Raw genomic sequence first — 55,140 nt, 5'->3', positions numbered from 1 at the left:
CGTCCGTACCGCACCAGAACTGCCACGGGTCGACGTAGTAGCTGTTGTTCGTGACGTCGGCCCCGGTCGCCGCGGCCTGCATGAAGCCGCAGATGGCGGCCTCGGGGTAGATGAAGCCGTCGTCGTTGACGACCTTGACGGCCGACATCGTGACGCCGGGGGCGACGCCGACGATGCCGACGCCGTTGCGGGCGGCGGCGATCGTGCCGGCGACGTGGGTGCCGTGGTCGCTCGTGGTGGGCTGCCAGGCGGCGTAGCTCGAGTCGGGGGTCCCGGTCAGGCAGCTCGCCGAGGCCGCGACGTCGATGTTGGGCTGCAGGTCGGGGTGGTCGCCCTGGATGCCCGAGTCGAGGACGGCGACGAGCACGTCGCGGCTGCCGTCGGTGACCTGGTGCGCCCGGTCGGCCCCGATCGCGGCGAGGTCCCACTGCTGGGCCTCGAGGGGGTCGGCGACGACGGTCGTGGTCTCCTCCAGCCGCTGCTCGGGCGAGGTCGCGGCCCGCGGTCCGCCGGGGTGTCCCGGGCCGCCGGGCGTGCCGGGCCCGCCCGGGGTGCCGGGCTTCACGGGCTTGCCCGGGCCGGGGGCCGTCGTGCCCACGCCGTAGGTCGGGTCGGTCTCGGCGACCGCGGCGGTGCGGGTGGCTCCGGCCGAGAGGACGGCCTTGTCGCCGCGCACCGAGGCCGCGAAGTTCACGTTGCTCGACTGGGCCACGACGACGCCGAGGTCGGCGTACGCGGCGATGACGCTGCCACCGGCCGCGGCGACCGCGCGCTCGACCTGCTTCGTCGCGCCCGGGTTCGCCTTGGTCGCGTTGACGGCGTAGTTCATCACCGGTCCCTCGACGACGGGCAGTGCGGGGCCCGGTCGGCCGGGCGCGGCCGGAGCCGACGGGCCGGCACCGGGAGGCGCGGCGACGGCGGCACCGGAGCCCACGGCGACGAGTCCCAGGGTCAGGGCGGCCGCGAGACAGACGGTCGCGGCGCGGCGGCGGGTGCCGCGCGGGCGGGGATCGGTGAAGGTCATGGTTCTCCTCGTCGGGTGGCGCGTGCCGGGTGGGACGCGCGGAGCGGGTGGCTCGTCGCGGGCCGTGCCCGGTGATCCGACGAGCCGCCGTGCCCCTCACAGGAAGTCTGAAGAATCTTCGGCCCGGGCACAGTGGGCACTTGGGGGGACGCCTCGTGACCCCCGGACGGGGTACGCCCGTCGGGGGTGGGCCGGGTAGCGTCGGCTCATGTCCTCCGCTGCCGCTCGACGAGCCGCCACCCCGCCTCCCTGCCGCGCCCTCCCGACGATCTCGGGCTCGGCCTCGTGAAGATCGTCGTCATCGGGTCCACCGGCCACGTGGGTGGCTTCCTCGTCCCGCGACTGGTCGAGGCCGGCCACGAGGTGGTCGCCGTCAGCCGCGGCGCGTCCGAGCCGTACCGACCGCACGCCGCGTGGTCACGCGTGACGCGCCTCCTGCTCGACCGCGAGGCGGGCGACGCCGACGGCACGTTCGCGCGCGAGATCGCCGGCCTCGGCGCCGACGTCGTCATCGACATGATCTGCTTCACGGTCTCGTCCGCGCGCAAGATGGTCGACGCGTTGCAGGGCACGGGCACCGTGCTCGTCCACTGCGGCACCGTGTGGGTGCACGGCCCCTCGCGCGAGGTCCCGATCACCGAAGAGGCCGAGCGCACGCCGTTCGGCGAGTACGGCACGCAGAAGGCCGCGATCGAAGAACTGCTGCTGCGCGAGTCGCGGAGGCCGGGCGGGGTGCGCTCCGTCGTGCTGCACCCGGGTCACATCACGGGCCCGGGCTGGCCGATGATCAACGCCGTCGGCAACCTGGACCTCGCGGTGTGGGAGGCCCTGGCCACGGGTGGCGAGGTCGCCGTGCCGGGCCTCGGCCTCGAGACCGTCCACCACGTCCACGCCGACGACGTCGCGCAGGCCTTCCAGCTCGCCGCCGAGCGGCACTCGCAGGTCGCGGGCGAGGCGTTCCACGTCGTCAGCGACCGCGCGATCACGCTGCGCGGCCTCGCCGAGGCGATCGCCCGCCACTACGGCCAGGAGGCGCGGCTGCGGTTCGTCTCGTGGGCCGAGTTCCGAGACCAGACGACCGCCGAGCACGCCGACGCCTCGTGGCAGCACGCGTCGCGCAGCCACTCGATGAGCATCGCCAAGGCGCGCCGCCTGCTCGGCTACGCGCCGCGGTACACCTCGGTGCAGGCCGTGGTCGAGGGCCTCGAGTGGCTCGAGGCCGACGGGCAGGTGACCCTGGCCTGAGCCGGACGCCGTGCCCCCGGGCCGGAAACCGCACCGTCATGCGCGGACCGCGCCCGGGCGCGGTCGACGGTGCAGTGTCGAGGCATGACCGAACGAGACGACAGCTTCACCGCCCTGACCGTCCAGCGTGCGCAGCAGAACGTCGACGAGGGCGGCAAGCCCTTCGCCTGCCTGCTGGTCCGCGACGGCGAGATCGTCGCCGAGGCGACCAACCACGTCGCGCAGACCGGCGACCCCACGGCGCACGCCGAGATCCTGGCGATCCGGCTCGCCGCCGAGCAGGGCATCACCGACCTCCGCGGCATCGACGCCTACGTCACCGCCTACCCGTGCCCGATGTGCCTCGGCGCCCTGTACTACGCGCAACCGGACCGCGTCGTCTACGCGGTGTCGCGCGAGCAGGAGGGCGAGCACTACGAGGACGGCAACCGGCTCATGACCCTGGGCACCTTCTACGACGAGTACGCCAAGCCGATCGACGAGCGCACCCTGCGGTCCGAGCACGGGCACGCCGAGGACGCGACGGCCCCCTTCGCCGACTGGACGGCCCGACACGCGTCGTGAGGCCGAGCGCGTCGTCCCCGCTCAGGCCTCGGCCTCGCCCGCCGTGGTCGTCAGGAGCGGGGCCAGCACGATGATGCCGGCTCCGAGCAGGCTCACGGCCGAACCGACGTAGTCCCACGTCGTCGGCTTGAACCCGTCGACCACGATGCCCCAGGAGAGCGAGCCCGCGACGAAGACCCCGCCGTAGGCCGCGAGCACCCGACCGAAGTTCGCGTCGGGTTGGAACGCGGCGACGAAACCGTAGGCGCCCAGCGAGACGATGCCGAGCAGGGCGAAGAGCCAGCCCCGGTTCTCGCGCACGGCCTGCCAGACCAGCCAGGCACCGCCGATCTCGGCGACGGCCGCGACGGCGAACAGCAGGACGATCCGGACGACGGTCATGCTGCATCTTGGCAGGCCTCCGTGCTCGGGTGGCCCGGTGGTCGAGGCGGGCGCGCCTCCTCGGGGCCTCGGGGCGTAGCGTCACGGGCGTGGATGCTCCGGCCCTCGGCGCATCCCTCGATCGAGGGAGCGCGTCATGAAGGTCGTCATCACGGGGTCACGCGGCAAGGTCGGCCGCGCGGCCGTCCGCCGGTTCGTCGAGGCCGGCCACGACGTCCTCGGCGTCGACCTGGCTCGGCCCGTCTTCGACACGGGCGTCGACGAACCCGGCCGCTACGTGATGGGCGACCTGACCGACGCCGGCACCGCCTTCTCGGTCGTGGCGGGTGCCGACGCCGTCGTGCACGTCGCGGCCATCCCGCAGCCGACCGCGAACCCGGCGCACGTCGTCTTCCACACCAACCTCATGTCGACGTTCAACCTGGTCGAGGCGGCCGTCCGGTTCGGCGTTCCCCGCTTCGTCAACGTGTCGAGCGAGAGCATCGTCGGCAACTTCTTCCCCGAGCGGCCCTTCCTGCCCGACTACGTCCCGGTCGACGAAGAGCACCCCTTGTACCCGCAGGACCCCTACGCCCTCTCGAAGGCCTTCGGCGAGCAGCTGATGGACGCCGCCGTCCGGCGCTCCGACCTGCGGGCGATCTCGATCCGCCCGAGCACCGTCCACGACGAGACGAACTACGAGGCGAACCTCGGGCCGCAGGTGCGCCGAGCCGACCCCGACAGTGCGAACTTCGGCAGCTACGTCGACGCCGACGACCTCGCCGACGCCCTCCTGCTCGCCGCCGAGAGCGACCTGCCCGGTCACGAGGTCTTCTACGTCGCCGCGGCCGACAACGCGGGCGGCCACGACCTCGCCGCCACCCTGCGCGAGCACCACGGCGACCGCATCGCACTCCGGCAGCTCGACCGGGTCGACGCGTCCGGCATCTCGACGGCGAAGGCCCGTCGGCTGCTCGGCTGGACGGCGACGCGGTCGTGGCGGGACCACCTGGACGCCGACGGACGCGCCCTGCCGAGAGCCTGACCGGCCGCCGGCCGCCGTCCGTCAGAGCAGCTCGGCGAGCATCGCGAACGTGCGGTCCGGGGCCTCGAGCTGCATGTCGTGGTGCACGCCCGGCAGGCGGCGGACCTGCCACCCCACCCTCTGGTAGTCGGACACGAGGCGTTCCGGCACGACCGCGGGCGAGTCGTCCGACAGCACGACGACCGACGGCACGGCCGGCGCCGTCGCCGCCACCGGGTGGAACGCCACGTCGCGGAACACCCCGATCGCCATGCTCGAGTCGAACCGGGCACGGGCGTCGTCCAGGGAGGTGCGGGTCGCGTCGTCGTACCCGGCGCGCAGCCGGGCGCCCTTCCGCGCCTGGGCGAGCGCCGCGACGCCCATCGTCACGGTCGGCGCGGCCCAGAACAGCCGCCCGGCGAGCCCCGTCGTCGGCAGGGCCAGCGAGAACCCGGGGTCGAGGTAGACGGCGGTGCGGGGCTGCAGCCGGTCGACGGCACGGACGAGCACCGACCCGCCCAGCGAGTGTCCGACGACGCCGTGCAGACCCCGGGGCAGGGCCGAGGCGACGTCGTCGGCGAAGTCGCCCAGCCGGTACGACGACGCCCGGTCGCTCTCGCCGTGGCCCCTCAGGTCGACGGTGGTGACGGTGTACGACCCGGTCGCGACGAACCGGTCGACGATCGGCCGCCAGGTCGCCCCGTCGGCACCGAGCCCGTGGACGAGGGCGACGTGGCGCTCGCCGTCGCCGGTGGTCGTGGTGTGGAGGTGCATGACGACCATCCTGCCTGTCATCATGGGGCCCATGCCGACCCGACCGGGCCGACCCACATCACGCAGGCACGAGAAGGGCACGACCATGGCGGACGCCGGGTTCAGCACGGAAGAGAAGGCCGCGATGAAGCAGCGTGCGGCCGAGCTGCGGGCCGAGGCGAAGCGTCAGAAGGCCGCCGACAAGTCGGCCGCCGAGGCCCAGGACGCCGTGGACGCCATCGCGGCGATGACCGACGCCGAACGGCCCATCGCGCAGATGGTGCACGAGGTCGTCGCCGAGCACGCGCCGGACCTCGCCCCCAAGACCTGGTACGGCTTCCCGTCGTACGCGAACGGCGACGGCAAGGTCGTCGTGTTCTTCCAGCCGGGCGCCAAGTTCGGCACGCGGTACTCGACGCTCGGCTTCCAGGACGCCGCCCGGCTCGACGACGGGTCGATCTGGGCCACCTCGTACGCGGTGACCGACGTCGACGACGCGACCCGCGCCTCCGTGGCCGCGCTCGTCCGCAAGGCCGCCGGGCTCTGACCCGCCCGGGGGCGGCGCTATGATCGTCCCCACGACACACGGGAGTCCGGTGAGCCGGGCTGAGAGGAAGCGAACCACGCTTCGACCGTCGAACCTGATCTGGGTCATGCCAGCGCAGGGAGGAGAAGAACAGATGTCCACGTCCACGCCCGAAAACCGTTCCACGGCGGCTCGCGACAGTTCGACCGGCTTCACGCCGAAGCCCCGCACCACCCCCACCCGACGCTGGCGCGTCGTCGACATCGTCGTCGCCAGCGTCATCGGCGTCGCCGCCGGCGTCGTCTTCTGGGCCTGGGGGCTCGCCTACACGCCCATCGACAGCGTCCTGAGCTTCTCGGGCGGCTTCGAGGGCGTCCTCAACGGCGGCTGGCTCTTCGCCGGCGTTCTCGGCGGCATCGTCATCCGCAAGCCCGGCGCCGCGGTCTACACCGAGGTGGTCGCCGCCGTCGTCTCGATGCTCATCGGCACGCAGTGGGGCTTCTCGGTGCTCATCTGGGGCATCGTCCAGGGGCTCGGCGCCGAGATCGTGCTCGCGGTCTTCCTGTACAAGTCGTGGCGGCTCGGCACGGTGCTGCTCGCCGGTGCCGTCGCCGGCCTCGCCGTCGGCCTGATGGACACCAGCTTCGCCTCGGCCGCCGCCTACGCGAGCGGGTCGAAGGCGATCTACGTCGTGACCTCGATCGTCTCGGGCACCGTCATCGCCGGCCTGCTCTCGTGGCTCGCCGCCCGTGGCCTGGCCCGCACCGGCGCGCTGTCCCGGTTCGCCTCGGGGCGCTCGGCGGACGCCCGGGTCTAGGCGCGCCTCCCCGTGTCCTCGGTGTCCCCGGGGCGGGCCGGCGCCGGCGGAGGGCGAGGCGTCGTCCGCGGCGCCCGCGTCACCGCCCGCGGCTGGGGCTGGCGTCACGCCGGCCGCCGCCGGCCCGCCGTGTCGCAGCTCGACCTCGACGTCGCCCCCGGAGAACGCGTGCTGCTGCTCGGTGCCTCCGGTGCCGGCAAGTCGACGCTGCTCGCCGGGCTCGCCGGCGTGCTCGGCGGCGACGACGAGGGCGACGAGGCCGGCGACCTGCTGGTCGACGGGCGCGAGCCCGCCGACCAGCGGGGCCGGGTCGGGCTCGTCCTGCAGGACCCCGACTCGCAGGTCGTCCTCGCCCGAGTGGGCGACGACGTCGCGTTCGGCTGCGAGAACCTCGGCGTTCCTCGCGACGAGATCTGGCGCCGCGTCGGTCACGCCCTCGACGCCGTCGGGCTCGACCTGCCGCTGTCGGCGGCGACCTCCGAGCTGAGCGGTGGACAGAAGCAGCGCCTCGCCCTCGCCGGTGCCCTCGCCATGCGGCCCGGACTGCTGCTGCTCGACGAACCGACCGCCGCCCTCGACCCCGAGGGCGTCGTCGAGGTGCGGGACGCCGTGGCCCGCGTCGTGGCCGCCACCGAGGCGACGCTGGTCGTCGTGGAGCACCGGGTCTCGGTGTGGCTCCCCGTCGTCGACCGGGTGGTCGTGCTCGACGCGGGCGGGGGAGTGCTGGCCGACGGCCGCCCCGACGACGTGCTGAGGGCCGAACGCGACCGCCTCGTCGACGCGGGGGTGTGGGTCCCGGGCGCCGCGCCTCCTGCGCCCGCCCGGTCGCGCACGACCGGAGACCGGCTGATGACGGCGTCCGGTCTCGGGGTGGGACGCCGGGGCGCCGGGGGCCGTGCGGTCGCGGCGGGCATCGACCTCACCGTCACCGAGGGGCGCGCGCTCGCGGTGACCGGCACGAACGGCTCGGGCAAGTCGACGCTCGCCCTCACCGTCGCGGGGCTGCTCGCTCCCGTCGCGGGCACCCTCGAGGCCACCCCGTCGTTCGCCGACGGGGCCGGTGCGTCCCCGATCCGGTGGAAGCCCCGACAGCTGCTGACCCGCGTCGGCACGGTCTTCCAGGACCCCGAGCACCAGTTCCTGACGGCGACCGTCCGGCGCGAGCTGGCGGTGGGTCCGGAGGCGCTGGGCGGGTCCCCGACGGAGGTCGCCTCGCGCGTCGACCACCTCCTCGACCGGCTGCGCCTCGACCACCTCGCCGGGGCCAACCCGTTCACGCTCTCGGGCGGCGAGAAGCGCCGGCTCTCGGTCGCGACCGTGCTCGCGTCGCGCCCGTCGCTGCTCGTGCTCGACGAGCCGACCTTCGGGCAGGACGCCCGCACCTGGCGCGAACTCGTCGCCCTGCTCACGGAGCTGCTCGACGAGGGACGCGCGGTCGTCGCCGTCACCCACGACGCCGAGTTCGTCGACGCCCTCGCCGACGACGTCCTCGACCTGAGCGCCCACGCCCGGCGCGTCGACGCCACCGGGACGCCCCGGTGAGCGTGCTGACGCCCGTCGTCGCCACCGGGGTGGTCGGGCGCGTCAACCCGGTCGCCAAGCTGCTCGCCGCGGTCGTGCTCGCGGTCGCCCTGCTGCTCTCGATCGACTGGGTCTCGGCGGGCACGGCCCTGCTGCTCGAGGCCCTGCTGCTGCCCTTCGCGGGCCTCTCGGCCCGGCAGTTGCTCGCCCGCACCGCGCCGCTCTGGGTCGCCGCCCCCACGTCGGTGGTCGCGATCGCGCTCTACGGTCGCGACGGGGGTGCGGCGGTGGTCGACTGGGGGCTCGTCACGGTGACCGAGGGCTCGCTCGCCCTCGCCGGGGCGATCGGGTTGCGCATCCTGGCCGTGGGGGTGCCGGGCATCGTGCTCTTCGCGACGACCGATCCGACCGACCTCGCCGACGGTCTCGGCCAGGTGCTGCGGCTGCCGGCGCGGTTCGTGCTCGGCGGGCTCGCCGGGCTGCGACTGGTGGGCCTGTTCATGGACGACTGGCGGCAGCTCGCCCTGGCCCGCCGTGCCCGGGGCGTCGCCGACTCGGGCGGCCCGGTCGGCGCCCTGCGGCGCTTCGGGCAGCAGGCCTTCTCGTTGCTCGTGCTGTCGGTGCGACGAGGCAGCAAGCTCGCGACGGCCATGGAGGCCAAGGGCTTCGGCACCGACACCCCGCGCACGTGGGCACGCCCCTCGACCTTCGGTCTGCGCGACGGCGTGCTGGTCGCCCTCGGCGTCGTCATCGCCGGGGCAGCCGTCACGGCGGCCGTGCTCGCCGGGACGTGGGAGTTCGTCCTTGCCTGAGCGGGTCGCCGTCGACGACGCCGTCGGCGTCCTGCTGCGGCGGGCCGAGGAGGCGCGGGCCGGGTCTCACCGCGTGGTCCTGCTGATCGACGGTCGCTCGGGTTCGGGCAAGACCACGCTCGGCCGTGCGGTGGCCGCCGCGTGGCCCGCCGACCGGCTGGGCCCCGTGCGTCTGGTGCACCTCGACGACGTCTACCCGGGCTGGCACGGTCTGGCCGCCGCGTCACGGACGGTCGAGACGACGCTGCTCCGGCCCGTCGACCCCGGCTGGCGGCGATGGGACTGGACCGCGGAGCGTGCGGGCGGGTGGGAGGCGCTCGACCCGGCCGTCTCGCTGATCGTGGAGGGGGCCGGGGCGGTGACCCGCGCCTCCTCGGCTCTGGCTGACGTGCGCGTGTGGCTCGAGCTCGACGCCGGGTCGAGGCGGGCGCGGGCGCTCGCCCGCGACGGGGCGACGTACGAACCGTGGTGGGGCGTCTGGTCCGACCAGGAGGAGGTGCACCTGGCGAGCGAGGAGCCGCGCTCGCTGGCCGACGTGGTGGTCGACGCCTAGGGCGCGAACCCGGTCCGGTCCGGCGGGTGCGGTCGTCCGGGGCCGCCGGGGCACGTCGTATTCGCCCGGGTGTGGGTCAGGCCCAGCCGAGTTCGTGCAGCTGGTCGTCGTCGAGGCCGTAGAAGTGGGCGATCTCGTGGACGAGGGTGACGTGGATCTCGTCGGCCAGCTGGTCGAGGTCGTCGACGGCGGCGAGGTGCGGTTCGCGGTAGAGGATGATGCGGTCGGGCAGTTCGCCGAAGCCGTACTGGCCGCGTTCGGTGAGGGCGACGCCGTCGTAGAGGCCGAGCAGGTCGAGTGAACCGTCTTCCGGTCGGTCCTCGGTGACGAAGACGACGTTGTCGAGACCGTCGACCATGTCGTCGGGCAGCAGGTCGAGCTGGTCGACGACCATGGCGTCGAACGCCTCGGCGCTCACCAGGCCCGGCTCGACGCCCTTCGGTCCGGCGTCGGCAGCGGGCGCGTCGTCGTCGTTCGCGGGGGAGTGGTCCACTCCCTCACTCTCGCACGCCCACGCGGCCTGTCGCTGGACATTGCCCCGACCGTGACGAGCGCCGGGGGTCCCCTGCGATGCCCCGAACGTGACGAGCGCATCGAAGTCTCCCCCCGCGACGTCTCGGATGCGCTCGCGCATCCGAGACCACAAGGCGCTGAACCCGAAAACGGCCCTGCCCCAGCAGGGCAGAGCCGTTTCATTCGGGTGAGTAACGGGGCTTGAACCCGCGGCCTCCTAGACCACAACCAGGCGCTCTACCAGCTGAGCTATACCCACCATGTGTGACCACCGAGGCGATCGCAACGAGAAGACTCTACTACAGCCTGGGGGCCCATTCGTCCACGACGGCCTTCGAGATCGCCTGGACGTCTTCGGTGGTGGGGCCGGGGTCGGCGACGAAGCCGGCGCGGCGGTAGTACTCGAGTTCGCGGATGGATTCGAGGATGTCGGCGAGGGCGCGGTGGCCGCCGTGCTTCTGGGGGGCGTTGAAGTACACGCGGGGGAACCACCGGCGGGCGAGCTCCTTGATGGACGAGACGTCGACGCTGCGGTAGTGGAGGTGGCCGTCGACGCGGGGCATGTACTTGGCGAGGAAGGCCCGGTCGGTGCCGATGGTGTTGCCGGCGAGGGGGGCGTGCTGTTCGGTGGGCACGTACTTGAGGATGTACTCGAGCACCTCGAACTCGGCCTCGGCAAGGCTGACGCCGTCGGGGATCTCGTCGATGAGGCCTGACGAGCGGTGCATCTCGGTGACGAACTCGCCCATGTTGTCGAGTGCCGACTGGTCGGGCTTGATGACGATGGTGAAGCCCGGGTGCACGGGCGTGAGGTCGAAATCGGTGACGACCACGGCCACTTCGACGAGTTCGTCGACCGTGAGGTCGAGCCCGGTCATCTCGCAGTCGATCCAGACCAGTCGGTCGTTGCTCGTAGCCATTGGGCGAGTCTAGTCCGGTGCCCGTCCGCGGCCGCGCCTCCTGGGCTCGTCCGACGCTCGGACCAGGAGGCGCGGCTGCGGACGCGCCGGACGTCCGGTCTACAGGGCCTCGCCGGCTCCGATGGCCTCGGCCTCGACGCGGGCCGGTTCGGGGCCGTCGTCGACGCGGCGGAGGGCTCCGCGGGCGGCGACCACGACGACGAACGCGACGGCGACGCTGGCGGCGGCGAACACGTAGGCGGCGCTCGGCGCGATGGTGTCGGCCAGCAGGGTCGCGACGGGTGGGGCGACGGCGCCGCCGAGGAACCGCACGCCCGAGTAGGCGCTGGACGCGACCGAGCGGGGCAGGTCGGTGGCCTCCATGACGGACTCGGTCAGCACGGTGTTGAGCACGCCGAGCACGAGGCCGCCGACGACGACACAGACCACCAGGGCGGCCGGGGTGCCCACGAACACGGCCGCGGCGACCAGGTCGAGTGCCAGGAGCGGCAGGGCGATCCGCAACACGGTCGTCCGCCGGAGGCGCGCGGTCAGCAGGGGCGCGACCCACACCGACGTGACGGCGAGTCCGACGCCCCAGCCGAAGAACGTGAACCCGATGCCGAGCGCACCGAAGCCCAGTGGGTAGGGCGTGTAGGCGAGCAGGACGAAGAAGCCGATGTTGTAGAAGAGTGCGGTCGCGGCGAGGGCGCCGAGGGCAGGGCGGCCCAGGGCGCGGAACGGGGCCGAGAGATCGGTCGGGGCGACCTTCTCGGTCGCGCCGCCCTTGAGGAACAGCACGATCGCGATGAAGGCGATCGCCATCAGGGTCGTGACGCCGAAGAACGGTCCGCGCCAGCTGACCGACCCGAGCAGGCCGCCGATCAAGGGGCCGATGGCGATGCCGAGGCCCAGGGCGGCCTCGTAGAGGATGATCGCCGAGGCGGTCCCCCCGGACGCGGCACCCACGATGGTGGCGAGGGCGGTCGAGATGAAGAGGGCGTTGCCGAGGCCCCACCCGGCTCGGAAGCCGATGATCGACCAGACGTCGCCGCTGGTGGCGGCGAACAGGGCGAAGACGACGATCAGGGCGAGCCCGATCAGCAGGGTGCGCTTGGCGCCGAGTCGGCTCGAGACCCAGCTGGTGAAGAACATGGCCACGCCCGTGACCGCGAGGTAGCTGGTGAAGAGCAGTTCGGTCTGGGTGGGGCTGGCCTGCAGCGACTCGGCGATGGCCGGCAGGATCGGGTCGACGAGCCCGATGCCCATGAAGGCGACGACGCAGGCGAAGGCGATGGCCCAGACGGCCGTCGGCTGCTTGAGGATGCTGGGTGCCGGCTCGTGCGCGGTCGGGGTCGCGGCGCTCATGCGAACACCGCCTCGGTGTCGGCGCGGACGTCTGTGCGGCTGCTGAAGCGTGAGGCCAGCAGGCTGGTGGCTCGGTCGAGCACGGCCCAGTCGTCGTCGTCGAGGTCGGCGAACAGGTCGCCGAGCGAGTCGGCGAGCTGACCTCGCCACTCGGTGAGGGCGACCGTGCCCTTCGGGGTGATGGCGATGAGCCAGGCGCGCGAGTCGTCGGTGTCGGCGATGCGCTTGACCAGCTCGTCCTCGGCGAGGCCGCGCACGAGCTTCGTCATGGTGGGCTGCGAGACGCGGCTGGCCCTGGCGAGGTCGCCGACGCGCAGGTCGCCGTCGGTCGTCAGGATCGAGAGCGTGCGCCAGACGGCGGGGGAGGTGGTGCGGCCGGTCTCCTGCGCGGCGATCCGCGTGAGGCGATGGGTCGACGTCAGGAGGGATTCCAAGATGTCTGTCGGCTGGGACGTCATCGCACCAGTGTATAGCCAAGCTATATAGCTTGGCTATACTTTTGGGGAATCGCTCGGAGGCGGCAGGGCGGTGAGAAGACTGGACGCCGACTCCGCGCCTCCTGGTAGACCTGTGGGCATGACAGACAGCAAGCCCACCGTGGCCGAGGGTTCCGAGTACGTCGTCTTCTTCGACGGCGGTCCGAGCGACGGCTCCACCGACACCCGCATCAGCACCGATGGCTCGTACGACGAGCAGATCACCGACTTCGTGCTGATCGACGGCATGGAGACGGGCATCGTCTACACGGCCACCGAAGCGAAGATGGTCGGCGAGCAGCTGCAGGTGCACTACTCGCTCGACGCCGCGGACAGCGACCCGGTCGACGATCCCGAGGACCGCAACGACGACCGAGACAACTGACGCCCGCGGCCTCGGCCGCGACGACGCACGAGACCGCAGGAGGCGCGGGGGAAGATTCCCCCGCGCCTCCTCGTTGTTCCCCACATGAAGCTCGAGCTGTACACGTCCGCCTTCTGCGGCCCCTGCCACGCGGCTCGAGCGGTCGTGGCCGAGGCCCGGGCGCTCGTCCCGTCACTCGTGGTCGACGAAGCCGACGTCGCCGCCCGGCCGGAGCAGGCCGAACGGCGCGACGTCCGCAGCACGCCGACCCTCGTGGTGACGCGCGACGACGGTGAGGTCGTCTTCCGCTCACCCGGCGTTCCGACGCTCGACCGACTGCTCGGGGCCCTGGCGCTGGCGGTCTGATCGTCGGCCCGACGTGACGGGCCATCGCCGAACCCGGCAGGCGCCCCGTGTCGCACCGCGTTTCGTGCACCGCACCGCGACTAGTCCGGGCGACGTGCACGAGACGCGATGCCGAGCCGGGCTCGGCCGCTGCGGGGCCGCGCGACTCGGCACGGTATCGTGGGCGAGTCCGCCCCCGTAGCTCAGCGGATAGAGCAGGAGCCTTCTAATCTCTTGGTCGCAGGTTCGATTCCTGCCGGGGGCACCAGATCTCGCGGTGCTTCTCATCTCTTGGTCGCAGGTTCGATTCCTGCCGGGGGCACCAGGCGTCCGATGATCCACGCGGTGCTTCTCATCTCTTGGTCGCAGGTTCGATTCCTGCCGGGGGCACCAGGCGCCCGATGATCCACGCGGTGCTTCTCATCTCTTGGTCGCAGGTTCGTGGTGTCGATGGCGCAGCCTGCCGGGGGCACCAGGCCTCATCCACCGCCCGACACGACGACGCGCCCCCGACCGAGGTCGGGGGCGCGTCGTCGTCACGGGGTCAGTCGTCTGCGCGGTCGGGGGCGATCCTGCGCCGGACCTGGCTGGCACTGACCGGCTGCTCGTAGCGCTCGTCGTCCATCGGGTCGTCACGTGTGTCGTCGTCGTCCGAACCTGACGCCGACGCCGAAGCCGAGGCGGCCGGTGCCTCGGGAGCCGAGACGGGCGGCGGGCCGGCCAGAGGCGGCGTCAGGGGCCCACGCCGGGCATCGCCACCCGGGGCCGGGGCCGGGGCGTCGCCGAGGACGGATGGTCGGAGCGGGGTCGCGGCGTCGGGCCCGCCCTCGGAGCCGCTGCCGCGTCGGACGTCGGCGGCCGCCGCGGCACGGTGCTCGGCCTCCCAGGCCTTCTGGCGCTCGGCGGCCTCACGGTCGACGTCGGCTTCTTCGTACTTCCAGCGGGCGAGGTCGTCGCGGAACAGCTTCTTCGCCCGACCGGGGCGGCGCTGCCACTCGACGAGGCGGTCGGTCATCTCACCCAGCGACCGGTCGGCCTGGAAGCTGAAGGACGCGGAGTTGCGCTTGATCTCGGCGAGTTCGTGCGCCGCCCAGTCCGCGGCGAGCGTGCTCCCCGTGGACGGCAGCAGGCGCAGGCGGACGTCGGCCTCGTGACCGAGGTGGTCGACGTACGTCCGTTCTTCGGTGCCGAGGGAGCTGTACACGGCACCCTTGCGCGCTGCCGAGACGGCCCCCGCGATGGCCGCCGCCCGGGCGGCGTCGTCGTGCGCCGAGAGGACGCGTCGGGTGGCCCCGCGACCGATCAGGGCTGCGACGACGCCGGCGACGACGATGGCGACGAACGGGACCGCCGCATCCGTGACGACGCGCTGACCGTTGTCGGACGAGAGCCAGTCGACGAAGGTGTTCCACCAGTTCATGGGGCGAACACTACAGCTGAGGTCGAAGGTTGCCGCGGTGCGACATGCGAGCGCGCCCGGCCCCTCGACGGTCGCGCTCAGGCGAACCGGAAGCAGTCGGTGGCGTCGTCGCGGCTCCAGAACTCGCCGATCTCGACGAACTTGCGCTGTCGAGGAAGGAAGCGCTTCGCGCGGTAGCGGTCACCCTGCGGGTCGTCGAAGCGTTCGACGTACCCGACGACCTCACCGCCGGGACGCGTCACGCGCGCGAGGTCGTCGTGCACCTGCACGAGCCTCAGGCCGCCGCGTGTCGTTCGCAGGGCGGGGCGCGTCGCATCCGCGAGGGCGTGCGCGTGCGGGGCGGGGGAGGTGAGGACGGAGGTGCTGGTGGTCATGAGGTGCTCCTGAGGTCATCCGGCCGATGCTGTCGAGAACACCCCCGACGCTAGGGGGCGCCACCGACATCGCCGCGGGACGACCTCGGGGGGTGCGGTGCCCGACCGGCACCGCACCTCCTCGGGGTCAGCGACCGGTGCCGTCGACCGCGAGCGGTTCGATGGCGGCGAGCTCGTCCTCGGTGAGCTCGGCTCCGTCGAGGGCGTCGAGGCTGTCGTCCAGTTGGGCCACCGACGACGCCCCGATCAGGGCACTGGTCACCGCGGGCTGCCGCAGCACCCAGCTGAGCGAGAGCTGCGCGAGCGACTGACCCCGCGCCTGTGCGATCTCGTCGAGGGCCCGGACGCGCGAGAGGTAGGTCTCGTCGAAGGCGTCCTCCGAGAACCAGCGGCCCTCGGCCGCGCGAGAGCCGGCCGGTGCCTTGCCCGAGAGGTAACGGTTCGTCAGCAGGCCGCCGGCCAGCGGAGAGAACACGATCGACCCGACGCCGTGCGTGAGCAGGGTGTCGAAGAGTCCTCGCTCGGGCCGTCGGTCGAACATGTTGTAGCGCGGCTGGTGGATCAACAGCGGCACGCCCTCGGCGGCCAGGGCGTCGATCGCGGCCTCGGTCTGCGCCGGGTCGTAGTTCGAGATGCCCGCGTAGAGCGCCTTGCCCTGCCGCACGGCCGTCGCGAGCGCCCCCATGGTCTCGTCGATCGGGGTCTCGGGGTCGGGACGGTGCGAGTAGAAGATGTCGACGTGGTCCATGCCGAGGCGCCCGAGGCTGGCCTCGAGCGAGTTCAGCAGGTACTTGCGCGACCCGCCGTCGCCGTAGGGCCCCGGGGTCATGTCGTAGCCCGCTTTCGACGAGACGACGATCTCGTCGCGGTAGGGCCGCAGGTCGGCCGCGGCGATGCGCCCGAACTGCTCTTCGGCCGAACCGTACGGAGGGCCGTAGTTGTTCGCCAGGTCGAAGTGGGTGACGCCGCGGTCGAAGGCGCGCAGCACGATGTCGCGCTGGGTCTCGAGGCCGCGGTCCGAGCCGAAGTTGTTCCAGAAGCCGAGCGAGATGCGGGGCAGCTTGAGCCCGCTGCGACCCGTGCGGACGTAGTCGAGTCGCGAGTACCGTGCGTCGTCGGCGACGTAGGGGGTGAAGGGTGATCTCATGCGGTCAGCCTAGGGCTGGGCCCCGGGCGCAGGAGTAGGTTCACGGGCATGACGACGTTCGTTCTGGCCGGTGGCTGCTTCTGGTGTCTCGACGCGGTCTACCGCACCCTCGACGGCGTGCTCGAGGTGGTGTCCGGCTACACGGGCGGGCACACCGCCGACCCCGACTACGACGACGTCTGCACCGGCCGCACGGGGCACGCCGAAGCGGTCGCGGTCACCTTCGACCCCGAGAAGATCCCGGCTGACGTCGTCCTCGACGTGTTCTTCACCCTGCACGATCCGCGTCAGCTGAACCGGCAGGGTGCCGACGTCGGCACCCAGTACCGGTCGGCGATGTTCGCGGCCGACGACGACCAGACCGAGCTCTTCGAGGCCGCCCGCGAGCGCGCCTCCGAGGCCTGGGACGGCGGCGTGGTCACGACGATCGAGCCGCTGTCGACCTGGTACGACGCCGAGCCGTACCACCAGGACTTCTTCGCCAAGAACCCCGGTCAGGGCTACTGCCTGGCCGTCGCGCTTCCGAAGGTCAACAAGATCCGCAAGTCGTACGCGAAGTACGTGCTCGCCTCGTAGACGGGTCGCGTCGTCCGACGCGACCGACCGAGAAGGACGAAAGGGGCGCTCGACGATGAGTGACCAGAACACGATGCACCGCCAGACCTGGGTGGCCGTGGGGCCGGCCGGGGCGGTCGGTTCCATCCTGCGGACCGACGACGGCTTTGAGGTCCGCCTGCCGGGCAAGGCGCCGGAAGGCGGACTCTACCCGACCCTCGCCGTGGCCAAGAGCGCCCTGTTCGCGGCTCTCGGGCCGGGGGCGGACTACCCCGAGTTCCACGAGCACTGACCTGCCCGCCGTCGGCCGACGCCGCCGACGACGTGTCGTCCCCAGGTCGGCCCCGCGCCTCCTCGTGCACAAGGAGGCGCGGGTGCCATCCCCGGGGCGCCCCGCCTTCGCGAGACTCCCGTCATGACAGACACCATCACCCTCACGGGCATCATCGCCACCGACCCCCGGGCCCTCGTCACGCAGTCCGGCCTCTCCATCACGAGCTTCCGCCTCGCCTCGACCCAGCGCCGGTACGACCGGGTCAAGGGCGAGTGGCTCGACGGTGAGACCAACTGGTACACGGTGACGGCCTTCCGCCAGCTGGCCGAGAACGTCGTCGGCAGCCTCCGCAAGGGTCAACGCGTCGTCGTGACCGGGCGACTCCGCATCCGGTCGTGGGAGTCCGGCGACCGGAGCGGCCTGACGGTCGAGGTCGACGCCGACGCGATCGGTCACGATCTCACCTGGGGCACCTCCTCGTTCGAGCGCCGGGTCGCGTCGGCGCCGGCGGGTGACCGGGCGGCGACGCCAGCCGACGGCGGCGACACCGTGACGTCCGACGCGACCGAGGCGTCCCCGGCGGAGGCGTCGCCTCCCGGAAGCGGCCCCGAGGGCGACGCTCGCGGGCGGTCCACGGACGCCGGGTCGGGGGCGGACGGTGCCTCACCGGTCGACGGCTCGTCCGGTTCCCCGGCCGGAAGGGCGACGTCCGGCTCGGCCGAGGCCTCCGACTGGGGTGCCCCGGCGCCGCTCGGAGCGGACGAGGTGCTCGCGCCGTTCTGACCGAGCGGGCACCGTCCGGGGCGGGGCGTGGTGATGTCGTCCTCCCGGGTCGTGGGCGGGTGCGCCCTAGAATCGAGGCGGCTCGCCGACCCGCGGCGACGCCGACGACGAAGGACACCCGTGACCGGTTCGAGATTCCTGCGAGGCCCCGCGCTCGCCGCGATCCTGCTCGCGGCGTCGGGCTCCCTGGTCGGCTGCACGTCGTCGCCCGACGTCGAGCCGACGACACCGCCGAGCGCGGCGTCGACGGAGGCGGCCCCGTTCTCGTCGGATTCGTCGACGAGCGACGCGGCCGCTCACTTCGACGAGGTCGCCAGGGCCACCGTCGCCGCGAACGCGCGCCCGGGCGGCCGCGCGCTGGTCGACGCGCTGGTCGCGGCGGGCTTCGACAAGTCGACGATGCAGGTCACGGCCGACACGACCTCGATCGGGCGCGACGCCGACAGCGTCCAGTTCTCGGTGCGCTGGCGTGACGACTGCCTGATCGGGCAGGTCTCCGACGCGGGCTACTCGAGCCAGACGGCGCCGGTGCTCGGCACGGGCGCCTGTCTCGTCGGGTCCACGCGGGCCATCGACTGGTGACCTCGGGCGCGGGCCGCCGCCCGATAGACTCGCTCCCATGGCCGAATACATTTACTCGATGGTGCGCGCCCGCAAGGCGGTCGGCGACAAGCTGATCCTCGACGACGTCACCATGTCGTTCATCCCGGGGGCGAAGATCGGCGTCGTGGGGCCGAACGGCGCCGGCAAGTCGACGATCCTCAAGATCATGGCGGGGCTCGACACCCCCAGCAACGGCGAGGCGAAGCTGAGCCCCGGCTACACCGTCGGCATCCTCATGCAAGAGCCCGAGCTCGACGAGACCAAGACGGTCCTCGAGAACGTCCAAGAGGGCGTGGGGCCGATCAAGCAGAAGCTCGACCGGTTCAACGAGGTCTCGGCCGCCATGGCCGAACCCGACGCCGACTTCGACGCGCTGCTCGCCGAGATGGGCACCCTGCAAGAAGAGATCGACGCCGCCGACGCGTGGGACCTCGACTCCCAGCTCGAGCAGGCCATGTCGGCTCTGCGGACGCCGCCCGGTGACGCCGAGGTCGCCAACCTCTCCGGCGGTGAGAAGCGCCGCGTCGCCCTCTGCAAGTTGCTGTTGCAGAAGCCCGACCTGCTGCTGCTCGACGAGCCCACCAACCACCTCGACGCCGAGAGCGTGCTCTGGCTCGAGCAGCACCTCAGCAAGTACCCCGGCGCCGTGCTCGCCGTGACCCACGACCGGTACTTCCTCGACCACGTGGCCGAGTGGATCGCCGAGGTCGACCGCGGGCGCCTCTACCCCTACGAGGGCAACTACTCGACGTACCTCGAGAAGAAGGGCGAGCGCCTGCAGGTCCAGGGCAAGAAGGACGCCAAGCTGGCCAAGCGCCTCGCCTCCGAGCTCGAGTGGGTGCGCAGCAACGCCAAGGGCCGCCAGGCCAAGTCGAAGGCGCGCCTGGCTCGCTACGAAGAGATGGCGAACGAGGCCGAGCGCACGCGCACCCTCGACTTCGAGGAGATCGTGATCCCCGTGGGCCCGCGCCTCGGATCGCAGGTCATCGACGCCAAGAAGCTGCACAAGTCGTTCGGTGAGCGGGTGCTCATCGACGACCTGTCGTTCACCCTGCCCCGCAACGGCATCGTCGGCGTCATCGGCCCGAACGGCGTCGGCAAGACGACGCTCTTCAAGACCGTCGTCGGCCTCGAGCCGCTCGACGGCGGCGAGCTGAAGGTCGGCGAGACCGTCGACATCTCGTACGTCGACCAGAGCCGGGGTGGCATCGACCCCAACAAGAACCTGTGGGAGGTCGTGTCCGAGGGGCACGACTACATCCAGGTCGGCAAGACCGAGATCCCGTCGCGCGCCTACGTGTCGCAGTTCGGCTTCAAGGGCCCCGACCAGCAGAAGAAGGCCGGCGTCCTGTCCGGTGGCGAGCGCAACCGGCTCAACCTCGCGCTGACCCTGAAGCAGGGCGGCAACCTGCTGCTGCTCGACGAGCCCACCAACGACCTCGACGTCGAGACGCTGGGCAGCCTCGAGAACGCACTGCTCGAGTTCCCCGGCTGCGCCGTCGTCATCACCCACGACCGCTGGTTCCTCGACCGCATCGCGACGCACATCCTCTCGTGGGAGGGGCTGAACGACGACGGCACCCCGAACTGGTACTGGTTCGAGGGCAACTTCGAGGCGTACGAAGAGAACAAGGTCGAGCGTCTGGGCGCCGACGCGGCCAAGCCCAGCTCGGCCACGTACCGCAAGCTGACGCGCGACTGACCGGCACCCCACCGTCATGACCCGCCTGCACGTGCCGACCCGAGTGCGCTGGAGCGACCTCGACGGGTACCGGCACGTGAACAACGCGTCGATGCTGCGCCTCCTCGAGGAGGCGCGCATCGACGCGTTCTGGTCGGCCGAGGGTGCGGTCGACGAGCGATCGTCGGCCGCCGTGCTCGACGGCAGCCCGGACGCCGCGACCATGACGCTCATCGCGCGTCAAGAGCTCGAGTACCTGATCCCGATCCCGTACCTCCGGGCACCCCTCGACGTGCAGATCTGGGTGGGGCGCCTGGGCGGGGCGAGCCTCGAGGTCTGTTACGAGGTGTGGTCGCCCGAGGGCGTCGAACCGCGACAGCTGTTCACCAAGGCCGCGACCACCATCGTGTTGGTCGACTCCGCGACGAACCAGCCGCGGCGCATCTCCGGCGTCGAACGCGACGCCTGGGCTCCGTACGTCGAAGAGCCCCTGACCTTCCGCCGCCGATGACGGCTCGTCAGCTGCGGGGCACCCGCACCATGCCCTCTTGCGCGACGCTCGCCACGAGGGTGCCCGCGCGGTCGTAGATGCGACCGAGCGACAGCCCCCGACCGCCGACGGCGTTCGGGCTCTCCTGCACGTACAGCAGCCACTCGTCGACCCGGGCCGGACGGTGCCACCACATGGCGTGGTCGAGGCTCGCGGCCTTCAGGCCGGGGGTGACGAAGGCGATGCCGTGCCGTCGGTAGATCGGCTCGAGCAGCGTGTAGTCGCTGGCGTACAGCAGCGCGGCGCGGTGCAGGTCGGCATCGTCGGGCATCGGGCCGGTGGCCCGGAGCCAGACGGCCTGGTGGGCCACGTGGTCGCCCTCGACGCTGAAGTACACGGGTGAGGGCACGTGCCGCATGTCGAAGGGGCGTCGGGCCCACGAGCGCGCGACCGGGTTGTCGACGGCCGACAGCAGCTCGGCGTCGCTGGGCACGTCGTCGGGCTCGGGCAGGCCGGACGGCATGTCGACCTGGTGGTCGAGGCCCTCGTCGGGGGTCTGGAACGAGGCGATCATCGAGAAGATCGGCACGCCGTCCTGAGACGCCTGCGTGCGCCGCGTCGCGAACGAGCGGCCGTCGTGGATGCGGTCGACCGTGAAGGTGATGGGGATCGTCAGGTCGCCGGGCCGCAGGAAGTACGAGTGCAGCGAGTGGACGTCGCGACCGCCGCCGACCGTGCGCTGGGCCGCGACGAGGGCCTGGGCGGCGACCTGCCCGCCGAACACGCGCCCCAGGGGCTCGGGCTGCGACCCGCCGGTGAACACGTCCTGCCCGCCGACGATGCCGGCCGGTGCCAGGTCGAGGGTGGACAGCAGGCTCTGCAGCGGATCGTCGGTCACCCGATGTAGTTTAGGGGGCCGATGAACGACGCATTCACCCTCCCCGACTCCCTGTCCCTCAGCGATCTCGCGACCTATCTCGGGCGGGCCGGCCGGGTCGAGGACGGCTCCGTGCGGCTCATCGCCGGTTCGGGCGTGCTCGCCGTCTACGTGGCGGTGTTCTACCCGATGGGCCTGCTCGACGCGAGCCCCACGGTGCTCGGCCTCCGGACCTTCCAGCTCGACGACCGCCCCGAGTTCGACGCCGTCGTGCCGGTGCGTTCCCTGAAGGAGCGCCTCGTGCGCCTCCAGAACGACGTCGTCGATCCCACCGCGGCGGTCACGGTGTCCGTGCCGGCAACGGTCAACACGGTGACCTGGGCGGCCATCTCGCCGCCTCGCGGGGGATGGGCGAGGCTCGACGCGATCGAGGCGGCCCGCCTGCGGACGACCGCCGAGGCCGGCATCGCCCGGGTGGCCGAGGCCATCCCGGCCGGCACGGGTGAGCAGATCGTGCACCGGGTGCGGGCCGACGTGTGGTCGGCGCCCGTCGAAGGTGCCGAGGCGGTCCCGGCCGGAGCGGGTTTCGGGGCGCTCAGCCTGGGGTTCCTCGACGGCGAGGACGAGGTCGCCGTCTTCGAGACCGGCACCTGGACGCGCCTCACGACGCCCAAGGGGCACGTCCTCGTCAAGCGCCGTTCGTCCCTGCTCTGAGGCGCGGCCCGAGGCACTCACGGCCCGGAGGCCGCACGACGTGCGGCCCGGCCGCTCGGCCCGCCGGTCCGGCCCGTCAGCGCTCGAACGTGTTGACCATGGCCTGGGCGGCGCGGTCGAGGTAGCCCCAGAGCATGGCGTCGTCCAGAGGTGCGAGCTCGAGCTCGTCGACGGCCACCCGCATGTGCCGGAGCCACCGGTCCCGAGCCTCGGGGGTCACGCGGAACGGCATGTGCCTCATGCGCAGGCGCGGGTGCCCGCGCTCCTCGCTGTAGGTCGTCGGGCCTCCCCAGTACTGCTCGAGGAACCCGGTCAGCCGTTGGATCGCCCCCTCGAGGTCCGCCTCGGGGTACATCGGCCACAGCACGTCGTCGGTGCGGACGCCCTCGTAGAACCGACGCACCAGCTTCTCGAAGGTCGGGCGCCCGCCAATCTGGTGCCAGAAGTTGCCCTGGGCCGAGTCGTCGCCGAGCCCGCGTCGCACGGTGACCGGCACGGCCGTGGGCAGGGCCGGTGGCGTCGACGGAGTCGGCGGGCGACCGTCGGACGCACCGGACGCACCGGACGCACCGGACGCACCGGACGCGTCCGACGGCCGCGGCGTCAGCGGCAGGTCGTTCACTTGCGCTTCCCCCGGGGGACGTGGGGCGTCGGCACGGTGCGCGGCGCCCGGGCACCCTGCACCGAGGAGGCGCTGTCGAAGCCGGTCAGGACGACGCTCGTCAGCGACGGCAGGACGATGTCCATGCCGTCGAGCGTCTTCTTGAGCCGCGACCGCAGTTCGCGGTCGACGTTGTCGCGGTCCGCGGATCGGGTCTTGGCGACGATGCGGATGATCACGTGCTCGTCCGCGATGGACTGGATGCCCCACACCTCTGGCTGGTCGATGATCGCTCGCTTCCACTTGGGGATCGCCGCGAGCTCGTTCGCCGTGTTCAGCATCGCGTCCTGCACCTGGTCGACGTCGGCCGAGTAGGGCACGGCGAGGTCGATCACGACGCGCGTCCAGCCCTGGGACATGTTGCCCACCCGCAGGATCTCGCCGTTGCGGACGAACCACAGCACGCCGTTGACGTCGCGGATCTGCGTGACCCGGATGCCGACGGCCTCGACGACGCCGGCGGCGGGGCCGACGTCGACGACGTCGCCCACCCCGAGCTGGTCCTCGGCCACCATGAAGATGCCGTTGAGCATGTCCTTCACGATGTTCTGGGCGCCGAACGCGAGGCCCGCGCCGACGACGCCCGCGGCGCTGACGATGGCGACGACGTTGAAGTCGAGCTCGCCGAGGATCAGCACGAGGGCGATCGCGGCGACGACGACCGTGACGACGTTGTTGAGCACGCTGCCCAGCGTCCGGGTGCGCTGGACGACCCGGACCGCCTGCAGCGGCGAGGCGATGAGCGCCTGCGTGTCGTCGACGTTCTGCTTGCGCTTGATGCCGTTGACCACCTGGTCGACCACCCGGCGGATGGTGAAGTGCAGCGCGACGCGCAGCAGCACCGCGATCAGCAGGATGGCCGCGATGCGGATGGGCACGCGCCACATGTTCCAGAAGGCGTCCCAGTCGAACGACAGGGGGGCGGCAGGGTCGGTGGCGGCAGCGAGGAGGAGGTCCATATGGGCATCAAGTGAAGCACGCCTCGGGCGGCGCACCCGTGAGGCGCCTGGACGCACGGACGGCGGACCCTGTGACAGGGCCCGCCGTCCGCACGGTCCGCCGGGTCGACGGGCGACCGGTGCCGCGACTACTGCCGGTCGACCGCCTGCACGCGCAGTGCCCGCTCGACGCCCGCGACGCTCTCGCTGACGATCCGTCGGAGGGCCGGCGTCTCGGGGTTCGCCTCGAGCCACGCGTACGACGCGTCGACCAGGGCCTGGTCGGCGAGGCCGGCCGGGTACAGCCCCGAGACGAGCGTGTCGGCGATGTGGTAGCTGCGCGACTCCCAGATGCCGGTGAGCGACGCGAAGTAGCGCTCGACGAGCGGCTGCAGGACCGCCGGGTCGTTCGTGTGCTGGAACCCGAGCGTGGTCGCCCGGACGATGGCGTTCGGCTGCTCGGCGCTGTCGACGACCGACGCGAAGGCGGCGAGCTTGCCCTCGGTCGTCGGGATGGTCGCGCGCGCGCGTGCGGCCGCCTGGGCGCCGTTCGCCGTGTTGTCGTCGGCGAGCGCGGCGTCGATCTCGGCCTCGCCGGCTCCGCCGACGAGCACGAGGCCCTCGAGCAGCTGCCAGCGCAGGTCGGTGTCGACGGTGAGGCCGTCGAGGACGCGTGATCCGTCGAGCAGGCCGGCCAGCGCCTCCCGGTGCTCGTCGGTCGAGGCGATCGCCGCGAAGAACGTGACGAACTGGAACTGGGCGTCCGACCCGGCCTCGGCGTTCTGGGCGAGCGCCCAGAGGCCGTCGCCGACCTCGGTGACCGTGGAGGCGCGGCGCGCGGGGGCGACGTAGCTGCGGGCGGTCTGCAGCAGCTGCGAGAGCGTCGTGCGGATGGTCGTCGACTCGGTCTCGGTGGCGATGTTGTCGAGCACCAGGCGGACGTAGTCGGACGGCGAGGTCTCGGCGTCGCGCGTGGCGTCCCAGACCGAGCCCCACACCAGGGCGCGGGCGAGCGGGTTCGAGATCTTCGACAGGTGGGCGATCGCCGTGGCGAGCGAGACCTCGTCGAGGCGGATCTTCGCGTAGGCGAGGTCGTCGTCGTTGATCAGCACGAGGTCGCCGCGCGTCAGGCCGACCAGCTCGGGCACCTCGGTGCGCGTGCCGTCGACGTCGATCTCGACGCGGTCGGTGCGCACCAGGGAGTCGCCCTCGAGGGCGTAGAGGCCGATGGCGAGGCGGTGCGGGCGGATGGTGGGGTGGTCGGCGGGTGCCTCCTGCAGCACGGCGAAGGACGTGATGACGCCGTTCTCGTCGACCTCGAGCTCGGGACGCAACGTGTTGACGCCCGCGGTCTCGAGCCACGCCTCGGACCAGCTGGTCAGCTCGCGGCCCGAGGTCGCCTCGAGCTCGACGAGCAGGTCGCTCAGCTCGGTGTTGGAGTGGTGGTGCTTCTTGAAGTACGCCGCGACGCCGGCGTAGAACGCGTCGATGCCGACCCAGGCGACGAGCTGCTTCAGCACCGACCCGCCCTTGGCGTAGGTGATGCCGTCGAAGTTCACCTGGACGTCTTCGAGGTCGGTGATCGTGGCGACGACCGGGTGGGTCGAGGGCAGCTGGTCCTGGCGGTAGGCCCAGCTCTTCTCCATGGCCTGGAAGGTCGTCCACGCCTCGGTCCACTCGGTGGCCTCGGCCGTCGAGATGGTCGACGCCCACTCGGCGAACGACTCGTTGAGCCACAGGTCGTTCCACCACTTCATGGTGACGAGGTCGCCGAACCACATGTGGGCGAGCTCGTGGAGGATCGTGACGACGCGACGCTCCTTGATGGCGTCGGTGACCTTGCTGCGGAAGACGTAGGTCTCGACGAAGGTGACGGCGCCCGCGTTCTCCATCGCACCGGCGTTGAACTCGGGCACGAAGAGCTGGTCGTACTTCTCGAACGGGTACGCGTAGTCGAACTTGTCCTCGTAGTAGGCGAAGCCCTGACGGGTCTTCTCGAAGATGTAGTCGGCGTCGAGGTACTCGGTCAGCGAGCGGCGCGTGAAGATGCCGAGCGGGATGGTGCGGCCGTCGGCGCTGGTGAGGTCGCTGCGGACGACGTCGTACGGGCCCGCCACGATCGCGGTGACGTAGCTCGAGAGCACCGGCGTGGGCGAGAAGGACCAGGTGCCGACCTCGCCGTCGACGACGGGCTCGGGGGTGGTCTGGTTGCTGACGACCTGCCAGCGGGCGGGTGCGGTGACCGTGAACCGGAACGTCGCCTTGAGGTCGGGCTGCTCGAAGACCGCGAAGACGCGGCGGCTGTCGGGCACCTCGAACTGCGAGTAGAGGTAGACCTCGCCGTCGACCGGGTCGACGAAGCGGTGCAGGCCCTCGCCCGTGTTGGTGTACTCGGCGTCGGCGACGACCTCGAGGACGTTCTCGGCCGCCAGGTCGGCGAGCTGGATGCGCACGCCGTCCGACACCTCGTCGACGTCGAGTGCGGTGCCGTTCAGCGTCACCGAGTGGACGGTGCGGGTGAGCGCGTCGATGAAGGTCGAGGCGCCGGGGGTGGCGGTGAAGCGCACGGTGGTCGAGCTGCCGAACACCTCGTCGCCGCGGGTCAGGTCGAGGGCGATCTCGTACGACTGCACGTCGACGACGCTCTTGCGCTCCTGCGCTTCGACGCGGGTGAGGTTCTCTCCGGGCACGCTTGCTCCATCCGTCTGGGGTGAGTGGGGGGACTCGTGGTCCGCTGAGAGCCTAGACCGGCTGTACGACACCGGGGTGTTGACTGTGCGCATGACCGACACCACCGCGCCCGCCCCGGCCCCCGCCTCCCACACCGTCGTCGACTTCTGGTTCGACCCCTCGTGCCCCTGGGCCTGGATGACCAGCCGGTGGGTCGACGAGGTCGCGAGGCACCGGGACCTCGACGTCACGTTCCACGTCATGAGCCTCGCGGTGCTCAACGAGGAGAACGACGTCAGCGACGAGTACAAGGCGAACTTCGCGCGCATGCTGCGGTACACGCGACTCGTCACGGCGGCCGGCGAGCTCCACGGCCAGCAGATCGTGAAGCCCCTCTACGACGCGCTCGGCACCCGCATCCACCACGACGGCGAGAAGGACGGCGACGTCGTGATCGCCGGCGCGGTCGCCGAGGTCGGCCTGCCCGCCGACTTCGCGCGCCACGCCGACACCGACGAGTACGACGCGCAGATGCGCGCGAGCCACTTCGACGGCATCGGGCGCGTCGGCCAGGACGTCGGCACGCCCGTGATCGCCGTCGACGGCGTCGCGTTCTTCGGCCCCGTCATCTCGCCCGCACCGAAGGGCGAGGAGGCGCTGCGCCTGTGGGACGGAGTCGTCGCCGTGGCCTCGTACCCCGGCTTCTTCGAGATCAAGCGCACCCGCACGGTCGGGCCGATCTTCGACTGACCGGGGCACGGGGTCGAGGGCGGCCGGGCTTAAGATCGAGACCATGCGCATCCACGTGGCGACCGATCACGCCGGCCTCGACTTCAGCAAGACCGTCATCCAGCACCTCACCGACGCGGGCCACGACGTGACCGACCACGGTCCGACGAGCTACGAGCCGCTCGACGACTACCCGTCGTTCTGCATCGCGGCGGCGCGTGCCACCGTGCGCGACCAGCGTGCCGGTCACGAGGCGCTGGGCGTCGTCTTCGGCGGGTCGGGCAACGGCGAGCAGATCGCCGCGAACAAGGTCGAGGGCATCCGTGCCGCCCTGGTCTGGAACGACTCGACGGCGAAGCTCGCCCGTCAGCACAACGACGCCAACGTCATCGCCATCGGCGCCCGCCAGCACACCGAGGCCGAGGCCCTGGCCTTCATCGACGCCTTCGTCGCCGAGCCGTTCAGCCACGACGAGCGCCACGTCCGCCGCATCGCGCAGGTCGGCGAGTACGAGACCACGGGCGCCATCGCCGGGCACCCGGTCGACTGATCGCCGGGCACCCGGTCGACTGACGACGTAACGTCGAGAGCGGCGAGACCCCGACCGGGGGCTCGCCGCTCCGTCGTCTCCGCCCCCGCGCGCGAGACCGTCACACCGTCCCACCGAGAGAGGTGCCGCCGTGCCCGAGGGCCATTCCGTCCACCGCATCGCCAACCAGTTCCAGCAGAGCTTCGTCGGCCACCGCGTCGAGGTCAGTTCGCCGCAGGGGCGCTTCGCCGCCGGGGCCGAGAGGCTCGACGGCGCCACGATGGTGGACTCGAAGGCCGTCGGCAAGCAGATGTTCCTCGAGTTCGACAACGGGCTCTGGTTGCACGTGCACCTCGGGCTCTACGGCGCCTGGGACTTCGCCGGCGAGATCGCGACGGGCCACTCGATGGCCGAGTCGCGCACGCGCCGGTCGGCCACCCGGAAGGCCGAGGCCGCCCCCGACGACGACGGCGAGCACTCGATGTCGAGCATCGGCGCCCCCCGCAAGACCAGGGTGCGCATGGCCGAGCAGGAGAAGACCGAGGACGACGTCGAGTCGTTCCCGCCCGACCCCGTCGGTCAGGTGCGCGTCCGCCTGCTCACCGACACCGCCGTGGGCGACCTCCGCGGCCCGACGAAGTGCGAGGTGCTCGACGCGGCCGGCGTCGACCTGGCGATCTCGAAGCTCGGCCCCGACCCCCTCGTCGACTCGCCGAAGAAGGGGGCCGACCGCTTCGTGTCCATCGCGGGCAAGAAGCGCACCCCGATCGGCCTGCTGCTGATGGACCAGAGCGTGGTCAGCGGCATCGGCAACATCTACCGCGCCGAGCTGCTGTTCCGAGCACGGCTCGACCCGCACACCCCCGGCAACCAGGTGCCGGAGGACGTGTTGCGCGCCCTCTACAAGGACTGGACGAAGCTGCTCAAGAGCGGTGTCGAGCTCGGCCAGATGATGACGATGGACGGCCTCACGAAGGCCCAGCACGCCAAGGCCCTGCGCAGTCGGGCCGACCGCCATTGGGTGTACCACCGCGAGGGCCTGCCCTGCCGGGTCTGCGGGACGAACATCGTGATGGAGATGGCCGCGGGTCGCAAGCTCTACTGGTGCCCGACCGACCAGACTTGAGTGCATGCGGCACACCCCCACGTTCGTCCTGTCCGACGTCGACGAGGTCAAGCGGCTGGTCCGTGAGAACCCGTGGGCCACGATCGTCTCGCACACGGCCGCGGGGCTCGGTGCCTCGCACTACCCCGTCGTTCTCGAGGAGGACGCCGCCGACCCCGACGCGATCGTGCTCGTCAGCCACGTCGGCCGCCCCGACGAGCGCTCGCACGAGCTGGGCGAGCACGAGGTCATGGTCATCGTCCAGGGCCCGCACGGTTACGTCTCGCCCGGCTGGTACCCCGCCGAGCAGATCATCCCGACCTGGAACCACGTCACCGCGCACCTCTGGGGCACCCCCGAGATCCTCTCGGACGACGAGAACTTCCGCGTGCTGGGCGAGCTCGTCGACCACTTCGAGCGCGTCATGCCCGAGCCGTCGACGCTCACCCTCGACGAGGCGGGTTCGCGCCGGGTCGCGAAGGGCACCGTCGGCATCCGCCTGCGCGTGACCCGGTTCGACGCCCGCGCCAAGCTCAGCCAGAACAAGGCGCCCGAGGTCGTCGACCGCATCGTCGACGAGCTCGAGCACGGCGAGCACTACGCGCAGCCCGCGCTCGCCGCCGAGATGCGCCGGGTGCGCGACCGATGACGGTCGTCGGCGCCCCCGGAGGCGAGGAGGCGCGGCGCACGCTCCTGCGCGACGTCCGCCTGGTCGGTGGCGGGCCCGCCCCCGTGGACGCCCTGCTCGACGGTGGCCGGGTCGTCGCGCTCGCGTCCGGCCTCGCCCCCGACGGTGCCGAGGTGCACGACCTCGACGGCCGCTGGCTCGCCCCCGGCCTGTGGGACCCGCACGTGCACATGGACCAGTGGGCGCTCGTCCGTCGCCGCCTCGACCTGTCGGGGGCGCGCTCCGCCGCCGAGGCGGCGACGCTCGTGGGGGAGCGGCTGCGGTCCCGACCGGTCGAGGCGGGGTCGACCCTGGTCGGCTACGGCTTCCAGGACGCGCTCTGGCCCGACGCCCCGAGCCGGGCGCTGCTCGACTCGGTGGCCGGCGACGTGCCGGTCGTCCTGGTCAGCAACGACCTGCACTCCGTCTGGCTCGACTCGGCCGCCCTCGCCCGGCACGATCACGCCGACCACCCGACGGGCCTGCTTCGCGAGCAGCCGGCCTTCGACGTCAGCGCCGCGGTGAGCGTCGTCCCCGACGACCTGCTCGACTCGTGGGTCGACGAGGCCGTCGACGCGGCCGCCGCCCGAGGGGTCGTCGGCGTCGTCGACCTCGAGATGACGCTGGGCCTCGACCGCTGGGCGCGACGGGTGGCCGGCGGGACGCGCGGGCTGCGCATCCGTGCCGGGGTGTACCCGCGCGGTCTCGACACCGTCGTCGCCCGGGGCCTGCGAACCGGAGACGTCGTCCCCGGCACCGACGGCCTCGTGACGACGGGGCCGTTCAAGATCATCACCGACGGCTCCCTCGGCACCCGCACCGCGTGGTGCCACGACCCGTACCCCGGGCTCGAGGGCGACCCCGCGGCCCGGGGGCTGCGCATCTACGAGACCGACGAACTCGTCGGGTGGCTGCGCCGCGCCTCCTCGGCCGGGCTGGTGCCGGCCGTGCACGCCATCGGGGACGCCGCCAACGCCCAGGCGCTCGACGCCTTCGAGCAGGTCGGCTGCGGCGGCAGCATCGAGCACGCCCAGCTGCTCGACCTGCGCGACGTCGAACGGTTCGCCCGGCTCGGCATCGTGGCCAGCGTGCAGCCGGAACACGCCATGGACGACCGTGACGTGGCCGACCGCTACTGGGCGGGCCGCACCGGGCGCGCGTACGCCTTCGAGAGCCTGGTCGCGGCCGGCGTCCGGCTGCAGCTCGGGTCGGACGCCCCCGTGGCACCGCTCGACCCGTGGGTGGCGATGGCCGCGGCGATCTCCCGCTCGCGTGACGGGCGCGAGCCGTGGCACCCCGAGCAGCGCGTGGTCGCCTCGGCGGCGCTCGCCGCGTCGACCGGCGGTCGGTCGACGGTCGAGGTGGACTCGGTCGCCGACCTCGTCGTCACCGAGCTCGACCCGCTCGCCGCGTCCGACGTCGAGCTGAGGGGCATGCCCGTCTCGGGCACGCTGCTCGGCGGCCGCTGGACCCACGCCGACCTCTGAGCCGGGGCCCGGACGGCGGAGGCCGCCACCCCGTGCGGGGTGGCGGCCTTCGTCCGTCTGGCGGGTGGCTCAGCCGGCGACGTGCGCGGCGAGGAACCAGCGGTCCTTCTCGAGGCCGCGCGAGATCTCGATGGCGACGTCCTGGCTCGAGGCGTCGAGTTCGCCGAGCTCGTCGATGGCCTCGCGGACGGCGACGAGCGAGGCGTCGATCTGGGCGACCAGCTCGGCGACGGTGACGTCGATCTGGTTGAAGCCGGGCGAGGTCGGGGGGATGACGGTCTTCGCGGCGACGGTCTCGATGCGGCCGTCGACGGGCAGTCCGAGGGCGACGACGCGCTCGGCCGCGAGGTCGGCCCATTCGCGGGCGTGGTCGACGACCACGTCGATGAGTTCGTGGACGGCGACGAACGCGATGCCGCGCACGTGCCAGTGCGCCTGCTTGCCGTTGACCGACAGCGCCGTCATGTCGGTGACGATCTGGCTGAGGAACTGGGCGACGCCGGCGGCGACGTCGGGGTCGACGGAACCCTGGGGGACGGTGCGGGTGATGTCGGTCATGACGTGGTCCTTTCCTAGACGATGGAGGCAACGCTAGACGCCTGTGAGGATTCCGCAAGCAAGCTGAGGCTCGGCTCACCAAGGGCAGGCTCGCCTGATCCGTCGGCTCGGCGGGCCCGGTGGGGGGATAACCCCACCGACGTTCCGGGCGCTGGCACCATGGGGTCGACGCGTCGGGCCGACCAGGCTCGAAGCATGATCCAGGAGACCCCCATCACCGCCGCGAACCCCTACCTCTCACCACCGTCCCGCCCCGGCGGGTACCGACGACGCTGGCGCGAGCTGCCGCGAGAGCTCGGCTACGTCGCGCTCTCGGCCGTCCTCGTCGTCATCGTCTCGGCGGCGGCCTCGCTGTTCCTGCACGCGGTCAACGGATCGAGCGACTCGCTGGGGACGCTCGTGTTCCTCGCCGTCGTCGTGTTCGGCGCCCTCTGGGTCGCCCGCTGGTTCGGCACCTTCGAGGTGCTGCGTCTGCGGTGGGCGAGCGACCGGCCGATCCGACCGGTCGACTGGACGCCGAACACCGCCTGGGGGCGGTCGACGAACCGCTTCGTGCGGGCCGTCTCGGTCTTCGCCAACCCGCACTACTGGCTGTACCTGCTCTACGGGGTCGTGGTCTTCCCGATCGTGGCGGGGTTCAGCACGTTCGTGCTGGTGTCGCTGCTGGCCGGCCCGATCGTGTTCGTCGTCGGGGCGTCCCTGCTCTTCGGCATCGTGCCCTCGATCCAGCCCGGCGACTGGATCTCGTTCGTGGGCAACGGGGCCGGCGTGGCCCTGACGCTCATCGCACTGGCGCTCTTCGCCGGCGTCGTCCTCCTCTACCCGTACGTCGTCCACGCCGCCGTCGTCATGCACCAGGCGATCGCCGCCGCCATGCTCGGCGGGTTCCGCAGTGAACAGCTCGAGGTCGAGCTCGCCGACCGCGAGATCTCGCGCACGGCCGCCCTCTCCGCCGAGGGCACGGCTCTCCGACGCCTCGAGCGCGACATCCACGACGGGCCGCAGCAGCGCCTGGTGCGCCTCCAGATGGACCTCGCCGCGGCCTCCCGGGCCGTCGACGCCGACCCCGAGAAGAGCAGGGCCCTCATCGAGGAGGCGCGGGTGCAGTCGCGCGAGGCCCTCGAGGAGTTGCGCGCCCTGTCCCGCGGCTTCGCGCCTCCGTTGCTCCTCGACCGCGGCCTCGTCGCGGCCCTCGAGTCGCTCGTCGACCGCTCGGTCGTGCCGACGACCCTGCTCGACCGGGTGCCCGCGCACGTGGTCGTGCCGAGCGACATCGAGCGCAACGCCTACTTCATCGCGTCCGAGCTGGTGACGAACACGGGCAAGCACGCCCAGGCGGCGAGTGCCGACCTCGTGCTGCGCACGCGGCAGGCGCCGGACGGCGTCGGCACCCTGCTCGAGCTCGTCGTCACCGACGACGGCCGGGGCGGCGCCGGGCTCCGCGACGGCCACGGTCTCGCCGGCGTGCAAGAGCGCCTCGTGGGGCTCGGCGGGTTCCTCGACATCAGCAGCCCGCAGGGCGGGCCCACCATCGTCACGGTGAGCATCCCGATGGCGGTCGACGTGCCCAGCAGCCTCACGCTGCCCCTGCCGACCGAGCCGCTGCCGCCGTTCTCGGCGACGGCCGTCACCGAGCCGCTGCCCGACGGCCCGCTCGACCCGCCCGCGACGCGTCCGGGCGGTCCACTGGACCCGCCCGCCGGGCCGGCCCCTCGGTCGTAGACCCCCGGCCCGCCCCTAGTCTGGTCGGGTGAGTCTCCAGAGCCCCTCCCGTCAGCCGCTCCGCGTCGTCGTCGCCGACGACTCGGTGCTGCTGCGGGAGGGGCTCGTCCGGTTGCTCGACGAGATCGGGGTCGAGGTCGTCGGGGCGTACGGCGACGCCGACTCGCTGCTGGCCGACCTCGCCGAGGTGCGACCCGACATCGCCGTGCTCGACGTGCGCATGCCCCCGACCCACACCGACGAAGGCGTCCGGGCCGCGATCGAGGCCCGCCGCCGACGACCCGACCTCGGCATCCTGCTGCTGTCGCAGTACGTCGAGGTGGCGTACGCGCGCGACCTGCTCGAGGCCGGCTCGGGCGGGGTCGGTTACCTGCTGAAGGACCGCATCGCCTCGATCGACGAGTTCCGTGACGCGCTCGCGCGGGTCTCCGACGGCGGGACGGTCCTCGACCCCCAGGTCGTGTCGCAGTTGCTCGGTCGACGCAGCGACCCGCTCGCGGCGCTCACCCCGCGCGAGCGCGAGGTGCTGACCCTCATGGCCGAGGGGCGGACGAACGCCGCCATCGCGGCCGAACTGGTGATCGGCACCGGGGCGGTCGAGAAGAACGTGACCTCGATCTTCCAGAAGCTGTTGCTCGAGGACAGCGGCAGCGACCACCGCCGCGTGTTGGCCGTCCTCGCGTTCCTGCAGCGCTGAGCCCGCCGGCGCCGGGTCGACGCACGGGTGCGACCACCGCGCGCCGTCCTCACGACGCCACCCGCGCCTCCTCGGGGCGTCAGCTGCCCGACTGCGAGCCGTCGGCGTCCGGGTCGGTGGGGGAGTCGGCCTGCGGGGCGCCGGCACGCGCGCCCGCGACGTCGAGGACGACGTCGCGCAGTTCGTGGCCGATGGTCTCGTAGCCGGCCGTCGTCGGGTGGATGCCGTCGAGGCTCGTGCCGGGTGCGTAGACCTCGCCGGCCCGGGCGAAGCCCCACGGATCGGTGAACGTCCACCCCTCGTCGACGACGTAGCGCTCGAGTTCGGCCTCGTACCGCGCGGCGGCGGCCGGGTCGCGGTCGTACGGCGGGATGGCCGCGACGACGACGTGCTTCGGTCGGATGGTGTCGACGATCGCGTCGTACGACGCCGCGGACTCGGCGAATCCCAGCCCGAGCCGCACGTCGTTGGTGCCGGACATCAGCACGAGGACGTCGACGTCGGCGACGGGCCGGACGGCGGCGGCCTGTTCTTGCACGGTGGACCCGCCCTTGGCGTAGCCCCCGACGTAGTCGAAGCCGTCGCCCTGCGCGTAGGTCATCCAGGTGTCGGCGGTCAGCCCGTCGCTCAGCAGGCGACCTCCGCCTGCGGTCAACGAGTCGCCGACGACGGCGACGCGCACGCCGCCCGAGGCGGACGCCACGGCCCTGCCGGGTGCGGCGGCGGCCTGCACCGTCGTCGACCCGGACCCGGAGGCGCCGGTCGCGTGGGTCGTGGGGGCGGCGCACCCGGCCGCGAGGGTGGTCACGATCGCACCCGTCAGTGCGATCCGTGCGAGCGTCGCGTGTCTCATACGGTCATCTTGGGCCACGCCGCGTCGCGAGAAATCATCCCGCAGCAGGAGTTCTCGATGAACCCGCCGCGAACCACCTGAGTGCCCCGAGCAGCGCCGGGCGCCCGCGGGAGAGGAGCGGGGCACGTTCGTCCACGGCACCTCCGGCGCCGGACGCCTCCGTGCAAGTAGTGGAGGAGATTCATTCACGGCGCCCTGGCGCCGGACGCCGGAGGCGTCGAACAAACACGAGGGGATGACGGGAATCGAACCCGCGTGATCAGTTTGGAAGACTGAGGCTCTACCATTGAGCTACATCCCCGTGAGCGGCCTGGCCGCGCGGGTGAGACAAGCATAAGGCATCGGTCGAGGTCGCTCCGTCACGGGCCCCCGGCGTCGGCTAGACTCGACGCGGCCTTCACGCACCCGACCTCAACGGGGACCACGTGTGGCGGCCGGTTCCAGGCTGAATCACGGGGCGTAGCGTAGTGGCTAGCGCGTCCGTTTTGGGGGCGGAAGATCGCAGGTTCGAGTCCTGTCGCCCCGACGATCGTCTACCTGCTGTCTCGGATGTGAGATCAGCGCCACCAACACAGGAGAAGCCCCACATTGGTCCAGACCACGGTTGAGAAGCTCAGCCCCACGCGCGTCAAGCTCAACATCGTCGTCACCCCCGACGAGCTCAAGCCCAGCGTCACGCACGCCTACGGTCACATCGCCGAGTCGGTCAACATCCCCGGGTTCCGCAAGGGCAAGGTGCCGCCGCCCATCATCGACCAGCGGGTCGGTCGTGAAGAGGTGCTCAACCACGCCGTCAGCGAGAGCCTCGACAAGTTCTACCGCGAGGCCGTGACCGAGACCGAGATCCGCGTCCTCGGCCGTCCCGAGGCCGACGTGGTCGAGTGGCCGGACGTCAAGGACTTCTCGGGCGACCTGAAGATCGCCGTCGAGGTCGACGTGCGTCCCGACTTCGACCTGCCCGACTACGACGGCCTCGAGTTGACGGTCGACACGGTCGACGTCACCGACGACGAGATCGCCGAAGAGCTCACGAACTTGCGCACCCGTTTCGGCACGCTGGTCACCGTCGACCGTCCGGCCACCTCGGGTGACTTCGCGCAGATCGACCTGACCGCCACCATCGGCGACGACGTCGTCGACACGGCCAAGGGCATCTCGTACGAGCTGGGTTCGGGCGAGCTGATCGAGGGCATCGACGAGGCCCTCGAGTCGCTGACCGCCGGTGAGAGCACCACGTTCGAGTCGAAGCTGCTCGGCGGTGACCGCGAGGGCGAGACCGCCCTCATCGCGGTCGACGTCACGGCCGTCAAGGAGCGCGAGCTGCCCGAGGCCGACGACGACTTCGCCCAGATCGCCAGCCAGTTCGACACCATCGACGAGCTCAAGGGCGACCTGAAAGAGCAGCTCGCCAAGTCGAAGACCTTCGGTCAGGGCGCGCAGGCGCGTGACCAGGTCGTCGAGAAGCTGCTCGAGTCCGTCGAGATCCCCGTCCCCGAGAAGCTCGTCGAGGACGAGGTGCACCGTCACCTCGAGCAGGAGAACCGCCTCGAGGACGACGAGCACCGTGCCGAGGTGAAGGAGAGCAGCGAGAAGGCCTTCCGCAACCAGATCCTCCTCGACGCCATCGCCGAGAAAGAGGCCGTCAAGGTCGAGCAGGACGAACTGACGCAGTACCTGATCCAGGGCGCAGCGCAGTACGGCATGGAGCCCGGCGAGTTCATCAAGGTCCTCGACCAGAACGGCCAGATCCCCGCCATGGTCGGCGAGGTCGCCCGCAGCAAGGCCCTCGCGGTCGTGCTCAGCAAGGCGAAGGTCGTCGACGGCGAGGGCGCCCCGGTCGACCTGTCCGCCTTCACCGCCACCGCGGGCGTCGGTGACGACGACGACCACGAGGGTCACGACCACGCGTAGTCGACGGGGTCGGGTCGTGTGACCCGTCACGTCGAGAGGGCCGGGTGCGGATGCGCACCCGGCCCTCCGTCGTCTGCGGTGCCGCGCCTCCCGGGGCGTCGGGCGAGGCCCCGCGGGGCCCGCGGGGCCCGGTATCTGCCGTGGGCGAACAGCCCGGAACCCGCGCGTCGGCTCCGATAGATTCGACGACAAGCGACAACGAATGGGAGCTCCACCATGGCCGACGTGACACTGCCCAACAGTGTTTTTGACCGACTGCTCAAAGACCGGATCATCTGGCTCGGCTCTGAGGTCCGCGACGAGAACGCCAACGAGATCGCCGCGAAACTGCTGCTGCTCGCTGCGGAAGACAGCGAGAAGGACATCTACCTCTACATCAACTCGCCCGGCGGGTCGATCACGGCGGGCATGGCGATCTACGACGCCATGGAGTTCGTGCCGAACGACATCGTCACGGTCGGCATCGGCATGGCCGCGTCGATGGGCCAGCTGCTGCTGACCGCCGGCACGAAGGGCAAGCGGTACATCACGCCCAACGCGCGCGTCCTGCTGCACCAGCCGCACGGTGGGTTCGGCGGCACGTCGTCCGACATCCAGACGCAGGCCCAGCTGATCCTGTCGATGAAGCGTCGACTGGCCGAGATCACCGCGGCGCAGACGGGCAAGACCGTCGAGCAGATCAACGAGGACGGCGACCGCGACCGCTGGTTCACCGCCGAAGAGGCCCTCGAGTACGGCTTCGTCGACCACATCCGCGGGTCGGCCACCGACGTCGTCGGCGGTGCCGGCACCGACCAGGCCTAGGCCTCCGCCCCTTCGTCAGAACGAGAAAGAGAAGAACTCATGGAACTCCCGATGATGGGTGGCGCGGGTCGAGTGCAGACCCCCGACTCCCGGTACATCCTGCCCAGCTTCGAAGAGCGCACGGCCTACGGCTACAAGCGCCAGGACCCCTACGCCAAGCTCTTCGAAGACCGCATCGTCTTCCTCGGCGTGCAGGTCGACGACGCCTCGGCGGACGACATCATGGCCCAGCTGCTCGTGCTCGAGAGCATGGACCCCGACCGCGACATCACGCTCTACATCAACTCTCCGGGTGGCTCGTTCACGGCCATGACGGCCATCTACGACACGATGCAGTACATCCGTCCCGAGATCCAGACGGTCTGCCTCGGTCAGGCGGCCTCGGCCGCAGCCGTGCTGCTCGCCGCCGGGCAGCCCGGCAAGCGCCTCGCGCTGCCGAACGCCCGCGTGCTGATCCACCAGCCCGCGACCGGTGGCAGCAGCGGTGGCCAGGCCTCCGACATCGAGATCCAGGCCGCCGAGGTGCTCCGCATGCGCACCTGGCTCGAAGAGACGCTGTCGAAGCACTCGAACAAGACGCCCGAGCAGGTCAACCGCGACATCGAGCGTGACAACATCCTCGGTGCGCAGGAGGCCCTCGAGTACGGCCTGGTCGACCAGGTCCTCGGTTCCCGCAAGAACCAGCCGGCCGCCCTCACGCGCTGACCACCGCATGACCACGAAGGCCCCGGGCGCCAGCCCGGGGCCTTCGTCGTGCCGACCATCCGTCGCACGACCGGCGGGGCGCGGCGGATGTGCGCGAACCACCCGGGTCGGTCCGTGGGCGTCGGTGGTTCGGGTTAGGCTCGTGGACACGACGACCGGTCCCGGTCGATGACCTCAGCCAACCAGGGAGGCCGAGCATGGCGCGCATAGGTGAGAGTGCCGATCTGCTCAAATGCTCGTTCTGCGGCAAGAGCCAGAAGCAGGTCCAGCAGTTGATCGCCGGTCCGGGCGTCTACATCTGCGACGAGTGCGTCGAGCTCTGCAACGAGATCATCGAAGAGCGCCTCGCCGAGGCGGGTGACGAGCCCACGAGCGAGTTCGACCTGCCCAAGCCGCGCGAGATCTACTCGTTCCTCGAAGAGTACGTGATCGGTCAGGACGCCGCGAAGCGCGCCCTGTCGGTGGCCGTCTACAACCACTACAAGCGCATCCGTGCCGCGTCGACCCTCACGGCCGCCGAGTCGCTGGCCGACGAGGTCGAGATCTCGAAGTCGAACATCCTGCTGATCGGCCCCACGGGCTGCGGCAAGACGTATCTCGCGCAGACCCTGGCGAAGCGGCTCAACGTGCCCTTCGCCGTGGCCGACGCCACGGCACTGACCGAGGCCGGCTACGTCGGGGAAGACGTCGAGAACATCCTGCTGAAGCTGATCCAGGCCGCCGACTACGACGTCAAGCGTGCTGAGACCGGCATCATCTACATCGACGAGATCGACAAGATCGCGCGCAAGGCCGAGAACCCGTCCATCACCCGTGACGTCTCGGGCGAGGGCGTGCAGCAGGCGCTGCTCAAGATCCTCGAGGGGACGGTCGCCTCGGTGCCGCCGCAGGGTGGCCGCAAGCACCCCCACCAAGAGTTCATCCAGGTCGACACGACGAACGTGCTCTTCATCGTCGCCGGGGCGTTCGCCGGGCTCGAGGACATCATCTCGAACCGCGCGGGCAAGCGCGGCATCGGCTTCGGTGCCCCGCTGCACAGCAAAGAAGACGAGGCGGCCCTGTTCAGCGAGGTCCTGCCCGAAGACCTGCACAAGTTCGGGCTGATCCCCGAGTTCATCGGGCGTCTCCCCGTCGTCACCACGGTCACGCAGCTCGACCAGCCCGCTCTGATGCAGATCCTCACCGAGCCGAAGAACGCGCTCGTGCGCCAGTACCAGCGCATGTTCGAGATCGACGGGGTCGAGCTCGAGTTCGACCGCGGTGCCCTCGAGGCCATCGCCGATCTCGCGGTCCTGCGGCAGACGGGTGCCCGCGGGCTCCGTGCCATCCTCGAAGAGGTGCTGGGGCCGATCATGTTCGACGTGCCCTCCGACGAGACGGTCGGTCGTGTGGTCGTCACCCGCGCCTCCGTCCTCGAGAACGCCGCGCCGACCATCGTCCCGCGGCTCGTCGAGCACCGCACCGAGAAGTCCGCCTGACACCGGCTCGCAGGCCGCACGGCACGACGAACGCCCCCGCTCCACGAGTGGGGGCGTTCGCCGTCCAGAGGGCGCGTCCTGGTGTGCGGGGCCTGGATTCGGGCAGCGGCGGGCCGGGCGCCACGACACCGCGTTTCGTGCATGGCACCCGGACTAGTCCGGGTGCCATGCACGAAACGCGGTGCGGTGCGATGCGATGCGATGCGCGCCGAACCTGAGCCTGAGCCCGAGCATCAGCCCGCAGCCAGCCCGCCGTCAGGCGAGCCCGCGGCGGGCGAGCAGCGGCTCGACCCGGGCGTCGCGCCCGCGGAAGTCGCGGTACGCCTCGAGGGGGTCCTTCGAGCCGCCGACGCCGAGCAGGCGCGACCGGAAACGGTCGCCGTTCTCGCGCACGAGCCCGCCGTTCTGCTCGAACCACTCGACGGTGTCGGCGTCGAGCACCTCGCTCCAGATGTACGAGTAGTAGCCGGCGTCGTAGCCCCCGGCGAAGGTGTGGGCGAAGTAGGTGCTCGAGTAGCGGGTGGGGACCGACGCGAGGTCGAGGCCGACCGCGGCCAGCGCCTCCTGCTCGAAGGCCTCGACGTCGGTGACGGCCGCCGCCTCGGCCGCCGACAGCGCGTGCCAGGCCTGGTCGAGCAGGGCGGCGGCGAGGTACTCGCTCGTCTCGAAGCCCTGGTTGAAGTCCTGCGAGGCGAGGAGGGCGTCGACGAGGTGCCGGGGCAGCCGCTCGCCGGTCTCGTGGTGGACGGCGTAGTGGGCCAGCACCTCGGGCCAGAGCATCCACATCTCGTTCACCTGGCTCGGGAACTCCACGAAGTCGCGGAAGACGTTGGTGCCCGAGAACGACGGGTAGGTGACCCGGGCGACCAGCCCGTGCAGTGCGTGCCCGAACTCGTGGAAGAACGTGGTGACCTCGTCGAGCGTCAGCAGGGTCGGCCGGCCGGCCGACGGCTTCGGCACGTTCAGGTTGTTGACCACGACGGTCGGCAGGCCGGTCAGCGACGACTGCGAGACGAGCGGGTTCATCCAGGCGCCACCGCGCTTGCTGTCGCGCGTGTACAGGTCGAGCACGTAGAGGCCGACCTCGCCGCCGTCCGCGTCGGTGACCTCGAAGACGCGGGCCTCGGGGTGGTAGGCGACGAGGTCGTGGCGTTCGGCGAAGTGCAGGCCGTAGAGCGACTCCGCCGCGAAGAAGACGCCGTCGTGCAGCACGCGCTCGGCCTCGAAGTACGGGCGCATCGCGGCGGTGTCGACGTCGTGTTCGTCGGCGCGGACGCGCTCGGTGTAGAAAGCCCAGTCCGAGGCGCGGACCGGTCGGCCGGCGACGCGTTCGAGCGCGGCCTGCTCTGCACGGGCGTTGCGGGCCGCCGGCGGCGCGAGGCGGCCGAGCAGGTCGGCCACCGCCTCGGGGGTGCCGGCGGTCTCGCCCGCGGTGACGTAGGCGGCGTGCGAGGCGAAGCCGAGCAGTTCGGCGCGCTCGGCCCGCAGGCGGGCGATCTCGAGCACGAGGCCGCGGTTGTCGTGGTCGCCGCCGCGGCGTCCGCGGGACAGCGACGCCTGCATGATGCGCTCGCGCAGCGACTCGCTCGTCAGGCTCGCCAGGTAGGGGTGGCCGCTGAACAGCACGAGGGTGATGACGTACCGGCCGTCGAGCCCCCGCTCGCGCGCGGCCTCGGCGGCGGCGTCGATCGCCCCCTGGTCGAGGCCGTCGAGCTCGGCGACGTCGTCGACCACGACGGCGAGGTCGTTCGTGTCGGCCAGCAGGTTCTTCTCGAAGCGGGTGGTCAGGGTCGAGAGCCTGCCGTTGAGCTCGCGGAGGCGCCCCTTCTCGTCGGCGCCGAGGGCGGCGCCCGAGCGGGTCGCCTCGTCGACGAGTCGTTCGACGAGGTAGCGCTGCTCGGCGGTCAGGTCGAGGTCGTCACGGCGCTCGTGGACGGCGCGCAGCCGGGCGAACAGGCGCGGGTCGAGGCGGATGGCGTCGGCGTGGGCCGCCAGCCTGGGGGCGAGGTCGAGCTCGAGGGCGTCGGTCGCCTCGGTCGAGTCCGACGAGGTCTTGTTGAAGAACACGTGCTCGACCCGGGTCAGCGTGGCTCCGCTGCGTTCGAGGGCGGCGACGGTGTTCTCGAAGGTCGGCTCGGCCGGGTCGGTGGCGATCCGCTCGACCTCGGCCAGCTGCTCGGCGAATCCGGCCTCGAACGCCGGGCCGTAGTCGTCGTCGGTGATGTCCGCGAACGGCGGCAGCGAGTACGGCAGCGTGCTGGGGGTGAGGAACGGGTTCGTCATCAGCCCACCCTAGGAGGCGCGCTAGGGTCGCGACATGAGCGACCGCCCCGAGACGCCCGCCCGTTACACCCACGGCCACCACGAGAGCGTGCTGCGCAGCCACTCGTGGCGCACGGTCGAGAACTCGGCCGCGTACCTCGAGCCGCACCTGGTGCCCGGCGTGAGCGTGCTCGACGTCGGCTCGGGCCCCGGCACCATCACCGTCGACATCGCCGGACGCGTCGCGCCGGGGCGGGTGGTCGGCGTCGACGCCGCCGCCGGCATCGTCGAGCAGGCGACGGCCCTCGCGGTCCGGTCCGGCCTGCACAACGTCCGCTTCGAGACGGCCGACCTCTTCGCGCTGCCCTTCGACGACGACACGTTCGACGTCGTGCACGCACACCAGGTGCTGCAGCACGTCGGCGACCCGGTCGCGGCCCTCCGCGAGATGCGCCGGGTGACCCGGCCCGGGGGAGTCGTGGCCGTCCGCGACGTCGACTACCACGGCTGCGTCTGGGCTCCCGAGAACCGCGGTCTCGATCGCTGGATGACCGTCTACCAGGCGGTGCACCGGGGCAACGGCGGTGAACCCGACGCGGGGAGGCGCCTCAAGGGCTGGGCGCTCGAGGCGGGCTTCGTCGACGTGGCGAGCAGCGCCTCCGTGTGGTGCTTCGCCTCGGACGAGGACCGCACCTGGTGGGGCGACAGCTGGGCGGCCCGGGCGACGGAGTCGGCGTTCCACGCCGACGCGATCGAGAAGGGCGCCGCCACCGACGGCGAGCTGCACGCGATCGCCGACGCCTGGCGCGCCTGGAGCGACGCCCCCGACGGCTGGCTGATCATGCCCCACGGCGAGGTGCTCGCCCGTGCCTGATCTAGGCCCCAGGCATCCGCACCCCCCAATCGTTTTGGAGATCTAACCCTTGCCGGTATCAGACGACATCGAGCGAGGAAAGCTCATGGCTTACTATTCCTACATGGGGACTCAAGTAGAAAAACTCGACTTAATGCGCATGAGCAGGGGGCGGCTTCACGTTGCGCTCGAGGCTTTTGAGTCAGATATGCGCAGGCTTATCGCTGATCATCTTCTCGGGCACAGCACGGAGCAAGAAGCGTTGGGGGCATCCTACGATTCAGCCAAAGCTCGTCTGGAACGGGACCCAGCCGGGTCCGAAGCGAGCATCCTCGACTACCTCGATTTTCAGCCAGCTTATGAAGTTCTAACGCGCGGCAGGCAGGAGCTTCCTCACCAGCTGGCGGAGGAGATTCTGGCGGGTGTAACGGCTGCCGGAACCTTGACCGGTATTCGCAACCGCGTTGCCCATGGGCGGCCCCTTCTTCCGGACGACCCAGAGGAAGCACTTCGCCTCTTAAGTTTTTTCCAATCGCGACATTGGAGCGAGACTCAAAGTGTCGTCAAGCGCCTCAGAGATGAGCCGGCTTGGGAACCAGTTGTTCTCCGCCAGCAGGCACCCGACGAGGCCGTCATTCATAACCTTCCTGAGCCTGACTATGACGAGACAGGATTCGTTGGTCGTGGTGCCGAGTCTCGAAGAATCATTGATGCGCTCGAACGAGGGCGGGAAGCCGTGAGCACGATCACCGGGGAGGGAGGTATCGGAAAGACTGCCCTGGCTCTCGATGTCGCGTATCGTCTTCTCGATAGCCCGACAAATCCATACGAAGCCATCCTTTGGGTATCCCTAAAGACTGAGCGGCTCACTGCCTATGGTGTTGAAGAACTGAAGTCAGCCATCCGTGGAATGTCGGGAACTGTTGATGAATTAGGTCGCGGGCTTGTAGATGACTTCCGTGGGGGTTTAAAGGACCTCGCTGAACACTTGGCCGGGATCCGAACACTTATTATAATTGATAATCTCGAGTCCGCACAGGGTGCGGAGATCCTCGAGATGTACGAAACTCTGCCCGACACTGTTAACTACCTTTTCACCAGCCGCATCGGCATCGGCCAGCTGGAGAAGAGGTACCCGCTGCCTGCCCTAACAGAGGCAGAAAGTAAGAAGCTATTTCGGAAATTTGCATCGAAGCGCGGTCAGAGAGACATGGCTGCCACGTCTGAAGAGACACTTTCCCGCGTGGTCTCGTCTTTGCGCTATAGCCCGCTTGCGATCAGATGGTACGTCCTCTCCGGTGAAGCGGGCAGAGTTCCTCTTGACATTCTTCGTTCCCAAGACGAACTCTTGGATTTCTGCGTCCGTAACGTTTACGACGTTTTATCCGACGATTCCAAATCAGTGCTGGCAATCCTTCGTGCCCTCGATCGCAGCATTGGCTTCGAAGAATTCGCTGTGTTCTCTGACATGGACATCGACGCACTTCGCTCTGCCACGCAAGAACTCACGCGGGGTTCGCTCGTTGTGATTGAGGCGGACAAATCGGGTGAAGTTTCTGGTCGCCTGGCCCTAACACCTACGGCGCGTGCATTTCTCCCGGGGCCCGATAGAGGGGATGCCAAACTACTTGCAGTCCTGCAAAGAGAACGGCAGTTTAAGGCGAGCCTCGAGAACAGCATCGCCCAACAGGACAAACGCATGGACTTGCGCCGCGTCCTAGCGCGCGACTCGGCTGATGGCCCTGTCGTACACCTTTTGGCAACAGCCATAAATTTCGCAAGCCGCGGAAACTACCTGAAGGCCCGTGAACAGGTAGAGCGCGCCCGCAATTTCAGTCCTGAATACAGCGAGGTATACCGCGTATCTGGCGACCTAAGGGTGGCTGAAGGACAGTTCGAGGCTGCAGTTCCCTACTACCACGCGTCTCTTAAGTATGCCTCCGAACCTAAGGCGAAAGCTGTGTCAAGTTATGGATTGGCAGTAGTTCTTGGCCGGGAATTGCATGATGTTGCGCTTGCAGTTCCCGCTGCTACCCAGGCTTACGACTGCTGGCCCAACCAGGACACGGCATTCTTGCTGGGTACATTTCGTGTTTGGGCCGGTGAGTATGCCGAGGGGCAGGAATACATTGAAGAGGCTTTAGAGACTGCCTCAGGAAAGCAAAGGCAGAGAATAGTTACAGCTCATGTCGACAGCTGGAAACGATGGGCCGAGGAAGACCTGAAAGACGGGGCGCTCTCTTCCGCTTTTAATCGTGCACTGGCGGGCTTTCATTCCGGAAAAACCTTGGGGGAGAAGTCTCACGACTTGAAGTTCACTGAAACAGTTGCTGAGTGTTGCGGAATCGCCTTCCGTTCCGCGGCACGCATGGGAGGAAGCGTCTGGGAAGATGCAAGATTACGGCCTCTTGCTGCCTTTTTTGCCGAAAACGCTGACAAGATCGCTGGCACCAAAAAAGGTTCTTTGCTGCGGGATGCTATGCGAACGGGCGTGAAAACAAGTACCTTACCTCCGGAGATTCAGGCCGACATTAACAGGGGCCTTTCGGCTCTAGACGGAAACCACCTGCGTCGCCTCTCAACAAAGTATTAGAAACATATACAGTCCGTCATGGCTTTGTCAGTTATCGGCGATGTATACCTATGTAGTTCTAAATGCAGGCGTCGATTTATTTTCTAAGATTGACAGCTGACGCTACAGGGTAAGTATGTGTGGCCCAGGGAGGTTGCATTGATCCTGGTCTGCGGCGGCGGCCTGTATGAGTATGAAGAGTGAAGGCCAGGTTCGCTCCGCGGTGCAGCATGGGCCGCTCACCCCGAGGGGGAGCGGCCCATCTTGCCGTCGCAGCGCAGGCCCGGCTAGTCGTCGTCGCCCTCGGCATCGACGGGCTCGTGGACGTGGGCCTCGCCGGTGACGGCGTCGACGCGGATGACCGTGCCGTCGTCGAGCTCGACGACGGGGCGGCGCTCGAGCCAGGTCAGCGTCCAGCGCCACGACGTCGCGTCGACGCCCTGGTCGGAGAGCTCACGCTCGACCTGGGCGACCGCCCCGAGGACGGGAGCGGGCAGTTCGGCCGGAGCCGCGCCTCCCACGCTCCACCGCGTGCCGAGCTGCATCAGGCACCCGCCGTCGGAGCGGGGGCGGCAGCAGGGGCGGTCGCGCCGTCGGCCGGCTGCTCGGCGAACACGATGTCGCCGACCGCGAGTTCGTCGCCCTCGGCGAACGACAGCTCGGCGATCTTGCCGACCGCCGCGAGGTCATCCGCCGCGAGCCGGACGAGGTCGAGCTGGGCGGCCGGGCCCGTGATGACGGCCGAGGCCACCGGGGTCTTCTGCGAGGCCTTCGCGTCGGACTTCGCCCGACGGACGAAGATCAGCGCCTGGCCCACGAGCCCGACGAGGCCCGACGAGCGCTCGCCCTCGGCGAGGCCGAGCTCGCCGACCGTCGGCCACGCGGCCCGGTGCACGGAGTCGTCGTGGGTCCACGACCAGACCTCTTCGGTCGCGAACGGCAGGTACGGCGCCAGCAGGCGCAGCAGGCCCTCGAGGACCGTCCGCAGCGCGAGCACGGCCGAGGCCTGCTCGGCCGGGGTGGTCGCCCCGTAGGCGCGCTCCTTGACGAGCTCGAGGTAGTCGTCGCAGAAGGCCCAGAAGAACTTCTCGGTCGTCTCGAGCGCGCGAGCGTGGTCGTAGCCCTCGAGCGCCTCGGTCGCGGTCTCGACCACGGCGGCGAACGACGCGAGCAGGTCGCGGTCGAGCGGCTGCGTGATCTCGAACTCACCGGAGGGCAGCTCGAACGAGTACACGAACTTCGCCGCGTTCAGCACCTTGATCGCCAGGCGACGACCGATCTTGATCTGCTTCGGGTTCTGCGGGTCGAACGCGGCGTCGGTGCCCAGTCGGCTCGACGCCGCCCAGTAGCGCACCGAGTCGGAGCCGTGCTCGTCGAGCATGGCGGCCGGCGTGACGACGTTGCCCTTCGACTTCGACATCTTCTTGCGGTCGGGATCGACGATGAAGCCCGAGATCGAGGCGTTCTTCCAGGGCACGGTGCCCGACTCGAGCTGCGACCGGAGCATCGTCGAGAACAACCAGGTGCGGATGATGTCCTGCCCCTGCGGACGAACGTCGTACGGGAACACCAGGTCGAACAGTTCGGGGTCGCGCTCCCACCCGCCGGCCAGCTGGGGCGTGAGCGACGAGGTCGCCCAGGTGTCCATCACGTCGACCTCGCCCTGGAACCCGCCGGGCACGCCGCGCTGCGACTCGTCGTAGCCGGGCGCCGTGTCGGACGCCGGGTCGATCGGCAGCTGGTCCTCGGACGGGACGATCACCCGGTCGAACACGGGGTTGCCGTCACCGTCGAGCGGGTACCAGACCGGGATCGGCACGCCGAAGAAGCGCTGACGCGAGATCAGCCAGTCGCCGTTCAGGCCGTTGACCCAGTTGTCGTACCGCACGCGCATGAAGTCGGGGTGGAAGGCCACCTGGGCGCCGCGCTCGAGCAGCGAGCCCTTGAGCTGCTCGTCGCGGGCTCCGTTGACCACGTACCACTGCCGGGTCGACACGATCTCGAGGGGCTTGTCGCCCTTCTCGAAGAACTTCACCGGGTGCGAGATCTTGCGGATCTCGCCCACGAGCTCGCCAGAGGCCGTGAGCTGCTCGACCACCGACTGCTTGGCGCTGAACACCGTCTTGCCGGCCAGCTGGGCGTACGAGGCGCGACCAGCCTCGGACGTGATCGCCTCGGGCGCCTCGCTGACGAACCGTCCGTCGAAGCCGATCACGGCTCGGTTCGGCAGCTGCAGCTCACGCCACCACACCACGTCGTTCGTGTCGCCGAAGGTGCAGACCATGGCGATGCCCGATCCCTTGTCGGGCTGGGCCAGGTGGTGCGCGACCACGGGCACCTCGACGTCGAACAGGGGCGAGCGGACGGTCGTGCCGAACAGCGCCTGGTAGCGCTCGTCGTCGGGGTGCGCCACGAGGGCCACGCAGGCCGGCAGCAATTCGGGGCGCGTCGTGTCGATCAGCACGTCGCCCTCGCCGTCGGTGCGGTGGAAGGCGAGCTTGTGGTACGCACCGGGCATCTCTTTGTCTTCGAGCTCGGCCTGGGCGACGGCCGTGCGGAAGGTGACGTCCCAGAGGGTGGGGGCGTCGGCCTGGTAGGCCTCGCCGCGCGCCAGGTTGCGGAGGAACGCCTTCTGGGCGATGGCCTGCGACCCGTCGTCGATGGTGCGGTAGCTCTGGGTCCAGTCGACCGAGAGGCCGAGCTTCCGCCAGACGTCCTCGAACTGCTTCTCGTCCTCGACGGTCAGGCGCTCGCAGAGCTCGATGAAGTTGCGGCGCGAGATCGGCACCTGGTCGGCGGCCTTCGACGACTTGTTGTCGCCGCCCTCGAAGGGCGGGGTGAAGCCGGCGTCGTAGGGCAGCGACGGGTCGCAGCGCACGCCGTAGAAGTTCTGGACGCGACGCTCGGTGGGCAGGCCGTTGTCGTCCCAGCCCATCGGGTAGAACACGCTCTTGCCGCGCATGCGTTCGAACCGGGCCTTGACGTCGGTGTGCGTGTAGCTGAACACGTGGCCGATGTGCAGGCTGCCCGAGGCCGTGGGCGGGGGCGTGTCGACCGAGAACACGGAGGCGCGGGTCGCGCCGGTGCGGTCGAAGCGGTAGGTGCCGCGGCCCTCCCAGACCTGACCCCAACGGGCCTCGAGTCCTTCGAGGGCGGGCTTCTCGGGCATCGCTGACGGCATGGTCTTCTCCGGTTCTGTGGACGGCACCGTGTCGGTGGGGAGGTGCCTGGTTGTGGGACTCCGACCAGTGTACGCACCCTCGCGAGGCGTCCTCGGGGACCGTCGCCGCGCCTCCCGGGCGGTGCGGTCGCTGCACCGATGCAGTCGCTGAACTGGTACTGACATGGCAGCCCTGGTAGGCTCGACGGGTTTTTGCCGACACCGGGGTCGACGTCCACCGCCCGACGACCTGGAGGCCTCACCTGATGTCAGCCAAGAAGCACGACAGCAAGAAGTCCGCCCGCCGCACGCTCACCACCGACGACGTCACCGTCGTCGAGGAGGGTCTGCTCAAGCGCGCGGTGAGCGCCGCGGCGCTCGGCAACGCCATGGAGTGGTTCGACTTCGGCGTCTACGCCTACATCACGACGACCATCGCGCAGGTGTTCTTCCCGCCGGGCGACGACGCGCTGAACATCCTCTTCACCTTCGGCACGTTCACCGCCGCGTTCGTCGTGCGCCCGATCGGTGGCGCGTTCTTCGGTCCACTCGGCGACCGCATCGGCCGGCAGAAGGTGCTGGCGCTGACGATGATCCTGATGGCCGCCGGCACGCTGGCCATCGGGCTCATCCCGTCGTACGCGACGATCGGCCTCTGGGCGCCCGTGCTGCTGCTGCTGGCCCGCCTGCTGCAGGGCTTCTCGACCGGCGGCGAGTACGGAGGCGCGGCCACGTTCATCGCCGAGTACTCGCCCGACAAGCGCCGCGGCTTCATGGGCTCGTGGCTCGAGTTCGGCACGCTCGCCGGCTACGTGCTCGGTGCCTCGCTGGTCACCGGCCTCCAGCTCGGCATGAGCGAGGAGGCGCTGCTCGCCTGGGGCTGGCGCATCCCGTTCCTGATCGCCGGGCCCCTCGGCCTCATCGGGCTCTACCTGCGGCTCAAGCTCGAGGAGACGCCCGCGTTCCAGAAGCAGCAGGAGGAAGCCGCCGGACGCGAGCACGCGAAGGTGCCGTTCGTGAAGCTGTTCGCCGAGAACTGGCGTGCGCTGATCGTCTGCATCGGCCTCGTGCTGGTGTTCAACGTGACCGACTACATGCTGCTGTCGTACATGCCGACCTACCTGACCAACACGCTCGGTCGCAGCGCGACCTCGGGGCTGCTGCTCGTCATCGTCGTGATGGTGCTGATGATGATCGTCATCACGTTCAGCGGGCGCCTCAGCGACCGGTTCGGCCGCCGACCGGTGCTCTTCGCCGGCTGCGTCGGGTTCCTGGTGCTGTCGTGGCCGGCGCTCAAGCTCGTGCAGTCCGAGAGCACGCCGCTCGTCTTCGTGGGCCTGCTGGTGCTCGGCCTCGTGCTCGTCACGTTCACCTCGACGATGCCCTCGACGCTGCCAGCGCTGTTCCCGACGATCATCCGCTACGGCGCCCTGGCCATCGCGTTCAACGTGTCGGTCTCGCTGTTCGGCGGCACCACCCCGCTCGCGACCGAGGCGCTCGTCGTCTGGGCCGAGGGTCGTGGCTTCTCGTGGGCCCACGACATCCCGGCCTTCTACCTGATGGCCGCGGCCGTGATCGGCCTCGTCGCCGTCTGGTTCACGAAGGAGACCGCCAACGAGCCGCTGCTCGGTTCGGGCCCGTCGGTCGCCACCGACGACGAGGCGCGCGAACTGGTCGAGGCCTACGCCGACGAGTCGAGCGAGGTCGCGAAGTCGGACTGGGCGCTCGAGTGGGCCCAGTCCGGGCTGATCGACGTCGTCGACCCGAAGGCCGCCGAGGCCGACGCCGCCCGCCGGGGCTGAGCCGACCCCGCCGTCCGGGGCCGGACCGACCCGTCGTCCGGGCCGACTACGGCCGGGCGGCGAGCAGGGCCCGCGTGTGGGCGTGCTGCGGGCGACCGAAGACGTCGGCCGTGGCGCCCTGCTCGACGACCCGCCCCTCGTGCAGCACGGCGACGCGGTCGGACACGTGCTCGACCACGTCCAGGTCGTGCGAGATGAAGAGGTACGCCAGGCCGTCCTGACGCTGCAGGTCGTCGAGCAGGTCGAGCACCTGTGCCTGCACCGAGAGGTCGAGAGCCGAGACGGGCTCGTCGCAGACGATCACCCGGGGTCTCGGGGCGAGGGCCCTGGCGATCGCGACCCTCTGGCGCTGGCCGCCCGACAACGTGTCGGGGCGGCGCCCGACCGTGTCGGCCGGGAGCCCGACCCGGCCCAGCAGGGCGACGACCTCGGCCTCGACCGGTCGGAGGCGCGTCCGGCGACCGGACGTCAGGGCGTCCGCGAGCACCCGGCCCACCGTGAAGCGCGGGTCGAACGAACTCGAGGGGTCCTGGTAGATCGCGCCGAGGTCGGCCCGGCGCGGACGCCGGTCCCGCTCGCGCAGCGGAGCCCACCGGGCGCCGAGCAGGTCCACCGTCCCGTCGTCGGGTTCGTCGAGGCCGAGCAGCAGGCGCGCGGTCGTGGTCTTGCCCGAGCCCGAGGCGCCGACCAGGCCGAGGGTCTCGCCGGCGTGAAGCGTGAGCGAGACGCCGTCGACGGCGACCCGGTCGGGGCCGCGGCGGCCGGCGAAGACCCGGCGGAGGTCCGTGGCGACGAGGACCGGCGGGGCCGTGACATCCGTCGCCGAACCGCGCGCGCCTCCTGACGGGGGAGGGGTGCTCGCGGGGTCCGGGGCCGAGCCGCGCGCGCCTCCCGCCGCCCGGGTGCCGGGCGTCGACAGACGGCGCCCGCGCGGCACCCCGCCGGGCAGGGCGGCGACGAGCATCCGCGTGTGGTCGGCCTCGGGGGAGTCGAGCACGCGCGCCGTGGGCCCCTGCTCGACCACGACTCCGTCGCGCAGGACGACGACCCGGTCGGCCAGGCGACGCACCACGCCGAGGTCGTGACTGATGGCGAGGACGGCCGTCCCGTCGTCGCGCAGGGCGGCGAGCCGGTCGACGACGACGCGCTGCACCTCGGAGTCGAGCGCCGTCGTGGGCTCGTCGGCGACGATCAGGCCGGGGCGCAGCGCGAGGGCCGCCGCGATGAGTGCCCTCTGACGCAGGCCCCCCGACAGCTCGCCCGAGCGGAGCCCCCGACGCGTCTCGGGGTCGGGCATCCCGACCTCGGTCAGCACCTCGAGCACGCGGGCCCGACGCTCGGCGGCCGACAGCCGGGTGTGCAGCCGCAGCGCGTCGTCGATCTCACGCCCGACGGGGCGCAGCGGGTCGAGCGAGACCAGGGCGTCCTGCAGGACGAGACCGACGCGCGGGCCGCGCAGCCGTCGCCAGCCCCGCTCGGTCAGCGTCAGCAGGTCGTCGTCGCCCAGCCGGAGCACGTCGGCGCCCACCGTGCCTCCGGTCAGTCCCAGCAGGGCCCTGGCGGTCACGCTCTTGCCCGACCCGGACTCGCCGACGAGGGCCACGCACTCGCCGGGGCGGAGCGAGAACGACACGTCGTCGACGGCCGTGACCCCGTCGAAGGCGACGTGCAGGTGCTCGACGACGAGGTCGTCCGAGGAGGCGCGGCGCCCGTCGCCGTGCGGGGCCGCGGGGCCCGAGGGGGTCGCGGTCACGGCCGACCTCCCCGGCCGCGACGGGCGAGCCCACGACCGAGCACGGTCGCGGAGGCGGCCGTCACGACCACGGCGAGACCCGGGAAGACGGTCATCCACCAGGCGATCGCGAGGTAGGTGCGGCCGGCCGACAGCATGGCTCCCCATTCCGGCGCCGGCGGAGGCGACCCGAGACCGAGGTAGCTCAGCGACGACGCCCAGACGACGGCCTGGCCGAGGCCCAGCGTCGCGAGCACGACGACCGGCGCCAGCGCGTTCGGCAGCACGTGGCGCACGAGCACGACGGCCGGTCGTCGGCCGAGCACGGTCGCGGCCTCGACCATCGGCGACCGGCGGACGGCGGCCACCTGGCTGCGCACGATGCGGGCGTACCCCGGCGCCGTGGCGAGGCCCACGGCGATCGTCGCGGGCACGGCGCCCGGGCCGGTGAAGGCGATGACGACGAGCGCGAGCAGCAGGCCGGGAAGGGCGAAGAGCACCTCGAGCACCCGGCTGACGCCGGCGTCGGTCGCGCGCCCGGCCCACCCGCGGCCCCCGAGACCCGCCAGCACCCCGAGCGCCGTGCCGAGGCCGGTGCCGACGACCGTGGCGACCAGCCCGATGGTGAGCGAGGCGCCGGCTCCGTGCACGACGCGGGTCCACACGCCGCGCCCCGACTCGTCGGTGCCGAAAGGGTGGGCGAGCGACGGGCCGGCGAAGGCGTCGCCCGGGGACACCGCGAGCGGGTCGGCGGGGGCCAGCAGTCCCGGCGCGACGGCCATCAGGACGACGAGCAGCAACAGGGCCGCGGCCACCGTCTCGGCCGCGCCGAGGGGTGGGCGCCGCCGGCGGGTGCGGGACGAGGAGGCGCGGGTCGGCCCGTCACCCCGGGGCAGGTCGGGCAGCACGGTCACGTCGCACGCCCCCGGGGGTCGACGGCCCGCTCGGCCAGGTCGCCGAGCGCGACGACCACGACGTAGGCCAGGGCCGAGACGAGGGCGACCCCGGTGACGAGCGGGATGTCGCGCAGGGTGACCGCGCCCAGCAGGGTGCGGCCGAGGCCCGGGCGGGCGAACACCGACTCGACGACGACGGCGCCGCTCAGCAACGAGCCGAACGCCCACCCCGACAGGGCGAGTCCGGGCAGGGCGGCGTGGCGCAGCAGGTGGCGGGAGAACAGCCCGGACGGGCTCTCGCCCCGCGCCCGTGCCGAGATCGCGAACGGCGTCGCGGCCGCGTCGAGCAGCGAGTCGCGGGTGACCTGGCCGAGGAACCCGGCGACGGGGATCGCGAGGGTGACGACCGGCAGCACGAGCCCGGCGGGCGTGCCCGTGCTCACCGGGGGCAGCAAGCCGAGGCCGGTGCTGAAGACGAGGATCAGCAGGCTCGCCAGCCAGAAGTGCGGCACCGCCGAGGCGACCACCTCGAGCCCGGACGAGACCGTCGCGGCGACCCGGCCGCTGAGGGTCGCCCACCAGGCCGTGCCGATCGCCAGGAGCCAGGCCACGACGAGCGACAGCAGCGCGAGGCCGATCGTGCCGGGCAGTTGGTCGAGCAGCAGTCGGCCGACGTCGGTCCGCAGCGAGTACGAGGTGCCCAGGTCGCCGGTCGCGAGCCTGCCGAGCTGCGCGAGGTACTGCACCAGCAGGGGCTGGTCGAGACCGTACTGCCGGCGCACCGTGTCGAGCGCCTCGGCCGACGCCTGGGACCCCGGCCCGCCGAGGATGGCCTCGGCGGGGTCGCCCGGCACGAGGCGGATCGCGAAGAAGATCAGGGTGGCGACCGCCCAGAGCACGAAGACCGCACCCAGCAGGCGGCCGACCAGCCACCGCCCGGCCCGTCGCCACCGCCCCGGCCGCACCCCGGTCAGCTCGCCTTGTAGGCGTCGTACATGGTCGGGGCCTGGACGGTCGGGAGGGCGCGGACCCCCTGGACCTCCGAGCGCACGAGGTAGTGGTTCTGCTGGTCGTAGAGCGGCAACACGTGCCACCCCTCGAGGATGGTCTGCTGGGCCTGCTGGTAGAGGTCGGCCCGTTCGTCGGCGTCACTGGTCTCGGAGGCGCGGGTCAGCAGGTCGTCGAGGGCCGGGTCGTCCGTCTGGGACAGGTTGGCGAAGTAGCCGCTCGGGGCCGGGGTGATGCCGGCGCTGTCGTAGAGGATGCGCAGGACGTCGGGACCGACCTTCGTGTACGGCGCGCTGACCAGGTCGTACTCGTTCGCGGCGAGGGCGCCGTACCAGCTCGACAGGTCGAGGGGCTCGAGGGTGACGGCGAAGCCGAGGTCCTTCGCGCCGGCCTGCACCTGTTCGAAGAGCGACTGCTCGGCGGGGATCGACTGGTTCGTGCTGACCGGGAAGGTCGCGGCGAGGCGCACGCCGTCCTTCGTGCGGTACCCGTCCGCGTCGCGGGTGGTCCAGCCGGCCTGGTCGAGCAGGTCGTTCGCCGCGTCGGCGTCGACGTCGAAGAGTGACTCGTCCGAGAACGCCAGGGGTTCGACGCTCGAGAGCGGGCTGTAGGACCGCTTCGCCGTGCCGAAGAAGAGCGAGTCGATGCCGGAGTCGACGTCGACGCCCCGGATGAACGCTTCGCGGACGGCCGGGTCGTCGAACGGTGCCTTGCCGGCGTTGAGCTCGATGCGGTTGGAGGCGCCGGGCCGGGGGGCGTCGATCTCGTCCAGCGAGTCGTCCTTCGCGGCGGCGACGAGGGTGTCGGGCTGGGCGTTGTCGATCACGTCGACCTGGCCGGCCTGGAGGGCGGCGTAGCGGGACGCCGAGTCGGGGATGAATCGCCAGACGATCTCGTCGAGGTAGGCCGGACCCTGGTGCCCGGCGTCGGCCGGTGGCGACGTGTAGTCGTCGTTGCGGGTGAGCACCACCTGTTGCTGCTTCGTCCACGAGTCGACGACGAACGGCCCGGTGCCGACCGGCGACTCGCAGTTGACCTCCTGCGTGCGGGTCAGGGCCTCGGGGGACTCCATGGCGAGCCACGGCTGCGAGAGCGACTCGAGCAGTGCGCTGTCGGGCGCGCTCAGGTCGAAGCGGGCCGTCCGGTCGTCGACCGCCTCGACGCCCGTGACCTTGCCGAGGGCGAGGTACCCGGTGGACGAGAGGGTCGTGGGGTCCTGCAGGTGGGCGACGTTGGCGGCCACGGCTGCGGCGTCGAAC

At 71.1% G+C, this 55,140-nt stretch carries 54 protein-coding genes, 4 tRNA genes and 1 riboswitch (2 of these 59 cut by a window edge); of the genes, 33 read left to right on the top strand and 25 right to left on the bottom strand.

Translation table 11 applies throughout. The features are described 5' to 3' along the window. Positions 1-1,024, bottom strand: partial view of a S8 family serine peptidase gene (locus AC3CCI_RS02370; RefSeq protein WP_488627988.1) — the 5' portion only. It extends 557 nt beyond the left edge of the window; 1,024 of the gene's 1,581 nt are visible here — the first part of the coding sequence; the start codon lies at positions 1,022-1,024; its stop codon lies beyond the left edge, outside the window. Positions 1,025-1,309: 285 nt separating this feature from the next. Here AC3CCI_RS02370 and AC3CCI_RS02365 point away from each other — a divergent pair, with 285 nt between their 5' ends. Beyond that, entirely contained in the window at positions 1,310-2,269 is a 960-nt protein-coding gene (locus tag AC3CCI_RS02365; protein WP_488627987.1) for an NAD-dependent epimerase/dehydratase family protein, read from the top strand. An 84-nt stretch (positions 2,270-2,353) separates the two neighbouring features. Continuing rightward, the gene (locus AC3CCI_RS02360) at positions 2,354-2,833 is read left to right on the top strand and encodes a nucleoside deaminase (protein ID WP_488627986.1); all 480 of its coding nucleotides are present in this window, start codon (positions 2,354-2,356) and stop codon (positions 2,831-2,833) included. A gap of 21 nt (positions 2,834-2,854) precedes the next feature. On the opposite strand, the gene AC3CCI_RS02355 is transcribed toward AC3CCI_RS02360, so the two are convergent. Next, positions 2,855-3,214 (bottom strand): YnfA family protein, encoded by a 360-nt coding sequence (locus AC3CCI_RS02355; RefSeq protein WP_488627985.1) that lies wholly within the window; start codon positions 3,212-3,214, stop codon positions 2,855-2,857. Between the two features lie 136 nt (positions 3,215-3,350). Between AC3CCI_RS02355 and AC3CCI_RS02350 the strand changes: the two genes are divergently transcribed. Beyond that, the gene (locus tag AC3CCI_RS02350; protein ID WP_354593446.1) at positions 3,351-4,238 is read left to right on the top strand and encodes an NAD-dependent epimerase/dehydratase family protein; all 888 of its coding nucleotides are present in this window, start codon (positions 3,351-3,353) and stop codon (positions 4,236-4,238) included. A 21-nt stretch (positions 4,239-4,259) separates the two neighbouring features. On the opposite strand, the gene AC3CCI_RS02345 is transcribed toward AC3CCI_RS02350, so the two are convergent. Next, a complete protein-coding gene (locus AC3CCI_RS02345; RefSeq protein ID WP_488627984.1) occupies positions 4,260-4,991 on the bottom strand; it encodes an alpha/beta fold hydrolase in 732 nt (243 codons plus the stop codon). 85 nt (positions 4,992-5,076) lie between these two features. Here AC3CCI_RS02345 and AC3CCI_RS02340 point away from each other — a divergent pair, with 85 nt between their 5' ends. The 5 genes from AC3CCI_RS02340 to AC3CCI_RS02320 all read left to right on the top strand — a co-directional run bounded on the left by AC3CCI_RS02340 (position 5,077) and on the right by AC3CCI_RS02320 (position 9,199). Then, positions 5,077-5,517 carry a hypothetical protein gene (locus AC3CCI_RS02340; protein WP_488628648.1) on the top strand — a complete coding sequence of 147 codons (441 nt, stop codon included), beginning with the start codon at positions 5,077-5,079 and terminating at the stop codon, positions 5,515-5,517. Positions 5,518-5,546: 29 nt separating this feature from the next. Beyond that, positions 5,547-5,655: riboswitch (TPP riboswitch) on the top strand. Beyond that, positions 5,651-6,313: an ECF transporter S component gene (locus AC3CCI_RS02335; protein ID WP_488627983.1), complete on the top strand. Its 663-nt coding sequence runs from the start codon at positions 5,651-5,653 to the stop codon at positions 6,311-6,313. (Overlaps the previous riboswitch by 5 nt.) A 21-nt stretch (positions 6,314-6,334) precedes the next feature. Beyond that, entirely contained in the window at positions 6,335-7,855 is a 1,521-nt protein-coding gene (locus AC3CCI_RS02330) for an ABC transporter ATP-binding protein (RefSeq protein WP_488628647.1), read from the top strand. Then, complete coding sequence (locus AC3CCI_RS02325) at positions 7,852-8,646, top strand: energy-coupling factor transporter transmembrane component T family protein (protein WP_488627982.1); 795 nt, start codon at positions 7,852-7,854, stop codon at positions 8,644-8,646. Before AC3CCI_RS02330 ends, AC3CCI_RS02325 begins: the two co-directional genes overlap by 4 nt. Then, positions 8,639-9,199 carry a nucleoside/nucleotide kinase family protein gene (locus AC3CCI_RS02320; RefSeq protein WP_488627981.1) on the top strand — a complete coding sequence of 187 codons (561 nt, stop codon included), beginning with the start codon at positions 8,639-8,641 and terminating at the stop codon, positions 9,197-9,199. Before AC3CCI_RS02325 ends, AC3CCI_RS02320 begins: the two co-directional genes overlap by 8 nt. A 76-nt stretch (positions 9,200-9,275) precedes the next feature. Here the strand turns inward: AC3CCI_RS02320 and AC3CCI_RS02315 are convergent, their stop codons facing one another. The 5 genes from AC3CCI_RS02315 to AC3CCI_RS02295 form a co-directional block, all read right to left on the bottom strand. Continuing rightward, complete coding sequence (locus AC3CCI_RS02315; RefSeq protein ID WP_354593811.1) at positions 9,276-9,593, bottom strand: metallopeptidase family protein; 318 nt, start codon at positions 9,591-9,593, stop codon at positions 9,276-9,278. Between the two features lie 305 nt (positions 9,594-9,898). Then, positions 9,899-9,971 (bottom strand) — tRNA-His (locus tag AC3CCI_RS02310). A gap of 40 nt (positions 9,972-10,011) precedes the next feature. Continuing rightward, positions 10,012-10,632, bottom strand: coding sequence for an oligoribonuclease (gene orn / locus AC3CCI_RS02305; RefSeq protein WP_488627980.1), 621 nt, complete (start codon positions 10,630-10,632; stop codon positions 10,012-10,014). Between the two features lie 99 nt (positions 10,633-10,731). Beyond that, positions 10,732-11,979: an MFS transporter gene (locus AC3CCI_RS02300; protein WP_354593440.1), complete on the bottom strand. Its 1,248-nt coding sequence runs from the start codon at positions 11,977-11,979 to the stop codon at positions 10,732-10,734. Continuing rightward, positions 11,976-12,437: a MarR family winged helix-turn-helix transcriptional regulator gene (locus AC3CCI_RS02295; RefSeq protein ID WP_488627979.1), complete on the bottom strand. Its 462-nt coding sequence runs from the start codon at positions 12,435-12,437 to the stop codon at positions 11,976-11,978. The genes AC3CCI_RS02300 and AC3CCI_RS02295 overlap by 4 nt, the downstream gene beginning before the upstream one ends. A 118-nt stretch (positions 12,438-12,555) precedes the next feature. On the opposite strand from AC3CCI_RS02295, the gene AC3CCI_RS02290 reads away from it, so the two are divergent. From AC3CCI_RS02290 to AC3CCI_RS02280, 3 genes are all read left to right on the top strand, one after another. Then, complete coding sequence (locus tag AC3CCI_RS02290) at positions 12,556-12,840, top strand: oligoribonuclease (RefSeq protein ID WP_354593438.1); 285 nt, start codon at positions 12,556-12,558, stop codon at positions 12,838-12,840. An 84-nt stretch (positions 12,841-12,924) separates the two neighbouring features. Next, positions 12,925-13,185 (top strand): thioredoxin domain-containing protein, encoded by a 261-nt coding sequence (locus tag AC3CCI_RS02285; RefSeq protein ID WP_354593437.1) that lies wholly within the window; start codon positions 12,925-12,927, stop codon positions 13,183-13,185. 171 nt (positions 13,186-13,356) lie between these two features. Next, positions 13,357-13,432: transfer RNA gene (locus AC3CCI_RS02280), tRNA-Arg, on the top strand. A 276-nt stretch (positions 13,433-13,708) separates the two neighbouring features. On the opposite strand, the gene AC3CCI_RS02275 is transcribed toward AC3CCI_RS02280, so the two are convergent. The 3 genes from AC3CCI_RS02275 to AC3CCI_RS02265 form a co-directional block, all read right to left on the bottom strand. Beyond that, positions 13,709-14,584, bottom strand: a complete 876-nt coding sequence (locus AC3CCI_RS02275) for a hypothetical protein (RefSeq protein WP_488627978.1) — start codon at positions 14,582-14,584, stop codon at positions 13,709-13,711. Between the two features lie 77 nt (positions 14,585-14,661). Then, positions 14,662-14,958 carry a hypothetical protein gene (locus AC3CCI_RS02270; protein ID WP_354593435.1) on the bottom strand — a complete coding sequence of 99 codons (297 nt, stop codon included), beginning with the start codon at positions 14,956-14,958 and terminating at the stop codon, positions 14,662-14,664. A gap of 127 nt (positions 14,959-15,085) precedes the next feature. Beyond that, positions 15,086-16,105: an aldo/keto reductase gene (locus tag AC3CCI_RS02265; RefSeq protein ID WP_354593434.1), complete on the bottom strand. Its 1,020-nt coding sequence runs from the start codon at positions 16,103-16,105 to the stop codon at positions 15,086-15,088. Between the two features lie 48 nt (positions 16,106-16,153). Here AC3CCI_RS02265 and msrA point away from each other — a divergent pair, with 48 nt between their 5' ends. The 6 genes from msrA (at position 16,154) to AC3CCI_RS02235 (ending at position 20,512) form a co-directional block, all read left to right on the top strand. Then, a complete protein-coding gene (msrA, locus tag AC3CCI_RS02260; RefSeq protein ID WP_488627977.1) occupies positions 16,154-16,681 on the top strand; it encodes a peptide-methionine (S)-S-oxide reductase MsrA in 528 nt (175 codons plus the stop codon). Between the two features lie 55 nt (positions 16,682-16,736). Beyond that, positions 16,737-16,952 (top strand): methyltransferase, encoded by a 216-nt coding sequence (locus AC3CCI_RS02255; RefSeq protein WP_354593432.1) that lies wholly within the window; start codon positions 16,737-16,739, stop codon positions 16,950-16,952. A gap of 123 nt (positions 16,953-17,075) precedes the next feature. Beyond that, positions 17,076-17,717 (top strand): single-stranded DNA-binding protein, encoded by a 642-nt coding sequence (locus tag AC3CCI_RS02250; RefSeq protein ID WP_354593431.1) that lies wholly within the window; start codon positions 17,076-17,078, stop codon positions 17,715-17,717. 120 nt (positions 17,718-17,837) lie between these two features. Then, positions 17,838-18,299, top strand: coding sequence for a DUF6993 domain-containing protein (locus AC3CCI_RS02245; protein ID WP_488627976.1), 462 nt, complete (start codon positions 17,838-17,840; stop codon positions 18,297-18,299). Positions 18,300-18,336: 37 nt separating this feature from the next. Continuing rightward, positions 18,337-20,022: an energy-dependent translational throttle protein EttA gene (gene ettA / locus AC3CCI_RS02240; RefSeq protein WP_354593429.1), complete on the top strand. Its 1,686-nt coding sequence runs from the start codon at positions 18,337-18,339 to the stop codon at positions 20,020-20,022. A 16-nt stretch (positions 20,023-20,038) separates the two neighbouring features. Then, the gene (locus AC3CCI_RS02235) at positions 20,039-20,512 is read left to right on the top strand and encodes an acyl-CoA thioesterase (protein WP_354593428.1); all 474 of its coding nucleotides are present in this window, start codon (positions 20,039-20,041) and stop codon (positions 20,510-20,512) included. 7 nt (positions 20,513-20,519) lie between these two features. Here the strand turns inward: AC3CCI_RS02235 and AC3CCI_RS02230 are convergent, their stop codons facing one another. Continuing rightward, positions 20,520-21,389: an acyl-CoA thioesterase gene (locus tag AC3CCI_RS02230; protein ID WP_354593427.1), complete on the bottom strand. Its 870-nt coding sequence runs from the start codon at positions 21,387-21,389 to the stop codon at positions 20,520-20,522. Between the two features lie 21 nt (positions 21,390-21,410). On the opposite strand from AC3CCI_RS02230, the gene AC3CCI_RS02225 reads away from it, so the two are divergent. Then, positions 21,411-22,082 carry a DUF8185 domain-containing protein gene (locus AC3CCI_RS02225; RefSeq protein WP_488627975.1) on the top strand — a complete coding sequence of 224 codons (672 nt, stop codon included), beginning with the start codon at positions 21,411-21,413 and terminating at the stop codon, positions 22,080-22,082. Between the two features lie 76 nt (positions 22,083-22,158). On the opposite strand, the gene AC3CCI_RS02220 is transcribed toward AC3CCI_RS02225, so the two are convergent. From AC3CCI_RS02220 to pepN, 3 genes are all read right to left on the bottom strand, one after another. Next, positions 22,159-22,566 (bottom strand): globin, encoded by a 408-nt coding sequence (locus AC3CCI_RS02220; RefSeq protein WP_354593810.1) that lies wholly within the window; start codon positions 22,564-22,566, stop codon positions 22,159-22,161. Positions 22,567-22,700: 134 nt separating this feature from the next. Further along, the gene (locus AC3CCI_RS02215) at positions 22,701-23,702 is read right to left on the bottom strand and encodes a mechanosensitive ion channel family protein (RefSeq protein WP_354593425.1); all 1,002 of its coding nucleotides are present in this window, start codon (positions 23,700-23,702) and stop codon (positions 22,701-22,703) included. A 128-nt stretch (positions 23,703-23,830) separates the two neighbouring features. Next, on the bottom strand, positions 23,831-26,371 hold the full coding sequence (pepN, locus tag AC3CCI_RS02210) for an aminopeptidase N (RefSeq protein ID WP_488627974.1): 2,541 nt from the start codon (positions 26,369-26,371) through the stop codon (positions 23,831-23,833). 91 nt (positions 26,372-26,462) lie between these two features. On the opposite strand from pepN, the gene AC3CCI_RS02205 reads away from it, so the two are divergent. From AC3CCI_RS02205 to AC3CCI_RS02185, 5 genes are all read left to right on the top strand, one after another. Further along, the gene (locus tag AC3CCI_RS02205) at positions 26,463-27,101 is read left to right on the top strand and encodes a mycothiol-dependent nitroreductase Rv2466c family protein (protein ID WP_354593423.1); all 639 of its coding nucleotides are present in this window, start codon (positions 26,463-26,465) and stop codon (positions 27,099-27,101) included. Between the two features lie 43 nt (positions 27,102-27,144). Next, positions 27,145-27,630, top strand: coding sequence for a ribose-5-phosphate isomerase (locus tag AC3CCI_RS02200; RefSeq protein ID WP_488627973.1), 486 nt, complete (start codon positions 27,145-27,147; stop codon positions 27,628-27,630). Positions 27,631-27,760: 130 nt separating this feature from the next. Next, the gene (locus AC3CCI_RS02195; protein WP_354593421.1) at positions 27,761-28,735 is read left to right on the top strand and encodes an Fpg/Nei family DNA glycosylase; all 975 of its coding nucleotides are present in this window, start codon (positions 27,761-27,763) and stop codon (positions 28,733-28,735) included. A gap of 4 nt (positions 28,736-28,739) precedes the next feature. Next, a complete protein-coding gene (locus AC3CCI_RS02190; protein WP_488627972.1) occupies positions 28,740-29,363 on the top strand; it encodes an FMN-binding negative transcriptional regulator in 624 nt (207 codons plus the stop codon). Further along, a complete protein-coding gene (locus AC3CCI_RS02185) occupies positions 29,360-30,868 on the top strand; it encodes an amidohydrolase (protein ID WP_488627971.1) in 1,509 nt (502 codons plus the stop codon). Before AC3CCI_RS02190 ends, AC3CCI_RS02185 begins: the two co-directional genes overlap by 4 nt. 69 nt (positions 30,869-30,937) lie before the next feature. Here AC3CCI_RS02185 and AC3CCI_RS02180 read toward each other — a convergent pair whose 3' ends face one another. Next, complete coding sequence (locus AC3CCI_RS02180; RefSeq protein WP_354593418.1) at positions 30,938-31,426, bottom strand: Dps family protein; 489 nt, start codon at positions 31,424-31,426, stop codon at positions 30,938-30,940. 195 nt (positions 31,427-31,621) lie between these two features. Here AC3CCI_RS02180 and AC3CCI_RS02175 point away from each other — a divergent pair, with 195 nt between their 5' ends. Next, positions 31,622-33,148 carry a sensor histidine kinase gene (locus AC3CCI_RS02175; RefSeq protein WP_488627970.1) on the top strand — a complete coding sequence of 509 codons (1,527 nt, stop codon included), beginning with the start codon at positions 31,622-31,624 and terminating at the stop codon, positions 33,146-33,148. A gap of 28 nt (positions 33,149-33,176) precedes the next feature. Continuing rightward, entirely contained in the window at positions 33,177-33,845 is a 669-nt protein-coding gene (locus tag AC3CCI_RS02170; RefSeq protein WP_354593416.1) for a response regulator transcription factor, read from the top strand. Positions 33,846-33,924: 79 nt separating this feature from the next. Here the strand turns inward: AC3CCI_RS02170 and AC3CCI_RS02165 are convergent, their stop codons facing one another. Both AC3CCI_RS02165 and AC3CCI_RS02160 read right to left on the bottom strand, forming a co-directional pair. After that, the gene (locus AC3CCI_RS02165) at positions 33,925-34,698 is read right to left on the bottom strand and encodes an SGNH/GDSL hydrolase family protein (RefSeq protein ID WP_488627969.1); all 774 of its coding nucleotides are present in this window, start codon (positions 34,696-34,698) and stop codon (positions 33,925-33,927) included. Positions 34,699-34,928: 230 nt separating this feature from the next. Then, positions 34,929-34,999: transfer RNA gene (locus AC3CCI_RS02160), tRNA-Gly, on the bottom strand. 152 nt (positions 35,000-35,151) lie between these two features. On the opposite strand from AC3CCI_RS02160, the gene AC3CCI_RS02155 reads away from it, so the two are divergent. The 5 genes from AC3CCI_RS02155 to clpX all read left to right on the top strand — a co-directional run bounded on the left by AC3CCI_RS02155 (position 35,152) and on the right by clpX (position 39,596). Further along, positions 35,152-35,224 (top strand) — tRNA-Pro (locus tag AC3CCI_RS02155). Positions 35,225-35,286: 62 nt separating this feature from the next. Further along, the gene (gene tig / locus AC3CCI_RS02150) at positions 35,287-36,609 is read left to right on the top strand and encodes a trigger factor (protein WP_354593414.1); all 1,323 of its coding nucleotides are present in this window, start codon (positions 35,287-35,289) and stop codon (positions 36,607-36,609) included. Positions 36,610-36,825: 216 nt separating this feature from the next. After that, a complete protein-coding gene (locus tag AC3CCI_RS02145; protein WP_043597035.1) occupies positions 36,826-37,413 on the top strand; it encodes an ATP-dependent Clp protease proteolytic subunit in 588 nt (195 codons plus the stop codon). Between the two features lie 39 nt (positions 37,414-37,452). Next, on the top strand, positions 37,453-38,118 hold the full coding sequence (locus tag AC3CCI_RS02140) for an ATP-dependent Clp protease proteolytic subunit (RefSeq protein WP_056262509.1): 666 nt from the start codon (positions 37,453-37,455) through the stop codon (positions 38,116-38,118). A 197-nt stretch (positions 38,119-38,315) separates the two neighbouring features. Beyond that, the gene (gene clpX, locus AC3CCI_RS02135; RefSeq protein WP_488627968.1) at positions 38,316-39,596 is read left to right on the top strand and encodes an ATP-dependent Clp protease ATP-binding subunit ClpX; all 1,281 of its coding nucleotides are present in this window, start codon (positions 38,316-38,318) and stop codon (positions 39,594-39,596) included. Between the two features lie 255 nt (positions 39,597-39,851). Here the strand turns inward: clpX and AC3CCI_RS02130 are convergent, their stop codons facing one another. After that, on the bottom strand, positions 39,852-41,879 hold the full coding sequence (locus AC3CCI_RS02130) for a M3 family metallopeptidase (protein ID WP_488627967.1): 2,028 nt from the start codon (positions 41,877-41,879) through the stop codon (positions 39,852-39,854). 34 nt (positions 41,880-41,913) lie between these two features. On the opposite strand from AC3CCI_RS02130, the gene AC3CCI_RS02125 reads away from it, so the two are divergent. Then, a complete protein-coding gene (locus tag AC3CCI_RS02125; RefSeq protein WP_488627966.1) occupies positions 41,914-42,732 on the top strand; it encodes a methyltransferase domain-containing protein in 819 nt (272 codons plus the stop codon). Positions 42,733-42,817: 85 nt separating this feature from the next. Then, complete coding sequence (locus tag AC3CCI_RS02120; RefSeq protein WP_488627965.1) at positions 42,818-45,304, top strand: hypothetical protein; 2,487 nt, start codon at positions 42,818-42,820, stop codon at positions 45,302-45,304. A 266-nt stretch (positions 45,305-45,570) separates the two neighbouring features. On the opposite strand, the gene AC3CCI_RS02115 is transcribed toward AC3CCI_RS02120, so the two are convergent. Together AC3CCI_RS02115 and valS are read right to left on the bottom strand one after the other, a co-directional pair. Beyond that, complete coding sequence (locus tag AC3CCI_RS02115) at positions 45,571-45,828, bottom strand: hypothetical protein (protein ID WP_488627964.1); 258 nt, start codon at positions 45,826-45,828, stop codon at positions 45,571-45,573. Then, positions 45,828-48,452 (bottom strand): valine--tRNA ligase, encoded by a 2,625-nt coding sequence (gene valS / locus AC3CCI_RS02110; protein WP_488627963.1) that lies wholly within the window; start codon positions 48,450-48,452, stop codon positions 45,828-45,830. The genes AC3CCI_RS02115 and valS overlap by 1 nt, the downstream gene beginning before the upstream one ends. A gap of 257 nt (positions 48,453-48,709) precedes the next feature. Between valS and proP the strand changes: the two genes are divergently transcribed. Continuing rightward, the gene (proP, locus tag AC3CCI_RS02105) at positions 48,710-50,245 is read left to right on the top strand and encodes a glycine betaine/L-proline transporter ProP (RefSeq protein ID WP_354593408.1); all 1,536 of its coding nucleotides are present in this window, start codon (positions 48,710-48,712) and stop codon (positions 50,243-50,245) included. Between the two features lie 46 nt (positions 50,246-50,291). Here proP and AC3CCI_RS02100 read toward each other — a convergent pair whose 3' ends face one another. The 4 genes in view from AC3CCI_RS02100 to AC3CCI_RS02085 are tightly spaced (at most 5 nt apart) and all read right to left on the bottom strand, a layout consistent with a single transcriptional unit that may run on beyond the window. Continuing rightward, on the bottom strand, positions 50,292-51,998 hold the full coding sequence (locus AC3CCI_RS02100; protein WP_488627962.1) for a dipeptide ABC transporter ATP-binding protein: 1,707 nt from the start codon (positions 51,996-51,998) through the stop codon (positions 50,292-50,294). After that, the gene (locus tag AC3CCI_RS02095) at positions 51,995-52,891 is read right to left on the bottom strand and encodes an ABC transporter permease (protein ID WP_488627961.1); all 897 of its coding nucleotides are present in this window, start codon (positions 52,889-52,891) and stop codon (positions 51,995-51,997) included. The genes AC3CCI_RS02100 and AC3CCI_RS02095 overlap by 4 nt, the downstream gene beginning before the upstream one ends. After that, positions 52,888-53,838 carry an ABC transporter permease gene (locus AC3CCI_RS02090; RefSeq protein ID WP_488627960.1) on the bottom strand — a complete coding sequence of 317 codons (951 nt, stop codon included), beginning with the start codon at positions 53,836-53,838 and terminating at the stop codon, positions 52,888-52,890. The genes AC3CCI_RS02095 and AC3CCI_RS02090 overlap by 4 nt, the downstream gene beginning before the upstream one ends. 5 nt (positions 53,839-53,843) lie before the next feature. Next, a protein-coding gene (locus AC3CCI_RS02085) for an ABC transporter substrate-binding protein (protein ID WP_354593405.1) crosses the window boundary here: on the bottom strand, positions 53,844-55,140 show its 3' portion. The gene runs 341 nt beyond the window's last position; only the last 1,297 of its 1,638 coding nucleotides appear in the window; its start codon lies beyond the right edge, outside the window; it ends in the stop codon at positions 53,844-53,846.

This window comes from Frigoribacterium sp. CF331, assembly GCF_057787905.1.
Note: the sequence above shows the minus strand (reverse complement) of the source record. Positions and strands in the feature narration are given on the sequence as shown.

What these genes read in the sequence shown, in the direction of transcription:
- AC3CCI_RS02360 (WP_488627986.1), top strand. Translation starts at nt 2,354, where the DNA reads ATGACCGAACGAGACGACAGCTTCACCGCCCTGACCGTCCAGCGTGCG.
- AC3CCI_RS02355 (WP_488627985.1), bottom strand. Translation starts at nt 3,214, where the DNA reads ATGACCGTCGTCCGGATCGTCCTGCTGTTCGCCGTCGCGGCCGTCGCC.
- AC3CCI_RS02350 (WP_354593446.1), top strand. Translation starts at nt 3,351, where the DNA reads ATGAAGGTCGTCATCACGGGGTCACGCGGCAAGGTCGGCCGCGCGGCC.
- AC3CCI_RS02345 (WP_488627984.1), bottom strand. Translation starts at nt 4,991, where the DNA reads ATGCACCTCCACACCACGACCACCGGCGACGGCGAGCGCCACGTCGCC.
- AC3CCI_RS02340 (WP_488628648.1), top strand. Translation starts at nt 5,077, where the DNA reads ATGGCGGACGCCGGGTTCAGCACGGAAGAGAAGGCCGCGATGAAGCAG.
- AC3CCI_RS02335 (WP_488627983.1), top strand. Translation starts at nt 5,651, where the DNA reads ATGTCCACGTCCACGCCCGAAAACCGTTCCACGGCGGCTCGCGACAGT.
- AC3CCI_RS02315 (WP_354593811.1), bottom strand. Translation starts at nt 9,593, where the DNA reads ATGGTCGTCGACCAGCTCGACCTGCTGCCCGACGACATGGTCGACGGT.
- orn (WP_488627980.1), bottom strand. Translation starts at nt 10,632, where the DNA reads ATGGCTACGAGCAACGACCGACTGGTCTGGATCGACTGCGAGATGACC.
- AC3CCI_RS02300 (WP_354593440.1), bottom strand. Translation starts at nt 11,979, where the DNA reads ATGAGCGCCGCGACCCCGACCGCGCACGAGCCGGCACCCAGCATCCTC.
- AC3CCI_RS02295 (WP_488627979.1), bottom strand. Translation starts at nt 12,437, where the DNA reads ATGACGTCCCAGCCGACAGACATCTTGGAATCCCTCCTGACGTCGACC.
- AC3CCI_RS02290 (WP_354593438.1), top strand. Translation starts at nt 12,556, where the DNA reads ATGACAGACAGCAAGCCCACCGTGGCCGAGGGTTCCGAGTACGTCGTC.
- AC3CCI_RS02285 (WP_354593437.1), top strand. Translation starts at nt 12,925, where the DNA reads ATGAAGCTCGAGCTGTACACGTCCGCCTTCTGCGGCCCCTGCCACGCG.
- AC3CCI_RS02275 (WP_488627978.1), bottom strand. Translation starts at nt 14,584, where the DNA reads ATGAACTGGTGGAACACCTTCGTCGACTGGCTCTCGTCCGACAACGGT.
- AC3CCI_RS02270 (WP_354593435.1), bottom strand. Translation starts at nt 14,958, where the DNA reads ATGACCACCAGCACCTCCGTCCTCACCTCCCCCGCCCCGCACGCGCAC.
- AC3CCI_RS02265 (WP_354593434.1), bottom strand. Translation starts at nt 16,105, where the DNA reads ATGAGATCACCCTTCACCCCCTACGTCGCCGACGACGCACGGTACTCG.
- msrA (WP_488627977.1), top strand. Translation starts at nt 16,154, where the DNA reads ATGACGACGTTCGTTCTGGCCGGTGGCTGCTTCTGGTGTCTCGACGCG.
- AC3CCI_RS02255 (WP_354593432.1), top strand. Translation starts at nt 16,737, where the DNA reads ATGAGTGACCAGAACACGATGCACCGCCAGACCTGGGTGGCCGTGGGG.
- AC3CCI_RS02250 (WP_354593431.1), top strand. Translation starts at nt 17,076, where the DNA reads ATGACAGACACCATCACCCTCACGGGCATCATCGCCACCGACCCCCGG.
- ettA (WP_354593429.1), top strand. Translation starts at nt 18,337, where the DNA reads ATGGCCGAATACATTTACTCGATGGTGCGCGCCCGCAAGGCGGTCGGC.
- AC3CCI_RS02235 (WP_354593428.1), top strand. Translation starts at nt 20,039, where the DNA reads ATGACCCGCCTGCACGTGCCGACCCGAGTGCGCTGGAGCGACCTCGAC.
- AC3CCI_RS02225 (WP_488627975.1), top strand. Translation starts at nt 21,411, where the DNA reads ATGAACGACGCATTCACCCTCCCCGACTCCCTGTCCCTCAGCGATCTC.
- AC3CCI_RS02215 (WP_354593425.1), bottom strand. Translation starts at nt 23,702, where the DNA reads ATGGACCTCCTCCTCGCTGCCGCCACCGACCCTGCCGCCCCCCTGTCG.
- AC3CCI_RS02205 (WP_354593423.1), top strand. Translation starts at nt 26,463, where the DNA reads ATGACCGACACCACCGCGCCCGCCCCGGCCCCCGCCTCCCACACCGTC.
- AC3CCI_RS02200 (WP_488627973.1), top strand. Translation starts at nt 27,145, where the DNA reads ATGCGCATCCACGTGGCGACCGATCACGCCGGCCTCGACTTCAGCAAG.
- AC3CCI_RS02190 (WP_488627972.1), top strand. Translation starts at nt 28,740, where the DNA reads ATGCGGCACACCCCCACGTTCGTCCTGTCCGACGTCGACGAGGTCAAG.
- AC3CCI_RS02185 (WP_488627971.1), top strand. Translation starts at nt 29,360, where the DNA reads ATGACGGTCGTCGGCGCCCCCGGAGGCGAGGAGGCGCGGCGCACGCTC.
- AC3CCI_RS02180 (WP_354593418.1), bottom strand. Translation starts at nt 31,426, where the DNA reads ATGACCGACATCACCCGCACCGTCCCCCAGGGTTCCGTCGACCCCGAC.
- AC3CCI_RS02175 (WP_488627970.1), top strand. Translation starts at nt 31,622, where the DNA reads ATGATCCAGGAGACCCCCATCACCGCCGCGAACCCCTACCTCTCACCA.
- AC3CCI_RS02165 (WP_488627969.1), bottom strand. Translation starts at nt 34,698, where the DNA reads ATGAGACACGCGACGCTCGCACGGATCGCACTGACGGGTGCGATCGTG.
- AC3CCI_RS02145 (WP_043597035.1), top strand. Translation starts at nt 36,826, where the DNA reads ATGGCCGACGTGACACTGCCCAACAGTGTTTTTGACCGACTGCTCAAA.
- AC3CCI_RS02140 (WP_056262509.1), top strand. Translation starts at nt 37,453, where the DNA reads ATGGAACTCCCGATGATGGGTGGCGCGGGTCGAGTGCAGACCCCCGAC.
- clpX (WP_488627968.1), top strand. Translation starts at nt 38,316, where the DNA reads ATGGCGCGCATAGGTGAGAGTGCCGATCTGCTCAAATGCTCGTTCTGC.
- AC3CCI_RS02130 (WP_488627967.1), bottom strand. Translation starts at nt 41,879, where the DNA reads ATGACGAACCCGTTCCTCACCCCCAGCACGCTGCCGTACTCGCTGCCG.
- AC3CCI_RS02125 (WP_488627966.1), top strand. Translation starts at nt 41,914, where the DNA reads ATGAGCGACCGCCCCGAGACGCCCGCCCGTTACACCCACGGCCACCAC.
- AC3CCI_RS02120 (WP_488627965.1), top strand. Translation starts at nt 42,818, where the DNA reads ATGGCTTACTATTCCTACATGGGGACTCAAGTAGAAAAACTCGACTTA.
- AC3CCI_RS02115 (WP_488627964.1), bottom strand. Translation starts at nt 45,828, where the DNA reads ATGCAGCTCGGCACGCGGTGGAGCGTGGGAGGCGCGGCTCCGGCCGAA.
- valS (WP_488627963.1), bottom strand. Translation starts at nt 48,452, where the DNA reads ATGCCCGAGAAGCCCGCCCTCGAAGGACTCGAGGCCCGTTGGGGTCAG.
- proP (WP_354593408.1), top strand. Translation starts at nt 48,710, where the DNA reads ATGTCAGCCAAGAAGCACGACAGCAAGAAGTCCGCCCGCCGCACGCTC.